Below are 57,671 nucleotides of genomic sequence, written 5' to 3'. Positions count from 1 at the left end.
GAGAAGTTTATAGAGAAGTCTTGGGAATCAGGTATTGATGTCTTCCGTATCTTTGATTCTCTAAACTGGATAGAAGCCATGAAGGTCAGTATCCGCACAGTTAGGGAACGAACGGGAGGTATTGCTGAGGCAGCCATCTGTTATACCGGAGATATCAGTAACCCAGATAATCAAAAATATACTTTACAGTATTATCTGGACCTGGCAAGACAATTGGAAGATGAGGGGGCACATATGTTGGCCATCAAGGATATGGCCGGGCTACTTAAGCCTTATGCGGCAACGGAGCTGATTACAGAGCTGAAAAAAGTAATTGACATCCCAATTCATTTGCATACCCATGATACCGCTTCTATTCAATCAGCCACCTATCTGAAGGCGATTGAGGCAGGGGTGGATGTGATTGATGTAGCTTTGGGGGCTATGTCAGGATTGACATCCCAACCAAACTTCAATTCAGTGGCCGCCTTTATGCAGGGACAACCTAGGGAAAGGGCCGTGAACCTGAAATCCCTGAATGCCTTCTCTAATTATTGGGAGGATGTTCGGGAGTATTACTATCCATTTGAGTCGGAGATGAAGAGTGGCTCAGCGGAAGTGTATGAGCATGAGATTCCGGGCGGACAGTACTCTAATCTTCGTCCACAGGCGAGAGGCTTAGGGTTGGAAGAGCAATTTGATACAATCAAGAAGAACTATGCCGTAGCGAATCAGCTGTTTGGAGATATTGTTAAGGTAACGCCAAGCTCCAAAGTGGTAGGGGATTTTGCGATGTTTATGACCTCCAATCAGTTATCGGAAAATGATATTGTAACCACAGGAAATAACCTTTCTTTCCCGGACTCTGTGAAGAGTTTGTTCCGAGGAGAGTTGGGACAACCGCATGGAGGCTTTCCAAAGGAACTACAAGAAATGATTCTAAAAGGGGAAATACCTTTTACGGATCGTCCGAACAGACATCTGACACCTATTGATTTTGACAGTGAGTTCAAAGAGTTTCAGGCAACGTTTGGTGAGCATTTTGATTTTCTGGATTTCTTGTCATTTCAACTATATCCTAAGGTATTTACTGACTATAAGAGTCATCTGGACCTATTTGGGGACTTGTCTTTCCTTCCCACCACTACGTTCTTCTATGGGATGCAACCAGGGCAGGAAATACAGTTCGAGCTGAAAAAGGGTAAGACCATTCTGATTAAGTTGATTTATGTGACAGACCCTAATGAGGATGGTTTAAGACAGGTAGCCTTTACGTTGAACGGTAAAAACCGACAGGTATGGGTGAAGGATAAAAATGCTTCCACTACTAAAGTCAACCATGCAAAAGCTGATCATAGTAATGAATTGGAAGTGGGTTCTCCTTTGCAAGGGAAGATAGCAGAAGTATTGGTGAAAGAAGGACAAGAGGTGACTGAAAATACGCCTTTGTTTGTGATTGAAGCCATGAAAATGGAATCGACGGTAACGTCGATTACTTCAGGAAAAGTAGCTTCTATTATCCTTAAGGCAGGGACTTTGGTGGAGCAGGATGATTTAGTAATCCGACTGGTCAATTAATTTTTAATGAAGAGTGAAGAATTTTATTCTTCACTCTTCATTCTTCATTTCTCATTTTTTCAAAAAGTCTCCTAAGAAGTCTTTGGCCTTACCAAAAGTTTCCTGGGCTTGTCCTACAATGGGGTCAGTTACTTTTTTGATATCTTCTTTGTAGCCTTCGGCTGCTTTTCCTGCAGCATCCTTCCATTCTTCACTGCTGGCATGGGCATAGTCTCCTCTCAATAAAGCGTCATACTCTCCTTTCTGTACCCATTTCAAAAGCTCATTGAGACGAGATACAGGGAATGGATGCGTTTTCCATACCGTATTCATAAACTTATGCATAGTATCTCCAACGCTATTTGCATTTTCGTATTCCTCTGCTTGCTTAATGAACTCTCCCAGATTCATTTGGTCTAAATGATTTCCTCCGGCAAATTTCATAAGCAGATTGATGGATACTTCAGGATTTTGCACGACCAATAAGCCTGCACGATCAGCACTCAATTCGCTTTTTCTATCCCATTCCATTAGGGCGGCAATAATAGCTTTGACAGCCACGGCACTCAATGGAATACTACTTAACATCGTAGAGAAATTAACCAATAATACCAAAAGTGTCTTGTATAATACATGTCCACTGATGATATGTCCTAGCTCGTGACCTATAATAGCTTTGATCTCTTCATCACTCATTGTACTGATGATGCTGGAGTTAAGGGTGATAAAAGGGTTATCCACACCTACAGCACCGGCATTGAGAATAGGGCTCTGAGAAACAAATAACTCAGGACGTTGTTGTACGTCCAAAATCTCACAACACTCCACATAGAGTTTATGTAGATGAGTAAACTGTCGCTCATTAACTCTAACAGCGGAGGCTAATGTAGAAAAACGCAGCGATTGCTCGGTTGTTTTACCCATTAGGGTTTGTATCAAGGTATCAAGCCCTGGGATTTTTTTCAATGCTTGTAAGGCAGCCCTGTCTGCAGGGTGCTCCCAGGCAGCAGAAGGAATATCTTTGAAGATAACTTTTGTTTTAACGGGTTTGTCATTCATAATGATTTCTATTGCGTGTTATGTCTGGAATATTATTGTATTATATCTGGAATATTTAATACATAAAGACGTTATTTGTGAGGAAAGGTTATATCCTTATTGAAGGTAAATATAATTTTTAAGAATCGACTAGGAAGTAGACCAATTAACGATGAGCATGAAAAAACTAGTGGCAAATCAATTACCAGAAGCGTACTCTACCCTTGAAGCTGTAAAAAGTTACCTTTCTACTCAAGAGACATTCCATTCTATTTCGGAAGTCAATTGGCGAAAGGACTTTCCCTACGCTCCCCTTGTGAGTTTCCAAATTGCTTGGAGTAAGGAAGGGCTATACCTGTACTATCGTGTAGAAGAAAAGCATATTAAAGCAGTCCATACATCCTATAATGAACCAGTCTATAAGGATAGTTGTGTGGAGATGTTTATTTCTCCTTTAGGAAATGAGGAGTATTATAACTTTGAGTTCAATTGTATTGGCAATATCCTGGCAGGAAAGAAGCTTCGTGATGAAAAAGCACGTTTTACAGAGCAAGAGCTGTCATTTATTGAAACGTTGTCCTCTTTACCCAAAGGAAAGACTATAGATAATCAAGCGGGAGGTCGTTGGGATCTTACCATTTTTATTCCGTCTTGGTTGATTCAAAAGGAAGAGCTAAAACAAGGTGAACTATTGAAGGCTAATTTTTACAAATGTGGAGATGCCTTGACTCCCTCTCACTATTTAAGCTGGAGTCCTATTAATACCTCCAAACCATCTTTTCATCAGCCCCAGTTCTTTGGGGAAGTAATCTTGAATTAACACAGTTGTTGAATCGTTGAATCGTTGAATTAAGCTTTGCTCGTTGAATCGAGTTGAACTGTTGGTTGAAATATTTAATAACATTCATTCAATCAACAGTTCAACTCGATTCAACTCATCGGAGATGAAATTCAACAATTCAACGATTCAACTTTTTAAGGAACTTCTTAGGTATGTCCAATGTTGAAAAGCTGAAAATACAAACATCCCTGTAACTAGCGATATTGAATTATGGAAAAGTCCTGCTTTTCAGTTATTTCAATAAGATTTCACAGGGTTTCTATTTGCATTTTAGCATTAATTCAATTAATATATTAGGAATTATTTATAAAATCCTATAATTATTTAAGCTAACTGCAATAAACTAGAATGGATATGTCGTCGAATACAATGTTTAGTAGTGACTGGAAAAAGTGGGTTGCTTTTGAAGGTATTAAGTTAACAGCCAAAGCGCTTTATGGAAGAAGGGGAGAGTATAAAGTAACTGATTCCGAGATTGAGATTATCTATCATAAATTGAAAGAGATGCGAGAACTGGGGATATTGGATGAGGTGTCAGAAAGAAAGGTATACGAGAGTGTTTTGTTTATGTAAGAGGGATATTGTAGACCCTTGCGTCACGCAAGGGTTCATGAATGTAGTATAGTTACACGCTTGTTTTATGAGCAGCCACTGTATATACCACTTACGGCTTTGTGGGAGAAGAGACTTCTTTCCCACTATTTTTTTGTCCATACTTTTCTGCGAGTAAGCTGACATAAAACAACTGGAAAGCATGGTAGAGCATAATGGGAACAAGGTAGAGTCCGGCATAAGGCATTCCTGTAAAAAGGACATTGGAGAAGACCGTTCCATGTACCAAAGACTTTTTAGAGCCACAGAATTGTGCTGTGATCTGGTCACTCAAGCTAAAACCAAGTCGCTGACTGAACCATTTGCTGATACCCATCACCAAGAAGAAGAGTATAATGACAGTACCTCCCAGAGAAAGTAGTGTACTCCATGGAATATCCTGAAATAACCCCTCCGAAAAAGAACGTCTAAAACTATTGTAGACGATCATTAGAATAATCCCCTTGTCAAAACGCCTTAAGGCATTCTTATACTTTTCAGCCCACATTTTGCCATAACGATGAAGCCCCAATCCCAATAAAACAGGAAACAGTACCTGTAAAAAGAGCTTTAGGAATATAGTTCCAAAGGCCATATCCCCATGACTTCCACTTAAAAATAACGCCATCCAAAGTGGTGTCGCAATCATACCAATAAGCCCGGAGATACTGGCGTTGAAAATAGCACCAGGGACATTTCCCTTGGCGATAGAAACCATTACTACCGAAGAAGAAACCGTGGAAGGTAAGGCCGCTAGATAGAACAAGGCCGTCCAATAAGGAAAGTACTCCTCTGTTTTCATCCAGGGATACAACAGAAGCACCAGTATTGGGAAAAGTAAGAAGGTTGTGGTCTGTACCAATAGATGCAGCTTCCAGTTACTTAAACCGACCTTAAGCTGAGAAGGAGAAAGTTTGAGGCCATAAAAAAAGAAAATACCAGCAATGCCATAGGTACTAATGCTGTCTAATGGAAGGTAAGTGCCTATCTCGGGAAGAAAGTATCCCAAGACAATCATCAGTAGTAAGAGTAGTATAAATTTGTCGAGTTTCATAGGACTAAAATAAGGGTGCAATTGGATTATTGGAAGACTAATTTAACTTTTCTTCTTATTTAGATGGGTGGAAGTGGCTTTATTTAATTGGAATTCTCTTTTATTCATGATAATTTTACCCGTTAGAGTAGCATTTTATCAATAGTTAGGGTTGAAATCTTTTATTTCTCCTGAATATTGGTAAAATACGGAGGGGAATCCCAAAGATATTCTCAAAGTTAATTAGTCAATTATCTAATTATTTAGTCACAACATATATGTTTGATAATTTAAGTGATAAGCTGGACCGTGCCGTCAAGAACCTGAAGGGTGAAGGTCGAATTAGTGAAATCAACGTTGCTACAACGGTTAAGGAAATCAGAAAGGCATTATTGGATGCCGACGTAAACTTTAAGATCGCTAAGCAAATTACGAACGAGATTCGTGAGGAAGCGTTAGGATCTAATGTATTGACTGCCGTTTCTCCAGGCCAAATGTTCACTAAGATTGTTAGCGACAAGCTGACAGATCTAATGGGAGGAGAGATGACTCCTTTCCGTCCAACAGGAACGCCTGCTGTGGTGTTGATCGCTGGTTTGCAAGGTTCTGGTAAAACCACTTTTACAGGTAAGTTAGGTCTTCGACTTAAGAAGCAAGGTAAGCAAGTATTGCTAGTAGCCTGTGACGTTTATCGTCCTGCCGCTATTGACCAGTTGGAGACACTGGGAGAGCAAACAGGCGTAGAAGTATATACCGAGAGAGAAAATAAGAATCCGGTAGAGATTGCTCAGAATGCGATTGCACATGCTAAGAAAACAGGGAAGAGCATGGTGATCGTCGATACAGCGGGTCGTTTGGCTGTTGACGAGCAAATGATGAAGGAGATCGAAGCGGTTAAGCAAACGATCGAGCCTTCAGAGACCTTGTTCGTTGTAGACTCTATGACAGGTCAGGATGCGGTGAATACGGCAAAGACTTTTAATGAGCGTCTAAACTTTGATGGTGTTGTACTGACAAAGTTGGATGGTGATACGCGTGGTGGTGCTGCCCTGTCGATTCGTCGTGTGGTAGAGAAGCCAATCAAGTTTATTTCCCTTGGGGAGAAACTGGAAAATACGCTGGAGGAATTCCACCCAGATCGTATGGCTCAGCGTATCCTTGGTATGGGTGACGTAGTGACCTTGGTAGAAAAGGCACAACAGGCATTCGACGAGCAGGAAGCACAGCGTCTGAACAAGAAACTTCGTAAGAATCAGTTTGACCTGAATGACTTGCTATCTCAGATCCAGCATATCAAGAAAATGGGTGATTTGAAAGACCTGATTTCTATGGTTCCTGGTATGAACAAGATGGTGAAAGATACAGAGATCGATGAGAATGCCTTTAAGCCAGTAGAGGCAATTATTTACTCTATGACTCCTCAGGAACGTACGGCTCCTGAAATTATCGACAACCGTCGTAAGAAAAGAATTGCTAATGGTTCAGGAACGTCTGTTCAGCAAGTAAACAACCTTTTGAAGCAGTTCAATGAGATGCGTAAGACGATGAAGAAAATTAACCGCATGACAGGTGGTGGTACTGGAGGTAGTAAAGCTGCCAAAGGTGGAAAAGGTGGATTGAAATCTCGTTTATTGAAACGATAAATTGATACACATCATAAAAAAGGGGAGCCTATGACTAGGCTCCCCTTTTTTATTCTAAAATAAAATCAATTAAGCATAGATTTTAGAAATATACCATTGTTCGCCCACTTTCGTAATCTCTATATTCTGTGACCAAGCACAATCTTTACCACAAGTAAACGAATAACTTAAATAGCCAATATCCATATTTTCGTTAAAAGCAATACGGCTAAGGATAAGTACCCCAAATACTTTCTGCTGTCCTACAACAGGGTGGAATAGCTTGTGTTCATAGGTATTCTGCAGTTCTTCTAATGTGATTATATTGATTTCTACTTCCTTGTTTTGAAAAGGACTAGATAACTTTCGGGAAGAAATATCTTTCTCCAGAAAAGGGCTAAAATTTATTTCTTCTTCTATATAAGAAGTGCGACCATTTCCTTCGTGAACTTTTCTATTGATATCTGATCTTAACTCAATCGATGTGTGGAGGTAGTCAATGATATACAAGGCTGCTCGCTGACCTGATTCGGTGTCATTAACGAGCATTTGATCCATATCTGTAATAAAAGGGATAATATCTTGGATTGCTTGATGTTCTTCTACAAAATATGAGTCTTGCTCATATGGAGAGCAACTTGTTACAAGAAAAAAAAGTGTTGCTGTAAGTAGTGATTGCCAAAAAGTAACTTTCATAGAAGTTATGTTATAACCAGTTAATTTGAATTATGGAATAGAATAATAGTCGCTAATAAGTGTATAATAGATACTTTTATAGTGGCTATTTGATCTTGTTGTTTTTATACAATAAGGGTGATTTTTGTGATTATAACAAGGTATTTTATGAAATTTCGGTTATAGTTTATCGGTTATCGCTTAGATAGTCTTAATGAAAAAATAAACGATAAGCGATAAACAATAACCGATAAACTATTTAGTCATACTTCTTGATGATTCTGAACTTCTTCTTCTGTTCCTGATGAGGTTTATCCATGCTGAAGGTTTCTTCTTTTACACTGCCATCTTGTAAGAGCACCTTAGCATTGACTTCCATTTTTTGGTCTTTAATCATAATACTAAGGTCTGAAATCTCCTTGAAGTCTTCTCCATACTTTTCCTTTATCTTTTGTAGGATAACTCCCTCTTCTTCCGGTGCTTCTGGAGCTCCCGGTATTCCTTTCATCACTTCGATATGTTGTGCGTCCCCATCAACATTTTCCTTGATGATGATGATTTTGTTATGCTGCTGCTCTGTCTCATCCAGTTTGATTTCAATAGTCTCTTCATGGGTGTGTACTCCATCAGTAGAATCGCTGTTAGATACCCAAATCATATGATGAGGGGCTTCTTCAGAAGATGCTGTGAAGTCAGTAGCGGCTAATGTCTTGAATTCCTCCATGGTCCATACTTTTTGCATTGTTACTTCTTCACCACTTTTCATCAATGCTTTATAGTCTATACGAACACCATCTTCATCAAACTCGACATCCATGTCGACAACCTTTTCTACTTCTCCCTTTAGCTCTTCGAATAGGGTTTCATTGTTTAAGAAATAAATAAGGTTTTGATCATCTCCCTCTTTAAAATCAGCAACAGCCACTCGCATATTGCTGATATTCTCTTTTTGTACGGGAGTAAGGTCATCATTTCCTTGACAGCTTACCATTGCTGAAAGCAGCATTCCCGATAATATAAGGTTTCTCATATTCGTCTGTGTTTTTGTGGTAAATGAAAAATTACGTGTGATTATGGGAGGCAATCTAGTCTATATCCTATCAAAAATGAGTTAAAAGCAGGTTAAACAAGGTTAACTAAGGTTAAGACTTATTTACAATTGATGGAAGGGCTGTATCTTGGGATAAGTTATGAGTCCATAACCATCAGCGCTGTTGAATCGTTGAATCGTTGAATTTCACCTTCGGTGAGTTGATTCGAGTTGATATGTTGTATGAGTATCCTATATCAATCAACAGTTCAACTCGAATCAACGAGCGAAGCTCAATTCAACGATTCAACGATTCAACAGCGCTAGCTGCTAATATGATAGTTGAGGATTCAGCTTTACCTAATAAGCAATTAATTTACAAGAATAGATGAAGCAAAAGATCTACATACTCTTGTTGCTAACATGCATCACCTTGTTAGGAACCTTCCTATTTCAGGCTCACTGGCTTTTGCAGCATTATCGATCAATTCAGTCACAGTTGGAACGAGAGATTGGAGGTGCGGTAACTATAGCTACAGAACAGGCCATGGGGGAGTCTGCGATTACATTACTGACAACTATAGATGGGGAGCTAGAATATGTTGTAAAGCCTTACTTGTTAGGAAAGAAAAAAAGCGTAGAGGGAGGAGAGCTTCTTCCTCAGATTAAGATAGAGCGATTAGCAGGAAGGGCCTGGCATACGAAAGTAGATACTCTCCTTCGTCAGGAGATGGAGAAAATAGGTATTACATCTTTTGCTTATACGTATTATGATGCCCATAAGGGGGGATTGGTGTTATCGACGACTTTTCCTTTAGAAGATTTTGAAGGGGAGCAATTTGAATATGCCCTGAGTGCACAAACGGTTGGACTTCCTAATAAGTTGACGGTTCTGATACCGGGAAAGCAACAAATTGCATTGGAAAGAATGCTGGGAAGTGTAGCAGGAGCGACCACCCTGACCTTCTGTACGGTGTTTAGTTTACTATATGCACTGCGGTTAATTTTCAGTCAAAAGAAAGTATCGGAGATGCGACGGGACTTTATTAATAATTTGACACACGAGTTTAAAACGCCTATTGCAACAGTTTCATTAGCCTTGGAAGCCTTATTGAAGTTTGATATTCGAAAAGATGATCAAAAGACAGTGCAATACTTAGAGATGGCACAAAAGGAAAATAAACGACTTGGAGTGATGGTGCAAAAAGTATTGAACATAGCAGCTTCCGAAAAGGGGACCCTTAGGTTGCAACTGGAGCCTTTGGAGATGCATCAACTGTTGGAAGAGGTGTTTTCTCAGTTGAAAATTCAGGTAGAAGAGTATGGAGGTTCCCTGACTTGGGAGTTTGTTAGGGTACCTATCTGGGTTTATGGAGATGCTATTCACCTTTCTAATGTAATGAGTAATTTATTAGATAATGCATTGAAATATAGTGTGAAGCAGCCTGAGATTAAGGTGCGTACAACCATACATCAGAATGAATTGCTTATTTCAGTGGAGGATACCGGAATTGGTATAGAGAAGGAGTATATAGGCCAAGTATTCGATAAATTTTTTAGGGTTCCTACAGGAGATATTCATAATGTTAAAGGGTTTGGTCTGGGCTTGAGTTATGCGGCCATGGTGATACAGCGTCATATGGGAGAGATTACAGTGAATAGTGAAGTAGGGAAGGGAAGTGTATTTACCATTCATTTACCGTTATTGAAACAAAGAATAGATGAAAAAGAAATTATTGATTGTTGAAGATGACCCTTATTTAGGGTTTTTAGTGAAAGAGTTGTTTGAAAGTAAAGGGTATGAAGTGGTACTTAAAGAGAATGGAGTAGATGGTACTCAGGCATTTTTTATAGCACAACCGGACTTATGTATACTGGATGTCATGCTTCCTGATAAGGATGGTTTTACGCTGGCAAAAGAGATTCGAGCAGTGAATCAGCAGATACCGATTATTTTCCTTACGGCAAAAACCATGACGGAGGACGTAGTCAAAGGATTTAAAATAGGGGGGAATGATTATGTTAAAAAGCCATTTAGTATGGAAGAGTTGTTGGTTAGGGTAGATGCATTATTGGCAAGGAACAAAGGACAATCCTTACCGTTAGGAGGGCAAGACAAATCATATACATTAGGCAATGTGCTTTTCAATTATCACTTTCAGGAACTGCAAATGGGAACGGAAACTATTTCTCTTACCCCTAGAGAAGCAGAGTTGTTAAAGATGTTGAGTGATAATCTGCAAGAGGTTGTCAGCCGTAAGCTGATCCTTATGCAGTTGTGGGGGGATGACTCCTTCTTTAATGGGAGAAGTCTTGATGTATTTATGGCGAAGCTAAGGAAACGATTGAAAAAAACAGATGTAATTGTACAGACTATTCGAGGAGAAGGGTATCGTTTACTTGTCAAAGAATAATTTTCATAAAAATGAAACAAATCCTATATCTGTAGGTATGAAAGAATTTTTTTCTTTTAATCAGAAGTGAGCTATTTATTTTTTTCAAGGATATAAAAGTAGGTGTAAATACATTCTCTTCTTATGTAGCTTTTGAGCGTTGTTACGAGTTTTGCGAATTGGTGAATGCATTGGTTTTGAATACTTTTGTTTCATCACATAGCAATAAACGAACCGTTAGAATCATGACAGCAATACAAAAACATACACAAAACCATATTCAGGTATTATTGGCTTCTAAAGGGATAGAGGACTTATTAAAGTTATACAATGAGGAAATTGAGAAAGGAGCTCACTTTAGAAATCAACAGTTTTTTGAAGCGTTATGTACGGAGTTGGGACGAAGAGCGACCAATATATAAAGACTAAAAAGGAAAGGATCTTTTGAGATTGTTTCCCTTTTTTTTTGAGCTATTTTCGATCCTTTATACTAGAATGGTACGTGAGTCGTTTTGAAAGTGAAATGAATTTTTCAGCACCCAATTTGGATAACCAAAAACGATAACTCAAATACTGTTATGTACTACGTACGTTTATTAGCTCTATTCATAGTGATAGGTATGCCATCAAAGGATACCTATGCACAATTATTTACTGTCCTTAATGTAGAAGGAGAACCAAAAATTGGAGAAAGGATTATACATAGAGGGACACAGTTATATCTAACAACAGCAGTGTCTTTTTTTTCACCCAATGAAAAGTTGATAGCGATTGCCGATAATGGTCATATGGTATTGCTCTCAGCGTTATCCTCTAACTTCGAAAATGAAAAAGTTACCCTCAGCTGTAAAACTGATGGAGTACTTCGACAGGTTTCAGGTGATCCCTTACCTGAAAACGATATGATGGAAGACCTGACAGGAAGAGGAACAAGCTTACAGCCTCATCGAAAAGCTGTTTTTGGAGAGCTGTCAGTACCCTTACTATGGCCAGGTTTTGAAAGTACAGACTTCTCTATATTCTTTATTACCTACACTTATCGTGGACAGAAGATTCATAAAGATTTACAGTATGATGGAGAAAACCTGCTATTGAATTCTAATATTTTAACCGTAAGAGGAGAAGTTATTCGTCCGGAAGAGGCTTTAAATATGACCTTGAAGTACATCGACCTGACGACCAATAAGGTGACTAATGTGACGAAACTCTATCTGTCTTTTGTAGAAAAGGAAAGGGTGATTCATGAAATAAAGGCGATGGTAGATTATTGTAGCTGGTTGAAGGGACAAGAGAAATACTTGCAACTGACCTATTTATACTTACAGCTTTATTATGGGGAACCATCAATCCCTCAGGTAGAAACATTGTTACAGGAAGCAGTCAATATACAGTAGTATAAAGTAAGTTTGCGGGAAACCGCAAACTTACTAACCTTTTAGGCGCCAACCTTATCCTTTTTGCTACGGTCGTCTTTATGAATGTTATCTTCAATAAACTTGACGATTTTTCCAGCAATATCAATACCTGTAACAGTTTCGATACCTTCCAGTCCGGGAGAAGAATTGACTTCAATAACCAATGGTCCTCTTTCAGCACGGAGCATGTCTACTCCAGCGATAGATAAGCCCAATGCTTTAGCGGCTTTTACTGCGGCTGATTTTTCGGCGCGAGTTAGCTTGACGATTTCACCTTTTCCACCACGGTGAATGTTGGAACGGAATTCCCCTTCACCACCTTGACGTTTCATGGCTCCTACAACCTCATTTCCTACGACAAAAGCTCTTAGATCAGCCCCCTTGGCTTCTTTGATAAACTCTTGTACAATGATATTGGCTTGTAAGCCATAGAATGCTTCCATTACGGATTTGGCCGCACTCTTGGTTTCAGCTAGTACAACGCCCAGTCCTTGTGTACCTTCAATAAGTTTGATGATCAACGGAACTCCACCTACATGCTCAATCAAGCTCTGGATATCACTCGGGTGCTTGGCAAAAGCCGTTTTTGGAATGCCAATACCATGCTTGGCCAAAATTTGCATACTTCTGAGTTTATCTCTGGAACGTACGAGTGCCAAGGAGCTTAGGGTCGTAAATACTTTAGCCATCTCAAACTGTCGAACCATCGCACTACCATAAAAGGTAACGGAAGCACCAACTCTTGGAATGATAGCGTCTACACTATCAATCAATTCTTTCCCAACATGGACCTGAGGGTCCCCACTCTCAATGACCATATAGCTTCTGGTGTGGTCGATTAGTACGGCTTCGTGACCAGCAGCTTCTATAGCTTCAAGTAGTCTTTTAGTGGAATAAAGTTCTTTTCCTCTGGATAAGACTGCAATTTTCATAAGGATGTTTCTGTTTGCTTTTTCTTGAATGATAAATTATTCTTGGATACGTCTACGAGGAAATTCTTCTTGAGTAATCGTTTTCCTAATAGAATAGGGAACTTCATCTTTTCCCGATCAGCCAAGGTAAACTCTGTTTCAAATCGCTGACCAAATAATTCTACTTCAGTGGTAATGACGTATCGATAATCCGCAACGCCGGAAGAACTTCGGACCTTTCTTTCTTCAAACTTATTCGTACGAAACTCCTTTCCATTGTATTGTTTGTGGCTAGGGTCTAATAATTGAAAGCAGATAAATTCCTCTCCATCTTTCTCCACTAGTTTTACCCTATGACAATGAATTGCTGAAGTCTCAGCTCCTGTGTCAATTTTACAGGGAATATCAGCAAGATCAAAGCTTGGTAAGTCCACATGATCGGTACTTCCGATCAATAACTTCTCCTTCTGTTTGGTTGTTTTCTTCATATGCTTTTGGCTATCCAAATGTAGATGATTGGTAATCTTTCACTTAGATTTTATAGGATTATTTCCGTGACAATAAAGAATAAATGCGTGCGAAAAGCAAAGATAAAGACGAAAGAATTATAGACCGCTAGTATTTGTCATTACAAGGATAAAATGGTCAAAAATTGGGTGCTATGGATCATTATTCATGCATTTCCAAAGTTGTGAAATAGTATTTTATAGCGCAATTTTATTATTTTACCTTCAATAAATAGGCTTTTATGGTTAAAATAATTCGATTATAACGATGAGTGAACTAATAACAACAAAACATCCTTCCGTTGAAGAGCGTCTAATAACTTCTGAAACCAGAATTTTTAAAGCGGTATTCCCTAATACGACCAATCATTATGATACCCTTTTTGGAGGAACAGCCATGCACATGATGGATGAAGTGGCTTTTATCACAGCGACAAGATTTAGTAGGCAAAGGATGGTAACCGTAAGTAGTGATCGGATTGATTTCAAGAAACCAATTCCTGCCGGTACGATCGTGGAGTTGGTTGGGAAAGTAGTACATATAGGTAATACTAGCTTGAAAGTAAGTGTCGATATCTATATCGAACAGATGTATTCTTATGAAAGGGAAAAAGCCATCACTGGAGAGTTTACTTTTGTCGCAATTGATGAGGATAAGAATCCTGTATCAGTGCAGTAGTTGTACACTCTAAAGAATCACTATGTGATGTTATTCTATGCTGGTTCTATACGGGTATTAGGCTCCAGCCCCCCTACACTGGTCCTATACTGGTCTTAGGGTCCTCCCTAAGACCTACAAGCGTTTTCTCCGAGCGTCCACGCTCGGTTGGCATGATTGAAAAGTGAAGGTTGGTCATGGATTGGTAGATCGAATAAAAAATTGTCATATTCCGTATAGTGACGGATTAAAATCCGCCCCTATGTGATGTCACCCCGTTGGGGTTTTGATAAATAATCTCCTCGCACAAAAATACCACACCGCCCAATTTTCAAGATTTCATTCCGGATTATTTACAAAAATAGAAGGCTAGTAAACGTAACTAGCCTTCCATTGACATCACCTATGCAGACATACTGTGTGCGAGCGAGGTATTAGTCTTAACTACTATATATTTTTGGTTTATAAGTATGTGTCCCTAAAAAGTATTGCAATAGAAAGTGGGGTAAAATAACTAATTGTGTAGTATATAAAAGATAACCAACCCTTTGCGCCCTTCAGGTGATATATATTATAATAACCTTCAGCCTTTTCTGTTAGCTGAGTAGACAACCATTTTTCAATAATTGTTGATAGAATTACAAATGATAAAACAAGAATAGTAACTCCCCCTTTTATCCCAAATAGAGCTTTTATTTCGTTTATGTTTGGGAAAATGCAAAGTATAAATAAAATAGAAAATATGTTTGCACTCAAGGATAAGGAGAATGAATATATTGCTGCATCTACCTTCCTTTTAAAATTTCTCTTCTTAAAGAAGGAAAGAGTGTCTTCAAATTCTATGAAATTAACAAAACACTTAATAAATAGCTTCTTCATTAGAGTCCCCTCTATATTTACAAATCATTTGAAAGTTATGTACTTGCTCCCTGTGTGTGGAAAGTGCATCAATAACGTCGTTCACTCCAGTGTCTGACTTCTTCAAAAGAAGAAACATACCATTCTGATTGTAGATTCTCTCTTTCAAAATAAAGTATTGCGTATATAGTACGATGAGTATTACTACTATTAAAGCTAAACCCGACACTTGTTTCAAGAGAATTACTCTTTTCTGAAATATTCTCACCCATGATATTATGAACATTTCCATACTTATTACTGATAGCTTTATCACTATTTAGATACTTCTTTCCTTTTGCGTAAAAGGAAGAATCTGATGATGAAACAGAAGCCAAAAGTATGATCATAAAAAATATGATAAAAAAAGCAGGTAAATGTTTTGTGTCAACAATTCGGTTTGTTCTCATCTTTATTTGTCATTTTTACTGTTATTCCCTACGAAAAAATAAACTTTACTGGTCTTAAGGTCTGCCACGTCATGTAATGATAAGACCTACAAGCGTTTTCTCCGAGCGTCCACGCTCGGTTGGCATGATTGGAAAGTGAAGGTTGGTGATGGATACATTAAATAAAAAAGTGGTCTAGTAGACTCTTAAAACCCAGCCCCTTCCAAGGTAATCACATTTTGAACTTCTTCTAAAGAGTCTATTGAATTAAATTTACTCCAATTATGAGCATACTTTACTTCAGCAGAAGATGAATTATCTATCTTCTCCCAATAACCATAATAAAAAATAATATGAGGTTTCTGCTCTTTCAAAAAGACTTTACAAAGATAGTCATTCGCTCCCTTTAAAGGTATTCTAACAATCATTTTAGCAAATTTTGTTGAGTCTTGATTGTAGGTAAAGCCCAACTCTTCTTTTTCATGAGATCGTTTTCTAACTAAGGTAATCGTATTTTTCAGTTTATAGCTTTCTATCAATACTGTATCAGTATCTTCAAAATAGATGGCAGAACCTAAGCGAATTATTAATGATAATCCATAAATGGATGCCATTAACATGATTAATTTAAAAGTGCTTCTCATTACCACAATACGTTATGGACTTGCAACAAAAAAGTGGGGTAGTTAACTCTTTAAAAAAACTCCTACTAAATAAAAGAATAATACTAATATAACCACTTTCCTCCAAGTTCACTATGAATTTTAGATGACTGTCTTTAGTGGCAGTAACACTGTTAGTGAAATTAGCCAAAAAAAGCGAGGAACGAGTGCAGTGCCCGTTCCTCGCATAAATCGTTGAAAGACGTTTACATCTTCACAAACTTTCCAATATACTGTCGATCGACTTCCAGTATATAAAGACCTTTGTGCAGGTGCTTTACGTCCATCTGAAGACTTTCTCCTTTGAATAGCTTACTGCCTACTTTTTTGCCTGTGATGTCCCGGATCACCACATTTCCTTTTTCTTGTGGTAAGTGCTGAAGGTATAAGGTAGTACGGACAGGAACAGGGTAGATCAATAATGCCTGTTGCTCCTCCATTAGGGTTGTTCGGTTGTTTGAGCTACTGACTGTTACATAGGTCGTGTCGGTATCGATCAGGTTATTGTTTTGATCGTATCCGTAGGCAATCACCTCACGGTTATTACCAGCAGTGTTCAGTGAAATAGGGAAGGAGTATGTCCCATTACTCACACTTACGTCAGCAACCTGCCAGGTATCCACCCTTACAACGACACGAGTGATTTGTCCACTGCCTGTACCTGAAAAGGTAACCGTATTATTGGTTTGCATTTGGGCTGGAGCATCTATGGTGACGTACTGATTGACGACATCCAGCGTACTTGCTGATGTGGCTACGATGTCATTGTTGGCATTATAGGCTGTAGCCACTACATTACGACCGCTCCCCAGTCCATTGAATGTATAGGTAAATGAGTATAGACCATTGACTACCGTTTCATTGGCTAGTGGCCAGGTATCTACGGTGACTTCTACACGGGTAATACCAGGAGTCGCCGTTCCTGTAAATACACAAGGGTCCCCGATGGCGGTCATGGCAGGGTGTGTAAGTGTCACCGTTGGCGTGATATCTGTAATTTCAATATTCTGAGTGGTGGTTGCTGTCTGATTATCGTTATCCGTTACGGTCAGACTGACAGTATAGGTACCCGTATTGGTATAGGTATGTGTTGCGTTAGCGGTGTTGGCAGTTGCTCCATCCCCAAAATCCCATGCATAGGCAGTAATACTTCCATCTACATCGGAGGAAGCGGAGGCATCAAAGGTAATGGAGGTATTCACCTGACTGCTTTGGGTACTGCTGTTGATGATCGCTTGAGGTGCTTGAGGTGCAATGCTTGCGCATTCCCTGAACTCCAGTTTGACCGCATCGACAATCACGACCTGATTTGCCCCTTCATTGGATATAATTACCTCATTGTTGCTACCTGTTCCCATAACATAAGTTCCTACGGAAACCCAGCTGAGGTTATTGAGTTGTTGATTAACATAGACTGTATTCGTACCATAAGCATGCTTGACGCTGACAGGCGTATTGGTTGCCCGATTGCTACCAGCCGTATAAAATACAAATACTTCGTACTCACCTGTTGTAGCAATAGAAGGCGTAAAGGTTGCTGACCAGTCATTTTGGGAGGTTGCTCCATCATGAATATACCCCGTACCGACATATCCCGGCGTAGAGGAGCTGCTATACCATGCACCAGATAACGAGGCTTGACTATCATCAAGAATGATTTCTGGATTAGATGGAGCGATACAATCGACAATATCAGCGGTAATGCTTGCAGTATTGGTGTTTCCCTGATCGTCGGTTACGGTAAGGGCAATGGTGTAAGTGCCTGTTTGTGTATATTGATGGGAAACGTTGCTGCCAGATAGGGTAGTTCCATCTCCCATATCCCAGGCATAATTGACGATTTGCCCGTTTGTAATGTAAGAAGCAAGCCCATCCAGGCTTATTGCTTGATCAACCAATGCTTCCACGGCATCTTCTGAAATCACAGCAACAGGCATAGGAATACCTACTTTAAACATTTTTGGGGATGAATAGGTAGATACGCCCAGGTCAGGACGATAGGCACGTACTGACCAATAGTAGGTTTGCCCGATTACAGGTCCATTGTAAGGAGAGCCATAACTACTGTCAGACCATAGGTAGGTAGTTGCTTGCCCTGTTCCTACATTCACAGGAATGTTAGCAGAGGAGCCTGTCGAAGCAGTAAATCCATTGGTTTCATTCCAACCAGAAAGGGAAGTGGCAACCTGAAGCCTGAAATCAGATCCAGTAGCATAAGGCATCATCCATTCCAGCATTACAGGACCGGGAACATCCTGTGCATCTGCAGCAGGAGCTATTGTGACGGGTGCTTCTATAGGCGTGTGATGAACCGCCATAATAGAGCCTACCGATCGGTATTGTTCTGAAGGGTTATTGATATAGCTACTGCCTGTTGCCATCTGCGCAGAGCCTCCTCCATCCAGGTTCAGGGCCTCTACACATCCAAGGTCTTTCATCACCTGCGCCAACTGTGGCAAGGATAGCCCTACAGAGTTTCCTAATCTGCCATCTGCAGATAACAAAATGATGTATCCGTCATTGGTATACCCTATTGCTGATCTTGGGTCGACATTACTGTAGGATACCCCTGATCCGAAGATGACCTCATTGGTATAAGTGATATAAGTACTCCCATTTTTGACTAATACCGGGCCGCCACCTATGCCGGTATACAGGTCATTTAAGGGAGTTCCATCGGCCTGTACAGGAGCAGGGGCAGGGGTACCCACTGCATTTGGAGTCGGTAGGGCATAGGCGTAAATATCGGAGGCGTTATTACCAAAATGATACACCCAGTCTACAGACATATTTCGGGACTTGTCTACGGTAAATAACCCACGAGTAACCTTGTAAGATAACCCGTCTCGAGTCACGGCGGCTATATTCTTGGCCGTGACACCTGTTGGTTCAATTACTGCCGAATAATTGGCTCCCCCACCAAAGAATCCTCCATTGATAGCGACTTTTGCTCCCTCTTGGGCACAAAAATCTCTTACATTTTTGAAACTTCCTTCAAAAGCATGGGCTTTAAGGGAGACTCTGGGATCATTCATATCTACTTTGATGTAACTGATGGTTAATGGCCAGCTAGCATCGGTTCCTTTGTATACCTCGATACCTTGAGGCATGTTGTAGTTGGAAGTGACGTTGGTCCAGTTGATATTTTGTGCACAGACAAAACATACGGAACATAGAAGGGCTATGACCGTGAAGAAGTGTTTGATCATGGTTGTGTTGTTTGTTGGGTTTAAATTGTAATGAAAAATATGCTTGAAACATTCTAAGCACCGTGTTAACAAGCATTGAATAGAGTATATTCTTAATATACAATCTTATTCAGGTAATATCCAATAGTTGCAAAATAAGTGTGATCTGATGATGTTTTATTAAATTATCAGCTAAAGGAATATGAAAATTTCAATCTTATCCCTTAAAACATTACTTTATGACTTGATAACTTACATGTTTGTAATAGATCAGAAAGGAACTGGAACAAGATTTGTTCGTCTATTATGGTAAGCTTACAATAATTTTTATAATTAATTTGACCAATTAAATGAGTTCGTTAACACCAATTACCGGAACTCTGGGGCTAAAGCGTGCAAAGCATTTATTGAATCGACTGACTTTTGGGCCTACCAAGGAGCGAATCGATGCCTTTGCTGCGATGACAATTACGGAAGCTCTGGATGAGTTGTTGCTGGAATATACTCCTGTGGAGGAACCCCGAGAGTTGACTAATGATGATGTCGATAATCCTTTGTATCGCTTGACTTATCAGGATAATGCCCAAGTTATACAATGGTGGCTGAGCAATATGCTTCAGGGAAATGGTTTAATAGAGAAAATGATTTTCTTCTATCATACCCATTTTACGACAATGGAATCTAGGGTAGAGGAGCCTAAAGCTTTAAGGGATCAACTTCAACTGTTTCGCAAATATGCCTTGGGGAGCTTCAAATCACTTTCCTATGATATTTGTTTTGATCACGCCATGATGGCACACCTGGATAGTACACAAAATATCAAGGGACGTCCCAATGAAAACTTCGCTCGTGAGTTTTTGGAATTGTATACCATAGGCAAGGGGCCACAAGTAGGTGAAGGGGACTATACGACCTATACGGAGCAGGATGTACAGGAAGGAGCCAGAGTATTATCAGGTTTTATTGAGAATCTCAGTAATCAAACGGAGGAGATTACTTTGGGTACTATTGATCCTAGCCGTCATGATTATACGGATAAGGAGTTTAGTACTGCTTTTGGTCAGCGTAAGATCGTTGCCGATACCACCTTGGAACCTTTGGATAGTGCCTTTAAGGAGGTACAAGACATGGTCGATATGATCTTTGATCAGGAGGCTACAGGGGTATTCTTATTGACTCGTTTATACCGTTACTTCCTATATGCAGATATTTCTCCGGATGCTTTGGAGAATGTCATTAAGCCATTAGCGGCACAATTGAAGGGAGAAGCGTATGAGATCAAAGAAGTACTAAAGGTATTCTTTAGTTCTCAGCACTTTTTTGATGAGGATAATGCAGACGTTACAGATAATATCCGTGGTGCGATCATTAAGTCTCCACTAGATCTAACCGTAGGCGCTTATCGCTTTTTCAAGTTTAAGCTTCCTGACAATACAGCTATGGTAGAGAATCCTGACATGTCAGGTGACCCAGAGATGATGGATGAGTATGCGACGGCTTTAGCTGATATCTATAGTACTATAGAAGAACAAGGAATGCGCTTATATGAGCCTCCTGAAGTAGCAGGGTATCAGGCATATCACCAAGCTCCTGTATTCCATAGATTCTGGATTACTCCCAATAATATTGCTTATCGTTATCTGTTGTATACAAAGTTATTGGATGAGGGGATGATGATGAATTGGGATATTCTGGAGTATTTCAAAGACCCACTCAATAGCAGTGATCCATCGGATGCAGAGCAGTTGGTGTCTGATCTGATTGATTATATTTTTCCAGAAATCATTACTCCTGAACGAAAACAAGGTTTTATCACCAGCACCATTGTCGAGCAGATTAGTGATAACTATATCGAGAACCTGGACTATTGGAGAACGCAGTGGAATGACGAGATGCAGGAGATGAATGTGCGCAACAAATTAGCCTTATTGGTGAAAATGTTGATGGAATCTCCAGAGCATCAGCTGTATTAGATCTTTTAGAACCTACTGACAAAAAATATGAACCGTAGAAAATTTCTCAAGAAGGCATCGGTTGCAGGGGCTGCTCCTCTAGTGATCGGAGGTCTTCCTGTACAATCCTTTGCGATGGATAGTAAGCTGCAAAGAGCTGCAGCCAGTAGTACCAATGACAAGGTGATTGTATTAATCCAGTTACATGGTGGTAATGACGGATTGAACTGTGTAATCCCTGTAGATCGCTACAATGAGTATTATAATGCCCGTCCCAATATCGCTATTCCTGATAAAGGGAACAGAAAGTATATTACACTGGACTCTCCCAACCTGACACCAGATGAGAAGCAGGTGGGCTTGCACCCAGACATGATGGCCATGAAGCAAATGTATGATATGGGTATGGCTGCCGTGATCCAGAATGTGGGGTATGAGAATATGAATGGATCCCATTTTAGAAGCCGGGATATCTGGTTTATGGGTGGAGATTTTGATGATGAATGGCCTTCTGGCTGGATCGGTCGTTACTTGGATGAAATATACCCTGGGTATCCTAAAGCATATCCCAATGACCAAATGAGACAACCTTTGGCATTGGAAATAGGCAACAGCATGTCGTTGGCTTTTCATAGGGAAGAGGGAATACCGGTGTCTATTGGTATTAGAAATCCCGAGCAGTTTTTTAATCTGATTGAGAAGGTAGACTTTCAGCCGCCTCAATCTGTAGCCGACACACGCTATGGAGAGGAACTTAACTGGATTATGAATCTGGAAACCCAGACAGATATCTATGCAGGAGAGCTTCATACCGCTTACAATGCTGGGATGAACAGTTCTGTAGACTATCCTTCCTTTTATCCGATGACCTCCTCTAGTGGAAGTAGAACCAATCCGCTTTCTGGTCAATTACGTATGATTGCCCGTCTGATCGATGGACAGACTAAACTAGGGCAAGGAAAAACCAAGGTTTACTTGGCTAAGATTGGTGGTTTTGATACCCATGCCAATCAGGTAGAGAACTATGATCCTTCGATGGGGTCTCATGGTGCCAAAATGTATCACCTAACTACAGCAATCAAGGCGTTCTATGATGACTTAAGAGCACTGGGACATAGTGGAGATGTAGCGACCCTGACGTTCTCGGAGTTTGGTCGTCGAATTTACTCTAATGCGAGTTATGGTACGGACCATGGAAAGGCAGGGCCAATGTTTGTATTTGGAGAAGGGGTGACGCCAGGAGTTTATGGTACGAACCAGGCACTTCAAGGAAAAGGAAACCTATCGGTAGAACTGGATTACAGGGATGTATTTACTGCGTTGCTGAAAGATTGGCTAGGTGCTGACTATGATACCCTGGATAAGACGGGCTTTGGTGATCGAATTGTACAGCATGGTGATCAGGTCCACTTGAGTAGCGATGTGGCATTAGAGCAAAACCTGGATGTCTTATTTAAGGGGCAAGGGGGTCTAGTCTCTAGTGTGAGAGAGGATTTTATCAACCAACGCTATCGTCTGCATGCGGCATATCCTAACCCAGCCCGTTGGAGTACGACAATCTCTTATCGAATCAATGATGTATTAGCTGTGAGAATGGGCTTGTACAATACAGAAGGTAAGTTGGTGAAAATGTTGGTCAACGAGAAAAAAGGTCCGGGAGAACATCAGGTATCGGTAGCTGTACAAGGGTTGCCGGAAGGAATCTATTACTACCGTATTGAGGCAGGGATACTTCGTGCCACTAAGCAATTGATCGTCATCAAATAAACGAAAACAGAAAACGACTATGAAACAACTTTTACTGCTGCTGTCCTTATTGCTTATGGCACAATGGAGTATAGGACAAGGAAGAAGTAGCAATCGCTATGTCCGTAAGATTATGGATGACAGTAAGTTTTACGCAGGTTTCCGTGTAGGAGCACAATATAATAACTTGCGTATTGTACAGTCCTATAATATGCTGGAGCAACTTGCTGGAAGTCAGGAAGGCTACCAAAAAGAATATGAGGGGATCATGGCACAGGTACAGCCTTCTGTTGCGATACAGCTTTATTATTACCCTGTACATGTGATAGGATTTACCTTTCAGCCGACCTTGAGTATGATGAGCTGGGAGTATTCCAATAGTTATCAATGGGCATCGGAAAATGTTAACCTAGCCAGTGATTATACCTTTAAGCATAAGATCACTTCTTTTGATCTTCCACTGATGGCAAAATTGACTGCTCCATTGGGTAATCTACAGGTTTATGCACAAGGGGGAGCCTATTTTTCTGTATTGTTTGATGCGACCAAGAAAGTAGAAATAATAGATACAGAGATCACAAATGCCGGAGAGTTTATTACAGAGAGTGTGAGACGGGAAGGTTTTGAGCAGCAGCTTCAACCTTATCATTGGGGGTATATTGCTGGTGGAGGATTAAGTATTGATGTACATACGGTTCGTCTAGGTTTGGAAGCTTATTACAAGATTCCGATGCAGCAGCCTTTCTTGGCAGAAATGAGATATCAGCAAGGAGGATACCTATCCAGTATTTACGATGTAATGGATGATTGGGAATATTCAGGACTTGAGGTAGCCCTAAGTGTGACGATTCCACTGGATCATATTGCGATGATGTATAGAAGTAAATAATAACCATGGAACTGATGATGCAATTCAAGAATAAATATATTGTACCGATTCTTCTCCTAGCCTTATGCTTTACAGCATGTATGGAAGAACCTATAGAAGTGGAGCCGCAGGAGTCTTTTATGAAGGTGTTCAATCATGAACGCTATGCTACGGGTGCTTATGCCCTTGGGGTGACGCCTTTATTGGACAGTGGGTATTTCTTTGTGAATAGAAGGCCTATTGCCAATTCCAAGTTTGGATGGGGAGGTAATATTATGCGTACCAATAGTTTGGGACAAATCCTTTGGGAAGCGAATATTCCGGATACTTATGAAAATGTATTGGAGCAACCGCTAGAACTGTCCGATGGAAGAACATTTGTGGTGGGAATGCACACGACTTCTCTGGCGACTGTTTTTTTGATGGCAGATCCAGCTTCTGGACAAACAACAGAAGCCGCTACGTTTGCTGAGTTTATTTATCCTTTGGCTGCGACCGTTACTGCAGATAATCACTTTTTACTTCAGTACTATAACCATCGCAATTATACGACAGGGTTAGCTAAAATCGACAGCAATTTTGAGATCGTTTGGGGTCAGGAGTACCGATTATCCGAGGATGTGATCACGCAAAACCCAATAGTGTCAGGACATCTAAATTGGGGGAAACGTTTACCATTTTTCGTAGAGGAGACTGCGGATGGAAATATTGTACTGAATGGTTTATACAACTTTTCTTTTGCATTGCTCTTTATAGATGGAACAAACGGGCAACGAATTAATGAGATTCTTGGTGGCCAACGTTATGATGCTGGGATTATGGATGCAGAGGTCCTGGAAGGCGGACATATGGCCGCTACGGTTTTTGAAATCGGTAAGCAGTCGATTGTTCCTTCAGCAATCATCAATGATATAGGCCAAGCATCGGATTTAGTAGCGATGCCTTATCTAGGGCTGGACTTTAGGAGTGAGTCTGAGGTCGAAGCACTGGAAGTTGATGGACAAAAGGTCTTTGTTTTTGCATTTACCAACTATACTGGAGGGATCACAGTACTTGTTGTGGATCAGGAAACACAAGAGATCTTGGTAGAAAAGCAATTTGGAGAAGGGCAGGCTTATGAACTCGCTGATATGGCAGCAACTGCTGATAATGGCATCATCATGCTGGCTCGTACGACAATGGCTTCTAAGTTTCAAACAACCGCTTTGATCAAGGTATCTGAAAGAGAGCTGACCAAAGAAAAAGAAGAAGAATAGTTTTTTTGTTCATCCGCTACACGGCGTATGTTAATTGAGCTTCGCTTGTTCATAATGTTTAGTTGTTTTTATTAATACGTACCATTAAACAACTAAACATTATGAACGAGCGAAGCTCAACTAAACATCATGAATAAAAGATTTACCTTTTGAGCATCCGGTAACCAAATAATAGAACTAAGGCACCTCCTATCGCAATCAAAAGACTTTTTATATTAAATCCACTGATATCTCCAAACCCTAAGGCTGTACCGATAAACCCACCAATCACAGCTCCCACAATACCAATAATAATAGTGACAATAATACCTCCGGGGTCATTGCCCGGCATAATCCATTTGGCTAATGCTCCCGCAATTAAGCCAAAAACTATCCATGCTAAAATTCCCATAATAAGTTGCTTTAAGTGTGATGATTCACAAATACAACAGATATTATTCAATTTTAACTCCATATAAGGAAATGATTTTTTACGCTATAGTAGTTTGGATAGATGCTTATCGGTTATCGCTTATTGTTTAATTAAGTTTGAATAAAAAATCGACAGTTGAGGCGGCTTACGCCGCTTGTTGAGTGGAGCTTCGCTCCGTTGAGTATAGCCCTTCGGGCTGTTGAGGTATTACAGTACTGCTTTTTCTCAACAGCCCGAAGGGCTATACTCAACGGAGCGAAGCTCCACTCAACGGCACGCAGTGCCACTCAACCAAGCCATTATAATTACTCTACCACGATACGGGGAATGTCAATCGGCAACCTCGTCAATAACTCATAATTGATCTGATTACTGAAATCACTAAAAGAGGCTACTGAAATTTCTAATTCATCTTGCTTGCCAATTAATACCACTTCGTCACCTTTTTGAATATTAGGAATATTACTAACATCCACACAGATCATATTCATATTAATCGTACCAACGACCGGAGCAAAATGCCCATTGATAATGACTCTGCCTTGGTTACTTAGTGAACGACTATATCCATGCCCATAGCCTACCGGAACTGTGGCGATTGTCATGGGAGAGTGTGCAAAGTAGGAAGTGCCGTACCCCACAAATTCTCCTTGTTGAATATCTTTTAAACTCATGACCTGACTTTTCCAGGAGATAATCCTTTTCAATGGGTAATCGTAGTCTGTTTTCTTGGTAATATAATGGGTGAAAGTCTCTTCGTTTGGAAAAAAACCATATTGAAGGATACCTACTCTTACCATATCCATCTGTGTATTTGGATGCCTAAGGGTAGCCGCAGAACTGGCAATATGCCTATTTTGTGGAGTGATTCCCATCCCTTGCAGTTTTCTAAGGATCTTTTGGTAGGTGATGGTTTGCTTTTTTACCCTATAATAATTGGAAATACTTTCTGCTCCCGCCAAGTGGGTACATACTCCCTTAAGTTGTAAATGAGGGCTACGGTCAATTTTAAGGACGAACTCTTCCAGTAACTCAAAGGGAACACCTGTTCGGTTCATTCCTGTTTCAACTTCTAAGTGAATCAAGGCCGGTTTCCCTATTTTTTTAGCGGCTTCCTCAGCTTCCTGTAAACGCTCTCTTTCAAAAATATAAAACTCTACTTCTTGCTCTACTGCCCAGTGTACCTGCTCTTGCGTAAGCATTCCCATAATCATAATGGTGCTGTTACGCTTGCTTACTTGTTTTACTTGGTAAGCCTCTTCTGCATTAAAGACAGAGAAGTGGTTGATTCCCATATCCTCTTCTAGGGGAATGATAATGGGAATACCATGCCCGTAAGCATTTCCTTTAACGACACAGGAAAGACGTGTATGGCGTAGGAGTTGTTGGCGTATAAAGTTAATGTTTTGTTCGAGCGCTGATTTACTGATTTCGATATGGTTGGAATAAGACATGAATGAATACTAAGCTAATGATATGTAAAAAGAGACCTATGGTAGCGTTGCATAAGTAGTTGCCACACTACTAATAGGCTTTGTTGAATCGTTGAATTTCACCTTCGGTGAGTTGAATCGTTGATTCGAGTTGATAGGTTGTTTGAGTATTCATATATATTTCAATCAACAATTCAACTCGAATCAACGAGTGAAGCTCTATTCAACTCATCACGTAGTGATGAAGTTCAACGATTCAACAAAGCTTATTGGTAGTATGACAGATAAATTTAAGCCGTTTGATAGACCTCTGCTATACGCAAAGCAATTTGATGAAATAAGCGCACTGCCACTGGAGTAATCTCATCCGGGTAATCATAATCGGGGTTGTGAAGGGCAGGACAATTTTCTCCTGAGCCTATTCCAAACATCGCTCCTTTGTATTTTTGGGTAAACAATCCAAAATCTTCTCCCCACTTAAATGGATAGGCTCTTTCCGCAGCAGGCAAGTCACATTCCTTGATAGCCGATAAGAGGTGCTCCATCGCTTCTGGGTGGTTTTCATTGGCTTGAAAGTGTTGGGTGAAGGCTATTTCAGGGGTTAGATTTTCTTCTGAAGCTATTTTTTTGGAAAGGGCGACAATCTGATCTGAAATATGTTCTAAATAGTCTTCTGTCCAGGTTCTTACGGTGAGGTGAAGTTCTCCATAACCTGCAGAGATCCCATAAGCCAATTCTCCCATATTAATATGAATTGGCGTAATCACGGTTAGCTTTTCATCGTCGGGATTGTTATTGGCTAACTTTAGTGATTCTTGCAATATTCTAGATAAGGCAAGGGCAGGGTTATCTCCATGCTCCGGCTCTGCCGCATGAGCCGTCTTACCGTGTAACTTTATAATAATACTTTTAACAGACGCTGTAAAGGATGCAGGTTTGTAGATGATTTTATTGAGAGGATAGCCTGGTAAATTATGAAAGGCAAAGACATAATCAGGGGATAGGGTGTCAAATTTATCATCCTCCAGGATTGCTTTGGCGCCTTCTCCATTTTCTTCTGCAGGTTGGAAGACTAAAAGTACTTTCCCTTTCTTAGGAGGGGTTTGAGATAATTGCTTTGCTAGCCCTAGCATTGAGGTTAAATGTCCATCATGCCCGCATTTATGAGACACCCCCTCTGTGATTGATCGGTGAGCGAAGGTGTTGATCTCTTGAATGGGTAGAGCGTCTAGTTCGCAACGAAATAGAATGGTAGGTCCTTCCTGAAAACTGTCAAACACAGCAATTACGCCCGTTCCTCCAATAGGACTAATCACCTCAGTAGGGTTTAGTGTCTGTAATACCTCCACCACTTTTTTTGCAGTGTGATACTCTTTTCCAGAGACTTCTGCAATGGCGTGAAATTCTCTTCTTAAAGTAGTTAAATCAGTTGTTAGCATAAAAGTTGAGGTTTGTTTTGTTATTAAATCTCGAATAGAACTTTTTTAATATAAGAAGAATACGCTCTTTATGAAACAATACGAATGGTGGATGGTTAGAATTGTAAGAGAAGAATAAGCCATTCAACTCCATTTAACAATTCAAGAAAACAGCATTAGCTGCTAACTACTGGATATGAAGTCTCTGTTTTCTTGTATACCTATTTGAAAACGTGGTAGGGACGTGCCATTGGCACGTCTGGAATGTTTGAAACTGTACAAAAATTAGTTGATGTCCAGTCGTTAGCATTAGCTGTTCAAAAGATTCAATTTAAAGTAGCAATGAAGAAGATTAAGATTGATGTTATTTCAGACGTGGTATGTCCATGGTGTTATATAGGAAAAAAACGCCTTCAGGATGCTATGGATGAAGGTGCTGAGGAGTTCGACTTTGAGGTGAACTGGAAGCCTTATCAATTACACCCAGATCTACCTAAAGAAGGTATGGAGAAAGAGGCTTTTGCACGTTATAAGTTTGGAAAAGGAGCCGAAGAGATCTTCCAACAAGTAGAAGTAGCTGCCCGTGGAGAGGAATTGCCTATGGATATGTCCATCTTGGAAGTGATTCCAAATACAGCAGAAGCACACCGCTTGATGTATCTATGTCGTCAAGAAGAGAAAGATGAGGCTTTAGGACTTGAGCTATTCAAGAGCTTCTTCGTAGAGGGAGCTGATTTGAGTAATGTGGAAGAGCTGCTTGCTAAAGCTAAGAAAGTGGGTGTATCGCAAGAAGTGATCGATACATTCAATAATACTTCGGCAGGTGATGAAGAGGCCAGAAGAGAAGAGGCTTTGTATCGCCAGGCAGGTGTCAACGCAGTACCTAGCTTCATTATCAATGACAAGTATATCATTAGAGGAGCACAAGCAGCGGAGACGTTCCTACAGTGCTTTAAAGACGTATAAAAAGGTGTAAAGTAAAAGGTAATAGGTATAAGGTAATAGGTGAATTTAAACCTTATACTTATTACTTTCTACCTTTTACTTTATACCTCTTACCTTATAAAAATTTCCCCTTTCATATACGTTACGGCTCTTCCGCTGATCAATACCCGATCTCCTTGTAGCTGACAATATAGGTCTCCACCTCTAGCGGATAGTTGTTGTGCATGTAGCGTATCTTTTCCTAGCTTTTTTGCCCAGTAAGGAATAAGCTTGGTATGGGCAGAACCCGTTACAGGGTCTTCTTCAATGCCTACAGCTGGACCAAAAAAGCGGGAAACAAAATCCACGGTATCTCCCTTGGCAGTAACGATAATCCCCCTATAAGGCAATTGTCCTAACGCAGTAAGGTTGGGCGTCAAGTGACGTACTTCATTTTCACTTCCTACCACAATCATAATATCGTCGGAGGACTTGTAGGTTCCATGAACAGCGGTACCCAAAGCGGTATCTAGCTTTTGTGATGGTGGGATCATCTCGATTTTCTGTGCTGGGAAGTTAAGGGTTAGCCGGTCGTTGGCTTCTTTGGTTACCTCGAGTACTCCCGAACGGGGGCTATTGAATAGGATCTTCGATTGATTGTATTGCAAGTGCTCAAAGAGTACATGCGCAGCAGCCATCGTGGCGTGCCCACATAGATCCACCTCTGTTGTTGGCGTAAACCAACGAATAGAATAGGCTCCTTCTTTGGTGACGATAAAGGCCGTCTCAGAAAGATTATTTTCAGCGGCAATATTTTGTAATAGTTCATCTTCCAACCATTCTCCCAAAAGACAAACTGCTGCAGGGTTTCCTTTGAATTGTTGGTAAGCAAAGGCGTCTACTTGATAGATTGGAAGTGTGTTTGTTGTATTCATGGATTATCAATGTCTCTGTTTCTAAATAATTGTCTATAAACACTCAGGTTAATCTTGTCGCTGTCTACGGACTAATATGCCGTTTAGAAACGCCATGTAATGGATTATTGGTTATCGTTTAATCATTCAATCTTAATTAAGTAATAAACAATAAGCGATAAACCAATATTGTGTAACAGCTTTAATCTTAACTCCTAATATTAATATCAAAGATACATCAGGGAGAGGGAGAAATAGAATGATTTTAATACAGGTATATGAATTATTTAAGAATATTAGCGTAAGCCTTAACAATAACCTTACGCTTGTAGGATTCTGACCTAAAAAAGTAGGTAAAGTAGGTAAGGATGTGATATCTCAGGAAGAAAGCATGTAAGCCTTGAATTGTTTATGACCAAAAAGATATACTATATCCTTATCCTTATACTGATGACATCTCCTCTACAAGGGCAGGAAGGGCATTATTGGACAGAGCAGTACGGAACACGATCTATGCTGTTGAGCGGTTCTGTTATTGGAGGAGTGGAAGACCTGGGTGCTGTATTTTATAATCCAGCAAGACTAGGGCAGGTAGAGAATCCCTCTTTTTTGTTAAGTGCGGATGTTTATCAAATCTCAAATTTTACTATAGAAGATGGTGTACAAGATGGAGTGGATACCAAAAATACAGACTTCGGAGGGGTGCCTAGTATGTTTGCCGGTACTTTCAAAATAAAAGCATGGCCAGAGCATCAGTTTGCTTACTATAGTTTGCAGCGAGCTCGCTTATCTGTTCGCTTTAATTTTAGAAATGAAAGTCGTGGAGAAGTGTTAGATGATTTACCAGGTACGGAGATTTTTGAGGCAGAGACCAGGTCTAATAGTAGTTTTAGGGAAGAATGGTTTGGCCTTACCTGGTCACATAAACTTTCGGATAACATATCTGTAGGAGTGTCGGCAAATATCTCGATTTTGAACAGCCGAAAAAGTAACGAGCTTTTTCTAAGGGCATTTTTGGAGGATACGGCAGAAGTAGGGATTTATGAGTATAGAAGAGAGTTCAGATATAATGTGTATGGTTTTTTATGGAAAGCAGGATTAGCTTATCAGAAAGAACGCTTGTCTTGGGGATTAACGATCCGAACACCACATCTCAATATTATTAATGAAGGAAAGTATAATTACCAAGAATATTACTCAGGTTTTACGGGTTCATCCATTGATGGGTATTATGCGAATAGCTATCAGTCTGGCTTAAAAGTGAGACGTAAAACGCCCTTTGCAATTGGTGGAGGAGTAACCTATAGCATAAAGGAAAAAAACAAAATACATTTCAGTACAGAGTTTTTTAATGGTGTCAATTCTTATGATCAATTAGTGGCAAAAGATCATATTGCCCAGAGTAACCCTGAGGATACGATTTCTTTTAAGGTAGTAGAAAGGTTGCGACCGGTTATCAATTTCGGAATAGGTTTGGAGTGGTATATCAATAAGAACGTTTCAGGGTATGCCAGTACGAGTACAGACTTTTCAGCCATACCAGATGATGCTCCCCAGTTTAACAATCAGGAAGCTGTGGTCAGTAATGCATTGTTGAATGCTAATTTCTTGAATATTGGTGGAGGGATAGTTTTGAATTTTAGAGGTGCAGATATCACGTTAGGAGCAACCCATACCGGGGGAAGTAGGTCTTTTGAGCGTCCCTTCTCATTTCCTGAAGACGGTGGAGGAGGAACCCTGGAAACCAATGATGAAGGAAGGGTGCGTTGGAACCGATGGCGTATTGTCTTCAGTTTCTCAGTGCCTTTTGTAAAGAGTTATACCAAGAAGCTGGAGGATAAATTGCAAAACCTACAGAAAAAGAATTAACATTCATTTTATTATTTTCATTTACCTTTGCAAAACTATGAATTATGCCCTCTAAGGAGAAGCGTAAAAATAAACAGAATTACCAATCTATATTAACATTACATGGATAAGAACAATATCGCTACAGTAGACTTTCATGACCTGGTTTCTGGAGATGCAGAACGCAAGTCGAATTTTGTAAAGGAAATGGGAGATTCATTCTCTAATATGGGCTTTGTGATTGTGAAAAATCACGGCGTAACCGAGGAGATGAAAAAGCATTTATTTGAGACGTCTAAGCGCTTCTTTGGCTTGCCGGAGGAGGTGAAAAGCACATATGAGAAAGAAGAGCTTGCCGGACAAAGAGGATATACAGGTAAGAACAAGGAAAGTGCTAAAGGAAGCGAGTTGCCTGACTTGAAAGAGTTTTTTCACGTAGGTCAGGTAGTGACGGATAATGATACAGTGAGCTATCCTGATAATATATGGGTAGATGAGGTGCCAGAACTGAAGGAGGTTTCTTTGGAAGTGTACCGCACGTTCGAGCAAACTGGGAAGCAACTGTTGAGAGCGATTGCTTTATACCTAGGTCTGGAAGAAAACTATTTTGATGCAAAAATCCACAATGGAAACAGTATCCTTCGTTTACTTCATTATTACCCACTAGAGAATGTAGATAATATTCCTGATGGTGCCGTGCGTGCAGCAGCCCATGGTGATATTAACTTGATCACCTTATTGATGGGAGGTAGTGCGGAAGGTCTACAGGCACAGTCTCTGGATGGACAGTGGATTTCTGTTTCTCCAAAAGAGAACGAAATTGTCATTAACATCGGTGATATGTTGGCAAGATTGACTAACAATAAGCTTCGTTCAACGATCCACCGTGTAATTAATCCATCGAAAGAAAACCTGAAGTCTTCTAGATACTCTATGCCATTCTTTATGCACCCTAGAGCAGAGATGGATCTAACGTGTCTGGAGGGCTGTGTAACAGAAGAAAACCCTAAAGCCTACAAAGATATGACGGCAGGGGAGTTCTTGACAGAGCGTTTGAGAGAACTAGGCTTATTGAAATAAGCTGTTGAATCGTTGAGGAGGCTTGTACCTCCTCTGGTTGAATAGTACTTAGTGTAGAGGTGTATAGTCTGAAACTTTACACCTCTACACTTTTACACCTCTATACTTCATTACCTATGGTGAAGAGTTGAATTGTTAAATGATTTAGATGTATTTTAGAGCGAAATACTTTTCAATAAACCATTAACTCGGTTCAACGATTCAACCTATATGCAGCATCTTATAAAATACCTACAGTCATGTTATCTCTCCGATAATAGAGAACAGGGCCTGACTGATTTTTTTCATGAAAAAGTAGAAATACCTTTCTGGCTGAATGATGCAGACATGCTAGAGGGGGGATTACCCTCATACCCAGTAGACGAAGAATGGGGAGAGCGGGCAGCCTACCGATTACAATTACACCCAAAAGAAAAATCTATCTATCTATGCTCCCTTTTTGTTAAGGGGAAGTACAAGATTAATGGTCGCAGTAGAGCACTGACGACACCTCTTTATATGACCCCTATGACCATCGAATACCGGGAGGAGATGTATTATGTTTCTCCTGTATGGGAGAATACGGTCATTAACATTACCGCACTTAGGGTTCTTGCGCAAGAGGAGGAATTCCCCCAACAATTACTTTTTGATTTAAAGGATCCTTTATTAGATGGTGTATTGACGTTTAATGAGGTGAGTGCCGTTCGCAATAGCATTAAAGAATACTTTACTTCTTGTGATACGGAGCCTTTATTGATGTATCCTACGTTAGAGACAGAAGAGAAAATCAGTAAAAAGTATGAAGAGGAAGGTACTGTCATTGAACCAGCTTCCGCTTTATGTGTTCTTAGAAAATCATCGTTGACGTATGGTGTCTTGAGCGAGTTAGATGAACTGTCAGGGTTTCAAGAGGCTGAATACTCTTCAGCTTTAAAGACCTATTTGGGAAGTACTTCCAATCATTTTAAAAACGAAAGCACCTCTTCTTTAATGGTTCCAGCGCTATTAAGTGAAGCTCAGGAAAATATTATTCAGGTAGGAGCGACCTCTCAAGCCAGTGTTATTGTGGGTCCTCCGGGAACAGGGAAGTCTTTTACCATTGCGGCTATGGTGATGGATTGTGTAGGAAGAGGAGAATCTGTCCTGGTGGTTTCTTCGAATAATCAAGCGGTGGATGTTGTAGGGAAGAAACTCAAGGAGGAGTTTGATATGGCAGAAGTCCTTATGAGAGGAGGAGGAAGCCGAGAACTGAAAAAGCAATTGAAAGATCAGTTGGAATACATCCTGCAAGGAGGAGGGATGCCAAAGGTGACTTCGGCAGAGTTGAATAAACTTAGAAAAGAGCTATCGGCTATAGAGAAAAAGATTGAGAACATTCACCAGACGTACAAACGAAAAGAACTTAGGGAAGGGAAGCGAAAAGAGCTTTTTGAAGGAGCAGGCTGGTGGAATAGATTGACACAAAGAATAGAAGAATATCGTATCGAACATGAACGTCCACTTTGGGAAGCTACCGAAGCCTATTATCAATTGCTGAATGAACGAAACAGACTGATACAGATCTATGTAAAGAATAGTTTTTACTATCAGGTCAACCAATGCCTCAAAAAAGACTACAAAGCCTTAAAGAACCTTCATGGAGCCATTAAGGCAAGAAACAGTGGCCGCAAGTCAGACATCTTCGATTCCCTGGACTTTCAACGACTGCTTTCTGTATTTCCAGTATGGTTGGTGAGTATCACAGAGGTGAGTGCGGTGCTGCCGATGTATAAGGAACTCTTTGATGTGGTGATTATTGACGAGGCGACCCAATGCGATATCAGTAGTATACTTCCGGCATTACAACGAGCCAAAAGAGTGGTCGTGGCAGGGGATTTCAAGCAACTGAGACACAATTCCTTCCTAAGTCGAAAACAACAACAGTATTTAGGGAATCTCCATCAGTTGACATTGGAGGAACAGAAACGATTAGACTACAGGGAGAAAAGTGTACTGGACCTGATCTACGAAAGCACGGAAGATCAACGACAGCTTAACTTTTTGGATGAGCATTTCCGTAGTCATCCTCAATTGATATCCTTTTCTAATAAGCAGTTCTATCAGAAGCGTTTAAAAATCATGACGCATCAGTATCTGAAGGAAACCGATAATCCTTTAGAAGTGGTGGGCGTAAAAGGGAAAAGAACCAAGACGGGATATATTAAAGCGGAAGCCGATAAAGTGTTAGCACTATTGGAGCACTTGATTGAGGAACAGAAGGAACTTCCTGTTGAAAAAGTGTCTTCCATAGGAATACTTTCCCCTTACAGGACACAGGTAGACTACCTACAGAAAAGAGTGCAAAAGCAATTGACGTTGGAACACCTACAACGACACGATGTCTTGGTAGGAACAGCACATTCTTTTCAGGGAGAAGAGAAAGACTTTATGATGCTTTCGATGGGGATTTGTCCGGAGACGCATCCTTCAGCCTTACAACACCTGAATAGAGAGGACGTATTCAATGTGAGTATTAGCCGGAGCCGAAAAAAACAATGGATCATCTCATCGGTTATAGGAACAGATTATCTAAAAGGCAAGAAGAGTCTTATGGAGGCCTACTTGGAACACTCAGAAGCATTTTTACAGGGACAAGTAGCCCAAATGTTAGAGATTCCTTTTATAGAGGAGTTGAAGACATGGTTGCAAGAGCAAAAGCTAGGGGAGGTAAGAACGGATTTTGAAATAGGCAACGAATGTTTTAGTCTGGCTTTATCTTACCAAGGGGGTACCTTTTGTTTTTACTTCCCAGGGTTCGAGAAAGAGAGGCCTTTACAAGTCTATCATAAGATGCTAAGAGTAAAACATTATATCGTCCCAATACCTTTTGGACAATGGACTTTGAAGCAAGGTTGGGTGAAAGATCACCTGCTGGATTTGATTAAAAATGGACGAATGTTAAAACGTTATTAAATGGAAATCGTGATTTCTTGAAAAAAGCCTTAAATTTGCAGGAATTTTGACAGGCAAGATATGAGAAAAGTAGCATTTTATACATTAGGCTGTAAGCTGAACTTCTCCGAGACCTCTACGATCGGTCGTATGTTTGAAGAGAAGGGATACAAAAAAGTAGAGTTCTCAGAAACTCCAGATATATTTATTATTAATACCTGTTCGGTAACCGATAACGCAGATAAGAAATGCGCAAAGGTGGTGAGAGAAGCCAAGAAGATCTCTCCGAACGGCTATGTGGCTATCATTGGTTGCTATGCACAGTTGAAACCAAAGGAAATCTCAGAACTGGAAGGGGTGGATGCAGTGCTCGGAGCCGCAGAGAAGTTCCGTCTGATCGAACTGCTGGACGGTTTCGTGAAAACAGAAGAGCCAAAAGTACTGGCGCAGGAGATTAAAGAAACCAAAGACTTTATCTCAGGGTACTCCATTAACGATAGAACCCGTACCTTCTTGAAAGTACAAGACGGTTGTAACTATCAATGTACCTTCTGTACTATTCCATTGGCAAGGGGAAAGAGCCGAAGTGATACGATAGAGCATGTGATTAAAAACGCGCAAGAGATCGCAGCCTCCGAAACAAAAGAGGTGGTACTGACAGGAGTAAATATTGGAGACTTCGGTATTATCAACGGAAAGAGAGAAGTACGCTTCTTTGATCTGGTAAAAGAACTGGATAAAGTAGAGGGGATTGATCGTATTCGTATCTCGTCCATCGAACCGAATCTACTATCGAACGAGATTATCGAATTCTGTGCCGATTCAGAGCGCTTTGTGCCTCATTACCACATACCACTTCAGTCAGGTTCAGATAAGCTCTTACAGCTTATGAGAAGACGTTATAAGCGTGAAGTTTATAGCAGTCGGGTAGAGCTGATCAAGAAGCTTAATCCAAATGCGTGTATTGGTGTAGATGTGATCGTTGGTTTCCCTGGAGAGACAGAAGAAGATTTCCTGGATACCTATTACTTCCTGAATGAGTTAGACGTTTCTTATTTCCACGTATTCACGTACTCAGAGCGTGATAATACAGAAGCGGTTGATATGGAAGGGGCTGTTCCAATGAAAGAACGTAACCGTCGTTCCAAAATGCTTAGAGGACTTTCTGAAAAGAAAAAGAGAGCATTCTATGAAAGCCAGCTAGGAAATGAATATAACGTACTCTTCGAACATGAGATTCAGGATGGTTACATGTATGGATTTACGGATAACTATGTAAGGGTTCGTGCCAAGTATGATCCTATGTTGGTGAACGAGATCAAGAAAGTAAAATTGGTTTCCATCAATGAGGAAGGTACCGTAGAGATCGAAGAGCCAGAATACGTTTATGAAACGCATTAAGGTTTACTAGCACAGGGCACCACCCTGTAAATGATATAAACTGGTCGTAGTGTCCTCGCTACGACCTTTTTCATTTTTTGAGCGTCCTCGCTCAAAAGGTCACTATACCCAATCCTCCTGCTCCTATATTCCCGCTCATACAGAATCTCCTTTGACTCAAAAAATACAGTCGACATAAGATATTATTTCTTATGCCATATAATCTTTTCCTCTTTATACTCTATCTCATACACCTTCCCATTGGACTCAAAAGTACAGCGAAAAGCTGAGGGCAGGGCTTTGTCATCAGTAGGAATCCAGTCTTTTTGCTGATAGTCTATAATAATAAATAGTCCATGTTCTCCACCAGCAGCCAAAAAGCGCTCTCGGTCCCCATCAAAAAAGTCTATACTTGCAACTGACTTTAATTCGCCATATATAGAAGACACACGCTTTGTCGGCATCCCAATCTCACTAACTTCCCAAAGTTGTTTTACATCAAAAGGGGCATGAAAAGGGTATTGAAGATTTCTACGACTAATGAACTCTACAATATTCCCATCCATATCTTTAAAGTACATTGCCTTGGCATTCCAGGCAGAGAAATCTACCAATTTTTCTCCTTGAAAGGGAAGGATCTTTACTTTTTGTTGAAGCCATTCCATTACTTCCTCTTCCTTTTCAGAAGGAATATTAAAGGCAAAATGATAGGGAGTGGCATCTGACTTCTCTTCGAATCTTAATAAAGTATTCTGGGTAGTGATTTCAAAAAATGTATCCGTCTCTTGCGTGATTTCAAGGCCTAGCGTATTCTGATAAAAAGATTTTTGACGTGGAAGATTGCGGCTATATAAGGTGAGTTCTTGTATTTTCATAGCATAGTATAATTCGGGTATATCTTTTGTGGATTGTATTTAATGATAGATCATCATTTTTTATTAACAGTTTTAGATATGCAAAAGTTATTTTTTTACTTCATCACTATTCTTTTAATTTCTTCTTGCAGTAGCTTATCCAAACTTACCCAGTTTGAGATGGATTATCAAACAGAGGTAGAGGTGCCATCCTTAATAGGAATAGAGTTTCCATTGAAGGTTTTAACCCCAAAGATTGAGACTAATTCAGAGTCAACCTTCGCACTAAATGATACTCGTAAGGATATGGTTGAACAAGTTCTATTGAAGGAACTTACCCTGAGTGTAACGACTCCATCAGGTGGAGACTTTAGCTTTTTAGAATCCATGACTGTATTTCTAACCGCAGAGGGATTAGAAGAGATTGAAGTAGCATCCATTAAAAATATTCCCTGGCAAGTTGGAAATACGTTGACGCTAACTCCTACAGGTGCCGATCTACAGGAGTATATCAAGAAAGACGAGTTTCAGTTAAGATTGAATACAGTGACTGATGAGTTGATCACACAGGATTATACAATCAATATTGATGCGACATTCTTTATTGATGCCAAGGTGTTAGGATTGTGATTTCGTATGGCCGCGCCAGTGGTGCGGCCGTATGAAAGACTTGTAATGATGTGGTCCCTTTGTGAAAAATGTAACCCTTCCTCCGTTTTTCATTATGTAAGTAAAAAACACTCCCACATCATGAAAAACCAATTACAACTCTTAGTTCCTTTTATGTTATTGATATCCTGTGAATGGGATACGACCGTTATTTTAGATCGCGAGCGTGCCCAAGATCAAATAACCCTTTCTTGGCAGCGGTATCTTTACGAAGAGAGAGAAATTATTCCTTTGTCCCAGTTCAAAACTTTTGGAGAGTGCTTTGACGATATTTCACTCCAATACAAGAATAGTTTCTTTCCTCAAATTGCATTACAAACAGAGAAGGGAGTAATTATACCGTTGTACGTACAATCCTTTGAAATAAGTAAAGGAGCATGTATTTGTTTTAAAAAGAGAAATATATGGGAGTTGCAACAGGTAACAGACTATTCCAAAAAGCAATTTAATGCCTTTTACATAAACCCACAGCAGAATAAACGATATGCGGAATCCCCAAGAAAAGCCGCTATTTACTTGGGTTTACCAAAAAGTACATCAACTGAAGAATTTTCTAGATTATTAGAAAATATATTCGGTGAGTACCAGAAGTTATGGAATAAGCAAGCGTTGATGATGTTTGACAAGAAGGTGGAGGAACTCAATGAAGAGGAGTTTGAAAGAGTCTATGAGCTTTTACCTATGTATATTGATTTTGATAATAGGCTTTTCGACGAGACAAAGTTTCTTTATTGAGAGTGGATGCTCTAATAATGAAAAAGGTCGTAGTGAGGACACTACGACCAGTATATTCGTACTATACGATATTTCTTAGATGGCTTCTTTCAATTCTCCAATAAAGAAGGTAACGAAATCTTTTGTGTTCTCATCTTCAATTCCTAGTTCAGGAATGATAGATACGTGCTTTAGTCCAACTTCCTCGGCACGGTCATGCAATGCTTTGGCTTGGTAAGCGTGGTGGAAGACAAAGTTGAACAATGCTCCAATACTTTCCGGATTATTCAAGTCATACATGCTTTCGTCCGGTTCCAGGTTCCAGATAGAATTTTGTAGGTAAATTGGAGGGTCATTAGCATCCATTAGACTCAAGATTTCTACTTGCTTTCTGTAAGCGGAAGTCTCATTGCTGTATAGATCAGATACGGAGCTGATTCCATAAAAGCTGTTGATCGTTGCGGCGATGCTTGGCACGGCAGACAAAAGGCCAACACTTAATGGAAGGTCACCTTCTGGGCCTAAAACAGCATTTGGTAAACTTTTGGAGTCTAGTTTCAAGCCGTGGTCTGCCAATGGCTTGAAGACTAACTGGTCCCATTTAGGAATGTCGTAAGTTGCTTGAGTCTCCAATGCTCCAATTGCTTTTACACTAGTAGATTGTGTTAAAACAATATCATCAGTTTGGCTAGTAGAGATCGCCAAGTCATCGCTCAATCCCAAATACAAAGCTGTACCGGCTCCAGCAGAAGCTCCAAAAATGCCAATACGATCAGGATCAATATTGAACTCCTCTGCATACAATTTCAAATACTGTAATGCTCTTTTGCTGTCATTTAGTGATTTGATCACTCCTTCGGTTTCATTTTGAGCATCCAATAGGCGGTAACTGATAGAAGCGAATGAAATTCCTTGAGAAAGAAATGCCGTTACAATATCTGTAGGGTCTTGTCCTCCAAAGTTTTGAGGAGATAGAGAACGGTCTCCGGTTACAAATCCACCACCGTGTATCCAAATTACCAATGGGGTAGGAGCAGTAGCATCTGCCAGATAAATATCAAATTTGTTCTTCTCATTGGTTCCATAAGGAACTGCAGCAGCATACTGATAATTAACCGCTGCATCCAATTGTAAAGGAGAAGTGCTGATATAAGTACTTATATCAATAGGTTCCTTTACTAAGTCTACTTCTTGTTCAAAAAGGTCACAGCTCGATAGAAAGAGCGCATTGATAAAAAAGAGTAATAAAAATTTTCTCATGTGATTAGTATAATTAAGAGGTTGTAGTTAAAAATGTGATCGAATCAAGATTCAATTAAACAAAATTTAATCCATAAATCAGGATTTTATCAATAAAAACTATGGGAAATAGAGGGGACATGTGGATTTTATTTAAAAGTTATAGAGTATTTTTAGTCTAAACTTGCAACTAAATAATAAACTTAAATTTTAATTAAAACTATTTATCCTTAAATTAGGAGCATCAAATACCACAGTCATGTAAAAACTAATTCACATATCGAACAAGTATTTCTTTAAACGCTATAGAAGGGAAGAGGACTTATTATTAAGCTCAAAATCACTTTATCTATATAGCTTGTTCGTTGTGCCTACCTTTTAGTTTATATCTTATTACGCTTTATAGCTAGTGATGTTTAATCGCTTATTGGTTATCGTTCATAAACAATAAGCGATAACCGGTAAACGGTATATTATCCCGTAAACAGCGACAGGGTTAATCGTAAACACTATATAATTCACAGCTAATAAGCATACTATGACTGTATCATGAAAAAATATAACCGTACCTATCATTTCCCTTTTTCTCCGGGTACAACCTCTGACGATAAAATTTTAAAAGACTGGACCGGTATTCTTCAATATCCATTGGTAATGACTGAAAAGTTAGATGGTGAGAATACTTGCCTAAAAAAATCTGGCGTATATGCTCGTTCCCATGCAGCTCCTACACGCAATCCATGGGCAAAAAATATGTGGGCTATTTGGGATCAAGTCAATCATCAATTAGATGATCTGGAAATTTTCGGGGAAAACCTCTATGGTATACATAGCATAGAATACACTCACCTTCCATCTCACTTTTTTGTCTTTGCGATCAGGGAGGGAGACCTTTGGTTTTCTTGGGAAGAAGTGATGTTTTATGCTCAATTGATGGATCTCCCTACCGTTCCCGTTATTTATCAAGGAAAATTCCTAGAGAATCAAATTGAAAATATGATTGCTGAAGAAATGCAAAAGGGCAGTCAATTGGGAGGAGAATGTGAAGGCTTTGTTTTCAGAAATGCCAATGCATTCCACACCGATGATTTCAAGAGAAATGTTTTAAAATACGTTAGACCTAATCATGTCACCACAGATGAACACTGGACCAAAAACTGGAAAAGGGCGCGTTTACAACACGAGCCCTCTTCCCTTTGAAGAAATCAAACCAAAAGAACTAGCTCATCTGGAAAATCTGGACTGGGTACAAAAAATGAAAGCTTGTCCACAAGATCCGGAATGGCATGCGGAGGGAGACGTATGGACACATACCAAAATGGTGTTGGGCGCATTAGTTTCTTTTGATGAATACCAAAAATTAAATGAAACACAAAAGAAAGTTTTATCGATAGCCACTCTATTGCATGACATTTCCAAACCTGAATATACAAAAGTAGAAGAAGGAAGAATTATTTCTCCAAAACATGCTAAAATAGGAGAACATCGCGTGAGAGAGCTACTATGGGACTTTCCAATAGCATATCGGGAAGAAATTGCCGCTTTAGTACGTTTACATGGATTTCCAATTTGGGCCATTGACAAGAAACAGGTGCATAAATTGATATTGAAGCATGCACTTCGAATCGATCTTCACCTGCTATACTTATTGGCTAAGGCAGATGTTATAGGTAGAATAGGGAGTCGACAGCAAGAAATGCTGGATCGAATTGAGTATTTTAAGGAACTGGCCGAAGAAATGAATTGCTATCGTCAGCAGCCGCAGTTCTATAATGATCACAGTCGATTCAAGTATTTTCAAGGAGAGGATGATTATCCATCTTCTATTTATGATGATACGGCATTTAATATTACCCTATTATGCGGCATTGCCGGATCCGGAAAAGACACTTATACGAATACGTTGGATGTACCTATCGTTAGCTTGGATACTATTCGTGAGAAATTAGGAATTCCCCATCAGGATAAGAAAGGGCAAGGAAAAGTGATTCAGCAAGCGTTGGAGGAGGCTAAACAGTACTGTCGAAAGAAACAATCCTTTATATGGAACGCAACCTCCCTGACACAAGAGCAACGTGCCAAGATCAAGCAACTTGCGTTAACCTATGGGGGGCAATTGCATATGGTATATGTCGAATCAGACATGGATAGTATTGTGAGCAGAAGGAAAGATGAGATTCCTGCAGATAAGCTTTATCAGATGAGAAGGCGTTTGGAAATGCCGACATTGGACGAAGCGTATAGTATTATTTATTTGAGGAATTGATTTCATACTACTGAAGGTATATGCCATAGGCCAATGCTGTCAACTTAAGCCGAAAGTAAAAAGGCAGAAACTGGTCGTAGCGTCCTCGCTCCGGTTTTATAAGCGTGAGCGTAGACGCTCCTATTATGTTTAAAGTCCTAGCGAGGACGCTAGGACTAGTACTTAGCTTAAGTTGAGATGTAGCCCCCTGCCTCACGGTAAGGTTTATGGTAAGCATAATGGTAATTCATAACGCAGACTGCTCTTAATCTACAACCAGTATACCCTGAGGTAAACTACTAAACTAAACACCTATAAAATATGAACACCTTACAAACCACTTGGCATGAGCTTCTAAGCAAATACTCCGCCTCCGAAAGCCAGATCAAATCATTGTGGAATGAAATTGAAGCGGCCTATACCCACAAGAGCAGACATTATCACAATCTTCACCATCTTCAGAAGATGAGTGATTTTGCTCAGAAGTATCAGGTAGAACTTATTGATCCGGACACTTTGCTGTTTACGATCTTTTACCATGATATCGTCTATAAGAGTACCCGCAAAGACAACGAAGCGAAAAGTGCTGTTTTGGGAGCAAAACGATTGACAGAAATAGGGTATCCAACAGAGAAAATTGAGCAATGTAAAAAGCAAATCTTAGCTACTCAAACCCATACAACTTCAGAAGAAGACACCGATACCCAATTCTTATTGGATTTTGATCTTGCCATTTTAGGAATGCCTTTTCCTGAGTACGAAGTCTATACGAAGAATGTACGGAAAGAATATTCCATGTATCCGGATTTCTTATATCAACCAGGAAGGAAGAAAGTATTGCAGCATTTTTTAGAAATGGAGATAATATTTAAAACGGCAGTCATGCGAGAGCAGCTAGAAGAACAAGCAAGAAAAAATTTGAGTAAGGAATTGGCAACGTATAGCTAAAGGCTTGACGCTATCATCTTTTCCGTTAGCTGGCTACGAAAACCTGACTTGAGTTTGATATTAGGTAATGTAATAAACCGATATAAAAGTTGTATTATTCTGTTTTATAGCAGATATTCGCGCCCTTCAAAAACTGCTATGCCCTAAATTTTTCTTGTTTTGCTGCCCTAATTTATGTGTTAAAATTATTGAGGTGGTTGCTATGACTGTTAAAAACAAAATTTCGCTTAAAGAACAAGTATTCGAAGAGTTTCAGAATTTGACAGAAATGCTGAGAGAAAGGATAGAAGAAAGGGAACAAGAAGAACGAAGAGCTCTTTTTTTGAAAAAAGTTAAGGATGTTCGTTCAAAGTTGATGATGGAGCAACAGATAGAACAGCACTATTCTTCCACGCACTTAAAAGATATGTTAGCGGAGATCACCGATTACTTTAATCAGATATCAAAGATAAATTAAAAGAGAAATCTCGATGAAGCTTGTTTGATACTTTAGTTCAAACAGGCTTTTTTCATATTTTCTCTAGAGTATCTTACGCTTTAGCATAAGATTTCATTGCTTATATTTCATAAAATAAAGATATAATGATTACCCAGAAACTTCTATACCTTTATCCTTCTTCCTTCCTCCTTTATCCATTTGGAAGTAGTCCCTTTATTTCTATCAGAAAACTTAGTGTGTAGACCACTAGTCATCTCATTATCAAGAGTCTGTGATATTCCTAAAACTTTCTCTCTAATTAGCAGTTGAACTATCAGATCAAACCACCTTAATCACTTATCAAAAATGAGCAACAAAATATTAAACATATCGCCATTACAAATGCCATGGGATACACAAAATCCCTTTATTTTCTGTGCATATCACGGGGATAAGTATCCGGGAGGAAATGAGAACTTGGGACCCAATGTTTCTTTAGCAGGAAGAGCCATTGGGCAAGACTTTTCAGGAAAAGATGGATGGAGTATGTACCATGGCCACACGGTACCAGGCTTCCCAGCACATCCTCATAGAGGGTTTGAAACCGTTACGATTGTAACTAAAGGACTGGTTGATCATACCGATTCTGTTGGAGGAGGTGGCCGCTTCGGGAATGGAGATGTACAATGGCTTACGGCAGGAAAAGGGGTATTACACGCCGAGATGTTTCCTTTATTGAATAAAGAAGAAAATCAATTTGAGCTTTTCCAGATATGGCTGAACTTACCACGAAAAAGTAAGATGGTAGCTCCTCACTATAAGATGTTATGGAAAGAAGAGATTCCAGAGGTAATTTTGGAAACTACAGAAGGCGCCAAAACTACTATCAATATTGTTGCTGGAGAGTATCAAGGAAAAAAAGCGCTCGCACCTAACCCTGATTCATGGGCTGCTGATTCCAACAATGAAGTGCAAATTTGGACCGTAAAGATGGAGCCTTATGCCGAAATGGAGATTCCTGCCGCTCAGGAAGGAATCAATCGAGGAGTATATTACTACCAAGGAGATACATTGGCTATTGAGCAGCAAGATATTAACGTACAGCAAATCATCGCCCTGAATCCAGAAGAAAACGTAACGTTGAAGAATGGGGAAAAGCCTTCAGAATTCTTATTTTTGCAAGGACGTCCGATTAATGAGCCTGTCGTACAATATGGCCCGTTTGTAATGAACTCACAAGAAGAGATTCATCAGGCCATGATGGATTATCAGCGTACACAGTTTGGTGGATGGCCCTGGAGTAGTGCCGATCATGTTCACCCAAAAGAAGCAGGTCGATTCGCCGAATATGGTGATGGCCGTCGAGAAGAAAAATAAGTAGTACCGCACCCCTGGTGCGGCATATATATATATATATACATATAAACCAAATAATCATGACTAAACATCCTTTAAAGCAGTATATCGTAAAGAGTAGTCCTATCGCTTATGGCTGTATGGGCTTAGGAGGCGGATGGAACGACCAACCCGTGACCGATGCTGATGTTCGATTGGCGCACGAAGTGGTTGACGCTGCTTTGGAAGCAGGGATTACCTTCTTCGACCATGCTGACATCTATACCTTCGGAAAGGCCGAAGAAGCATTTGGAAAAGTATTGAAAGAGCGTCCAGACCTAAGAGGGCAGATTGCTCTGCAGTCCAAGTGTGGAATCCGATTTGAGGATGAAAAAGGACCGAAGCGTTATGACTTCTCCAAAGAATGGATCACAACTTCTGTCGAGAATATCCTAAAGCGTTTGCAAACAGACTATTTGGAAGTATTGCTATTGCACCGTCCGGATCCATTGATGGAGGTCGATGAAGTGGCGGAAGCATTTGACGCCTTAAAAGCTGCCGGTAAGGTTCGTCAGTTTGGGGTGTCCAATATGAATGGCGCACAAATGGCTTACCTACAGTCTGCTTTGGATATGCCTTTAGTTGCTAACCAGATTGAGGTAAGCTTAAAGCATTTGGCTTGGCTGGAAGAGGGCGTGACCACTGGCGCTGGAGGACATGGGGCTGTAAACTTTGCTGCCGGAACACTTCCTTATTGTGCCTTAAATGGTATCCAAATACAGTCATGGGGCAGCTTGGCGCAAGGCATCTTCTCAGGAAGAGACGTGAGTGGTGAACCAGAGCATATTCAGAAAACAGCTGCCTTGGTCGCTCAGTATGCAGAGGAGCTGGGTGTAAGCCAAGAAGCGATTGTATTGGCTTGGTTGATGCAACACCCTGCCAAAATCCAACCGGTTATTGGAACAACGAACCCACAACGTATCAAGGCGAGTGCAGAAGCAGTCAATGTTTCTCTGAGCAGAGCACAGTGGTATAGTCTGTTTGTCGCAGCTAGGGGAGAGGAATTACCGTAGTTGAGGCCGCTTACGCGGCTGGTTGAGTGGGCTGCGCCCGTTGAGTAGAACTTCGTTCTGTTGAGTAATGATATTACTGGTCTCTCAGACAACACTGGTCGTAGCGTCCACGCTCGGGTGGTTTGAGTGGGAGATTGGTGATGGATTGATGGATTGAAAAAATCGTTATGCTTCGTATAGTGACGGATTGAAACCCGCCCCTATGTGATGTCACCCCTATCGGGGTTTAGGTAGTACGTAACCCCGATAGGGGTGACATCTATTAGCCGTGGGTTTCTAACCCACGGACTACGTAAGAATAGTCGCCAGTTTACCCACTATCGATATAATAATACCACAACGCCCAATCCATAAAACAGGGTTATTTGTAAAAAAATAAGGCTAACTGCTTACAGTTAGCCTTCCTGTTATCTATTTGGGTATACTGTACCTAAATATTATTAGTTATAATAATCTTTACTGAAAATAATAATACTATCTACGAAGGACTTGTTAGGATCTGAAATATAGGCTCCAATACCAAATTTTATGGAGGTAAAACCGTATTCATCATTTTTTAGATGGTTGTCTAACTCTCGGAATTCATTAAGTAATAGAGAATATTCGAGTTTAAATAATTCCAGCTCATTGAATGTTAAATTAAGAGTATTATTAAACTCTATAGCTTCAGCTAAATCATTTTCATCAAAGTAGATGAATACTCCTATTTCAAGGATATTTAAAGTAGTCTTTTTTGAGATAGGAGTTTTGTAAAACTCTTCAATAGTATAGTTCTTAAAAGATTTAAAGTAATAATGTCTACTTTCTTTGAGCGCCAAAGTGTTAACTCCTTTGTACGGAATAATTGTATTGTCATTGTCCATCTGAAAATTCTTTTGTGTGATCTTTATTTTAGCCCTCAATAAATTTCCCTTATAGACCAAGTAAATCTACCTTCTATCTGGAAATACTTCCCTTATTTTGGGTACAAGCCCCCCCTTCCAATATCTTCCTTATATACAACATAGAAGGCTAATAGTGAGTCACTAACCTTCTGTTTACACGAAACACTAACAAAAGGAGGTCGCTATCTATTTATACAATCAAATATCGAAAATAATCCACGATACCAAAATAGAAAGAGTTGCCGTAGCATTCTTTGATTATGAGACGGGGACATCGTGGACTTATAAGGGAGAAGAGCTCTTTCATGCGGCAAGTACGATGAAAGTAGGCGTTTTGGCTGGAATATTTGGACTGATAGAAGATGGCCACCTGGAAATGGACTCGAAAGTGCATGTACGCAATCGTTTTTTTTCTCTGGTGGACAATACCCTTTTCAAAACAGCTACCAGGCGTGATGCCTGTGCAACCCTATATGCCTCATTAGGGAAAAACATGGATGTTTCTGAACTGGCTTACCATATGATCATCACAAGCAGTAACCTTGCTACTAATCTCCTTATCGACCTTGTAGGCGTAGAGCATATACAGGAAAAGCTGAAGCAACTGAACATTCAGGGGATAGAGTTATTACGAGGCGTAGAAGATGAACTGGCGTGGGAGCATGGGATCAATAATCGTATTACGGCCAATGCATTGGTGAGGTTATTTCGTGTGATCGAAGAATCGGAAGGATTTTCTAAAAGACTTTCCGATACGATGATTCGCATTTTGGAAGAGCAGCGTTTCAATAGTGGCATCCCTAAGGGTATCCCTCCTGAAATAAGGAAACTCTCCAAGTTTGCGCACAAGACGGGGGAAATATCAACGGTAGCCCATGATGCTGGTTTGGTTTACTTGCCAGGAAGAAAACCCTATGCATTGGCTATCCTTACACAACGTATACCAGGAGAATCGAATAGCAATCAGGCGATTCAAAGGCTATCAAAATTGGTCTACGATAATTTCATAAAAACAAAAATGGCATAATGATATATTGTACCAACAACATTCCTGTTAAAACGGTAGACGGATTATCTTTATCAGAAGCGTATAGAGAAGTATTAAAGCCCGATGAATCGGTAACCTTATCCTCAGGTTTTACCTATCGCTTACCCCGCTTTTTTTTTGAGGTAAACTCCTATGAAGAGGCTAGAGCAACCATGCTCAGTAAGAACTTTCATTTAGCAGAGTTTTTGGTGACTGATTTTCGGGAAGCTGAACTGCTACAAACATACCCAAAATATATTCCCATTGCGGTGACACTAACGGCTTCCGTGTTGGAGCTGTTCCGTAAAAAAGTAGGCAGGATTGTACGTATTGCTTCCAACGGAGGATATCGTTCTCCAGCTCATGCTTTTAATAAAGACCATTTATCCGTTCACAGCTGGGGTACTGCTGCGAATATCTACAAAATAGGAAGTGAATATCTCAACGATCAGGAATCGATTGAAAAGTATAGGGCAATCATCAGGGAACATATTCCGGGTGCATGGGTAAGAGAGTACGGTACTGAACCCGGTACAAGTTACGATCAATTGCATATGGACTTAGGTCTTACGGTAATGTCTCCTGAAAGGATTAAGCTAGTGGACTGATAGAGGAAAAGGAGGAAGGATAAAGGAGGAAGGAATAGACGTTTGTGAAAAATAGTTATTGACTCTTTCTCCTTATATAGTGTTTAAGGTTAAGACTGTCGCTTACTATTTATAAGCGATAAGCGGTAACCAATAAACGATCACCGATAAGTATATAATTACCCAGAAATAAATAATCCAAATAAACGAAAAGCAAACAAAAATGATTGCAGAAAAAAATGCCCAAAAAATCGATAAGCTCGACAGTTTACTGAGCGTTAGTGCTGATCCAATGATGCCCGCCATTGGTTTGGAAGCGGAGTTTACCTTATACCTGAACGATAAAGCAACGACCCCGGAGAAGGTTTTTGGAGACCCTACCAAACTACTCGAGCATTTAGCCATGCATAGGGTAGGTTCTTCTTATCACATTCCTACGGGAGGAGCAGTATACTTTGACTCTGGTGCAATTGAGGTGGTGACGCCTATTATTGAGATTGAAAAAGGTTGTGCCGTTAAGGCAGGCAGGTCATTATGGGAAAGTATTGGCTTTCTGCGTAAAGAGCTTGACCATTGGGAAATGAAAACGGGGAACAAAGCCCGACTGGAAGGTTTCAGTACGCACTATAATATTTCATTCGAAAGGCCGGAGGATTTGAATGGACAAACTAGAAGTGTAGAAAAGCTGGCATTATTGCTTTCCTACATTCTACCTATACCGGTTATGTTGTTAGGTGCAAATCGAAAATCGACAGGTATAGGGGTTCGTCCAAGAGGAAACCGTATCGAGATTACCGCAGATTTTACCCCTAGTCCAGCGCTTATGATTGCGACCATGAGCTTGATCAATAGTATTGTACGAAAGGTGATGACATGGCCTTCCTATGAGTTAGATATGCTCGATAAAAAGAAGATTCCTTATATCCCTAATTTTAAGCCTATCAAGCATACTTCCCGTCAAGGATGGTTAGCAAAGAACTCATGCTTCAAAGTCAATCCGTTTGAGTGTGATATTAATGAGAAGCTTTGGGAGGTAACGCAGTTTGATCATAAAGTATCTTTGCGTGACATTGCTCTGGCCATCAAAGAAAAATTCTATGTGGCCATTGCCCGTTTGGCTGATCCGTTTACATTCCGTCTAATGCTCTCTGTATTCAGGGGAGATTCACCTTCCATGCTGGATCTGGATGAAAGACCAGAAGCATATGAAGATGTAGGTAAGCTTTGTACCTGGAAAAATATATTTAAAGGCAGTGAGGTAGCGAAATCAAAATACGAACGAGTATTGATCAATGCCATACTTAAACGAAAATTGACGATTGATGGCAATGAGTATCTACCCATTGGCATGAAAGGCTGGACAGAGGTTATTCTTGAAAGAAAAAATAGCCATCTGAGAAAAGTGTTGAGTATGGATGCGTTGATTCCGCTATTGGATAAGTGGGAGGAGGCTGCCATTAAGTAATCCCGAAGGATAGGAAGGAGACTTACGGTCCCCTTCCTATCCCTTATTGATTATACTTTACTGCTAACGTAAGCATCACCGACTCCAAACTATCCCTCAGCTCCCACAAATACTCCGGAAGTGCACTTTGATTTGTATCCAGATGCCAGTTTTTTAAAGTATCTCCCTTGGCTTTGTACTGAAGAATATACCCTCCCTGATCAGCACAATCCGGACAGCCAAACGTCTGGGAAGGTTGTGCCAAAAGCTCTGAAGGAATCACCGGAAGAATGTGCTCGGTATACAATTGATAATCTTCCTGATCAAGGGCTTTAGATTCAAAGGAATCACTCTCCGGAAATCCATAGGCCCCTTTTAAATTATCTTTATATAGTCTTTTGTTTTCTGCCTTAAAATAAAGAGAACAATTCCCCATACAATAGCCATAGGCATGACCAAATACGATATAGTCGCTATTGGGATCAATTTGCTTGTCATCACATGCACTCATGGTAGAAAACGTAACAATTAAGAAAAATAGAAGGTGTGTTAATTTCATATGTTTAGAATAAATTGGTTTATTTTAATGACAACTTAAAGACATAAAACGTTGTAATCAACCCGATTACTTTTAAATCGAAAACATTATGCGCCTAATACCCTCCTTTACAGTTTTTCTGCTTCTGCTATTTTTTACCGCTTATGCATCCGCTCAGGATACCTTAAAGATCACCTTTGGCTCTTGTAATAATCAGGATAAACCTCAGCACCTATGGGATGATATCTTGAGTGATGTGCCAGATATATGGGTATGGTTAGGGGATAATATTTATGGTGAAGGACAAGATGCTGAAGGATTAAGACGATTGTACTTGCGGCAAAAACAACATCCGGATTATGAAAAGCTATTGGCTACTGCTTTTATTACAGGGATATGGGATGACCATGACTACGGGGTCAATGATGGAGGGAAGCACTTTCTTTATAAACGAGAGAGCCAAAAAGAATTTCTGGACTTTTTAGCGGTTTCGGCTAATGATCATCGGAGAACTCAAAAAGGCATCTATACGGTGCATTGGTTAGATCAGAAGTCAGGAATAAAAGTAAGACTAATTTTACTGGATACCCGTTATTTCAGGGATGATGCTATTCGCACCAAAGATGGGTATACCCCCAATGAAAAAGGAAGCATTTTGGGAAAGGAACAATGGAGTTGGCTGGAAAAAGAATTAAAAGAAAATAAGGCGGAAATCACCCTATTTGCTAGTGGGATACAAGTCATTCCCGCAGAACATCGTTTTGAAAAATGGAGCAACTTTCCTAACGAGAGAAAAAAACTATTCAACCTTATCCGTAAGTACAAAGTCGCTCACCCTATTATTTTGTCGGGTGATAGGCATATTGCCGAAATATCACGCATCGAATGGAAGAGACATACAATACTGGAAGTGACCTCTAGTAGTTTAACGCATAGTTATGGTACCAATACCTTTGAGCCCAATGCCTATAGAGTAGGAAAGTTGATTAATGTCGATAACTATGGTTTACTTCAAGTTTGGAAAGAAAATGATCAGGTAGTCTATAAGGTGCAGTTAAAAGGAGAGGGGGGAGTGATCTTACAGGAGTTTAAAGAGTAAAGCGGTTATCGGTTATCGGTTATCGGTTATCGGTTATCGGTTATCGGTTATCGGTTATCGGTTATCGGTTATCGGTTATCGGTTATCGGTTATCGGTTAAGAAAACTATTTTAACCATAAACGATAAGCAATAACCGATAAACTTTTTTCAATATTTTTTTAAACGATAAGCGATAAACAATAACCGATAAACCGCCTAAATACGTACCAATATTCTCAATTGTGCGGGAGAAAATACAAAGTAATCGTTAGGAGCGAAGGGGTCTAAACTGAAGTTGAATAGCTTTAACTCAAAGTTGGTTTTTCGACTAGGGTTATAGGCTCTAAAGCCCAAAAACCCATTAACGGCAACGGCAGTCCCATAGAAGAACTCTGACACAAATTCATCTCTTGGTAACCAACCACTTCTCAGTCCTGAGAAATAATTACCTTGCAAGCCTGTTCCCATAAAAAAGGAAAAGTTAGGTGTAATATCCACGACATCTCCGTGCAAGTTAAGGTTTACACTGGTAATATTATAATGTGCTTTAGGTACATCCTCGGCCCAATTGGAGTACATTCCCACCGTAATTTCCGGCTCAAAGCGCAAGCGATTGCTGATGCTCAACTGAGTACCTACGCCTAGCTGTAAACCTCCACCACCATTGGCCATATTGGAGTAAGCATACCCTGCCGAAAATAAAATGGAAGGCGATGGTGTCGATCGATGTTGTGCCAAGAGTAATTGACTCGAGAACATTAGTGTAATTAGTATAAAAAGCTTTTTCATAGTATTGAAGTCTATTTATTATCCTATCGTGCTGTAAAAGCACACAAAGATAAGGGGAGAAGGCCGCTTCTCATAACATTATTTAAAAACGTGGAGGATACCATATAAATTCGCCTCTTGTACGGCCGCGCCACTGGCGCGGCCGTACAAGACTGTTACAGTAGAGAACTACACAAAATACTTTTTCAAAAATCAATAAGCTGACAAACTGATCCATAGGGAATCTGATACTCAAAAGAGTTTTCCAAGGAGGTATTGTCGTAATAAGATTTGAACGCTCTGATCACACCTGAATGCGTCACGATCACTACTTTTTGTAGATCTGTGCTTTTGAGATCCTCAATAAACTGAAGCAATCGTTGATAGAGCATTAAATAAGATTCTCCTCCAAGGGTAGGAGTGTGTACAAAGTCATCCATCCAAGGCTGCAACACCTTTAAGGGGATCTCATCCCAGGCTTTCATTTCCCATTCTCCAAAATTCAACTCCTTCAGACGATCATCTACCTCTAAAGGGATATTTATAGGAAACAATTCCTTAGCCAGTAAGGTACATCGCTGTAATGGACTACTAAATACCTTATCCACCGTAGTGGATAAATAAGGAAATTGCTTTCTAATTTTATTGACCTCTGCCAGAAAGGAGGAATGTACATTGAGGTCTGTCTGTCCATAGCAAATCCCTTTAGGAACATCAGGTGTGGTATGTCTGATTAAATAAACTTCCATAGGACTATTGAGGATAAATAAAACACAATTTCACTTAACTGTTGTACTGTACCGGCACAATCACCATTGTATCCTCCAATCCATTTCTTGAAAAAGCGAAAGGCCCACCATTCCGTAAGCAGCATTGGAAGTAATGCCCACATGAAGAGATAAGAGGGTAATAAGGTGAAATAGAGTAGTCCTAGCGTACTATTCACCAGAAGAGAAGGGAGCGACAGGCGATTGGCGGCACTTCCTGCTTTTGATAGGTTGTTATTCTGAACATAAGCCCCTCTTCTGAGCATACGGGCAGCAGTCATACGGCTTAGGATGTGTCCACCCAATACAAATAATGTAGCTTGCTCCACGGCTAATGCATTTAATGCAAAAAACTTTACACCCAGCAAAAGGATTAAGCCTACTACACCGAAAGTACCTAGCCGAGAGTCTTTCATAATCTCCAGGATACGTTCTTTACTCCATCCCCCTCCAAAACCGTCACATACATCCGCAAAACCATCCTCATGAAATGCTCCCGTCAAGCGTATACTACACCCCATGGATAATAGAATGGCTAACTCTACCGAAAGTAAGCGTTCTCCTATCCAGAATACGATAGCTGATAAAGCACCTACAATCCAGCCTATAGCCGTAAAGTAGCGGGCGCTTTCTTGCATATACTGAGCATCATGTCCTACCCAGGAAGGACAGGGTATCCTGGTGTAGAACATGATGGCTGTAAAAAATATCTTGATTTCTCTATGCATAATAGTCGTATTCATTATTCTTGATTACTGACTTTTGCCTCCTGAAAAGAAGCCATTTCATTAATGAATGCACAAGCGGATTGCAGTAAAGGGTAAGCAACCGCAATACCGGATCCTTCTCCCAAACACATTTGTAAATTCAAAAGGGGAGTTGCATTGAGATATTTCAATAGCATTTTATGCCCTTGTTCTTCTGAACAATGAGAAAATATACAATAGGAAAGAGTACTAGGATTGATGGAGTAAGCCACCAATAGCGCAGCAGTTGAAATAAATCCATCGATCAGCAGCAACATACCTTTTTCTGCGGCGGCCAGCATAGCGCCACACATTTGGGCAATCTCAAACCCACCAAAAGTGGACAGTACCTCCAGGGTATCTTCTCTGTTTATATTCCCATGAAAGCTTTGCGCCTCTTTGAGTGCGTATATTTTCTTTTGCAATACGGCTCCTACAGCTCCTGTACCTTTTCCTGTACATTCCTCTATAGGTATATCACATAAAGTACTCATCAAAAGAGAGGCAGAAGAGGTGTTTCCTATTCCCATCTCTCCAAATCCAATGACGTTACAACCTGTTGAGATTATATCTTCAATAAGAGTAGCTCCTTCTGTTAAAGCTTGAAGACATTGGGGGGTACTCATTGCTTTTTCAAAGCGATAGTCTTTGGTCCCATAATCAATTTTTGTATTGATCAATCCAGGAACTTCCTCGAAGTCATGATTAACGCCTGCGTCAACTACCCTGATCGAAATATCATGTTGTCTTCCAAATACATTAATAGCAGCTCCTCCCGAAAGAAAGTTATAGACCATCTGATAGGTAACTTCCTGAGGAAAAGGATTTACTGCTCCTTGGGCAGCAATACCGTGATCAGCAGCGAAAACAAGAATATGAGGAGCTTTCAATACAGGGGTTAAGCTTTGCTGTATACGACAGATTGTAGCACCTACTTCTTCTAGCTTTCCTAAAGAGCTGACCGGCTTTGTTTTCAGATTGATTTTCTCCTGAATCACTTGATCCAGTGCACTGGAAATAGGGGGGATGTAAAAAGTGTTCATCATCAAATGAAATAGAATTAAACCGGAATTAAATCACAAAAATAGAAGCCTGACTTTTGATCTGGACTGTTCGGAGTGTCGTATTCTCTTAGAATGGTTTCTCCGACTTTAAAAGAAACAGGCTGCTTGAAAATAGGACCGTCAAAGACGAATGTATGAAACTCACCATTTTCTCCACATGGATCCACCTGATCAGGAAGCTCTGATAATAGTTGCTCATCGATGACCCTGCCTGCGAAGTTTCGTCCTAGTAACTGTGCATCGCAGCAAACAATTACGGTTTTGTATCCTAAGTCAATAAACTCTCGGATTAATTCTTTGGTATCTCTTTTCCATAGGGGGAAAACGCCTTTTAATCCGACTTCCTGAAGACGTTCCTCTCGGTATTGCTTCAGGTCTTCCAGAAAGATATCACCAAAAATACTGTGCGTAATCCCTTCTGCTTTGATTTCCTGCATCATGCTTTCCATGATTCGATTATAATCCTCCATAGAGGGGCTTTCGGGGAGTAACAACTCCCGGATTGGAAGCCCTATGGCGCTAGCTTGTTCATGGAGTAATTCTTTACGAACACCATGCATAGAAATACGATCATATGCCGTATTAATACTGGTCATCAACGTTTTGACATCATATTGTTGTTCCTTCAAAATATGATGTAAGGCTAGCGTACTGTCTTTACCTCCACTCCAATTAAATAATGCTTGTTTCATAATGTTATTAAGTGAGATGATTATTAGATTTTTTACTCATAGACAATTAACCGTGATAAACCCTATTGTATAGCTTTTAAAGTCAATGGCATTCCCGAAACCATTAAGGTAGCTTGCTGAGCATTTTCTCCTATATACTGGTTAATCCACCCCTGTAATTCCGTAAACTTACGACCCACATGAGTGGAGGCGTGTATGCCCATTCCTATTTCATTGGAAATAATGATAAGGGTTGTGTCTTGTTCAAAAAGGATCTGTAATTCTTGCTTGGAGGCTTTTAAACAGTGTTCTATATTTTGATTTAAATCCATAAACCAATTGGTAAGCCAAAGCGTAACACAATCAATGACGACTGTTTTTCCGTTCAGGTCCAGTTGGCTGATAAATTTATCTTCTTCTATAGAGGTCCAACGTTCATCTCGATCTGCCTGATGTCGATCTACTCGCTGTTGAAAATCCTCGTCCCATATTCTGGCAGTCGCCAGATAATAGGGAGAAGGGGATAGTGATTCTGCTAATTTTTGGGCATAGCGACTCTTTCCGGAACGTTCTCCTCCGGTGATATAGTAAATCATGTATGTAAAATTCGGTCTGTTTGAAAATAGTGTATAGAGGGATACGAAACTGGAGTTGTCTCATGTAGTGAGTACAGCCTTGTAAGGACAATGCAAGCAGTCGTTGGTGCAGCACTTGCCTCTTCTTAAATGATACCAGGCCGTCATCGTAAATAACCCTTGCTCATTAAAGTAATAATCGATGCCTTCGATTGGATTTCGAACTTCTCCCATACTTTTGGCAAATTGAAATTTACTGCGGTCTAAATCAGTCGTAAAAGACTGTATTTTTTTCTCTAAGCAAGTCTGGCAGTAAATGCTATCAGAAGGTAACTCTCTCTGGAAAGTATTTAAAGCATAAGAAAGGACTGCTATTTCCTTGGAAAAGACTGCTTGTGTACAGATATGGCATTTGTTCATAGTTATAGATATATAACTGAGCTTTCGCTCAGTTAATCTTTGGATAAAACATAATTATCCTGAGGAGAGTACTCAAG

Annotated in this window: 56 protein-coding genes (1 of these 56 running past the window's edge); 30 read left to right on the top strand and 26 right to left on the bottom strand. The window is 40.1% G+C overall.

The window, feature by feature from the left end; all coding sequences use genetic code 11:
* A protein-coding gene (locus ABD985_RS15870) for a pyruvate carboxylase (protein ID WP_345373412.1) crosses the window boundary here: on the top strand, window positions 1-1,557 show its 3' end. It extends 1,884 nt beyond the left edge of the window; the window shows 1,557 of its 3,441 coding nt (coding positions 1,885-3,441); the start codon falls outside the window, past its left edge; its stop codon occupies window positions 1,555-1,557.
* 51 nt (window positions 1,558-1,608) lie between these two features.
* Here ABD985_RS15870 and ABD985_RS15865 read toward each other — a convergent pair whose 3' ends face one another.
* On the bottom strand, window positions 1,609-2,595 hold the full coding sequence (locus ABD985_RS15865) for a M48 family metallopeptidase (RefSeq protein ID WP_345373410.1): 987 nt from the start codon (window positions 2,593-2,595) through the stop codon (window positions 1,609-1,611).
* A gap of 151 nt (window positions 2,596-2,746) precedes the next feature.
* Between ABD985_RS15865 and ABD985_RS15860 the strand changes: the two genes are divergently transcribed.
* Window positions 2,747-3,394, top strand: a complete 648-nt coding sequence (locus ABD985_RS15860; RefSeq protein WP_345373408.1) for a carbohydrate-binding family 9-like protein — start codon at window positions 2,747-2,749, stop codon at window positions 3,392-3,394.
* Window positions 3,395-3,769: 375 nt separating this feature from the next.
* Window positions 3,770-3,988, top strand: a complete 219-nt coding sequence (locus ABD985_RS15855) for a hypothetical protein (RefSeq protein ID WP_345373406.1) — start codon at window positions 3,770-3,772, stop codon at window positions 3,986-3,988.
* Window positions 3,989-4,079: 91 nt separating this feature from the next.
* Here the strand turns inward: ABD985_RS15855 and ABD985_RS15850 are convergent, their stop codons facing one another.
* The gene (locus ABD985_RS15850) at window positions 4,080-5,060 is read right to left on the bottom strand and encodes a bile acid:sodium symporter family protein (RefSeq protein WP_345373405.1); all 981 of its coding nucleotides are present in this window, start codon (window positions 5,058-5,060) and stop codon (window positions 4,080-4,082) included.
* A gap of 257 nt (window positions 5,061-5,317) precedes the next feature.
* On the opposite strand from ABD985_RS15850, the gene ffh reads away from it, so the two are divergent.
* Window positions 5,318-6,682 (top strand): signal recognition particle protein, encoded by a 1,365-nt coding sequence (gene ffh / locus ABD985_RS15845; protein WP_345373403.1) that lies wholly within the window; start codon window positions 5,318-5,320, stop codon window positions 6,680-6,682.
* 69 nt (window positions 6,683-6,751) lie between these two features.
* On the opposite strand, the gene ABD985_RS15840 is transcribed toward ffh, so the two are convergent.
* Together ABD985_RS15840 and ABD985_RS15835 are read right to left on the bottom strand one after the other, a co-directional pair.
* Entirely contained in the window at window positions 6,752-7,357 is a 606-nt protein-coding gene (locus tag ABD985_RS15840; RefSeq protein WP_345373401.1) for a hypothetical protein, read from the bottom strand.
* A gap of 238 nt (window positions 7,358-7,595) precedes the next feature.
* Window positions 7,596-8,366, bottom strand: a complete 771-nt coding sequence (locus ABD985_RS15835) for a hypothetical protein (RefSeq protein WP_345373399.1) — start codon at window positions 8,364-8,366, stop codon at window positions 7,596-7,598.
* 388 nt (window positions 8,367-8,754) lie between these two features.
* Here ABD985_RS15835 and ABD985_RS15830 point away from each other — a divergent pair, with 388 nt between their 5' ends.
* The 4 genes from ABD985_RS15830 to ABD985_RS15815 all read left to right on the top strand — a co-directional run bounded on the left by ABD985_RS15830 (window position 8,755) and on the right by ABD985_RS15815 (window position 12,153).
* The gene (locus ABD985_RS15830) at window positions 8,755-10,113 is read left to right on the top strand and encodes a sensor histidine kinase (protein WP_345373397.1); all 1,359 of its coding nucleotides are present in this window, start codon (window positions 8,755-8,757) and stop codon (window positions 10,111-10,113) included.
* The gene (locus tag ABD985_RS15825) at window positions 10,088-10,780 is read left to right on the top strand and encodes a response regulator transcription factor (RefSeq protein WP_345373395.1); all 693 of its coding nucleotides are present in this window, start codon (window positions 10,088-10,090) and stop codon (window positions 10,778-10,780) included. The genes ABD985_RS15830 and ABD985_RS15825 overlap by 26 nt, the downstream gene beginning before the upstream one ends.
* A gap of 224 nt (window positions 10,781-11,004) precedes the next feature.
* Entirely contained in the window at window positions 11,005-11,181 is a 177-nt protein-coding gene (locus ABD985_RS15820; protein ID WP_345373394.1) for a hypothetical protein, read from the top strand.
* Window positions 11,182-11,337: 156 nt separating this feature from the next.
* Entirely contained in the window at window positions 11,338-12,153 is an 816-nt protein-coding gene (locus tag ABD985_RS15815; RefSeq protein ID WP_345373392.1) for a hypothetical protein, read from the top strand.
* 41 nt (window positions 12,154-12,194) lie between these two features.
* Here ABD985_RS15815 and rimK read toward each other — a convergent pair whose 3' ends face one another.
* Both rimK and ABD985_RS15805 read right to left on the bottom strand, forming a co-directional pair.
* Window positions 12,195-13,106, bottom strand: a complete 912-nt coding sequence (gene rimK, locus ABD985_RS15810) for a 30S ribosomal protein S6--L-glutamate ligase (protein ID WP_345373391.1) — start codon at window positions 13,104-13,106, stop codon at window positions 12,195-12,197.
* Entirely contained in the window at window positions 13,103-13,573 is a 471-nt protein-coding gene (locus tag ABD985_RS15805; RefSeq protein WP_345373389.1) for an ATP-dependent zinc protease family protein, read from the bottom strand. Before ABD985_RS15805 ends, rimK begins: the two co-directional genes overlap by 4 nt.
* Before the next feature lie 286 nt (window positions 13,574-13,859).
* Here ABD985_RS15805 and ABD985_RS15800 point away from each other — a divergent pair, with 286 nt between their 5' ends.
* Window positions 13,860-14,270, top strand: coding sequence for an acyl-CoA thioesterase (locus ABD985_RS15800; protein ID WP_345373387.1), 411 nt, complete (start codon window positions 13,860-13,862; stop codon window positions 14,268-14,270).
* Window positions 14,271-14,343: 73 nt separating this feature from the next.
* On the opposite strand, the gene ABD985_RS15795 is transcribed toward ABD985_RS15800, so the two are convergent.
* The 5 genes from ABD985_RS15795 to ABD985_RS15775 form a co-directional block, all read right to left on the bottom strand.
* Window positions 14,344-14,478, bottom strand: a complete 135-nt coding sequence (locus ABD985_RS15795) for a hypothetical protein (RefSeq protein ID WP_345373385.1) — start codon at window positions 14,476-14,478, stop codon at window positions 14,344-14,346.
* Between the two features lie 233 nt (window positions 14,479-14,711).
* Complete coding sequence (locus ABD985_RS15790) at window positions 14,712-15,128, bottom strand: hypothetical protein (RefSeq protein ID WP_345373383.1); 417 nt, start codon at window positions 15,126-15,128, stop codon at window positions 14,712-14,714.
* Between the two features lie 68 nt (window positions 15,129-15,196).
* A complete protein-coding gene (locus tag ABD985_RS15785; RefSeq protein WP_345373381.1) occupies window positions 15,197-15,556 on the bottom strand; it encodes a hypothetical protein in 360 nt (119 codons plus the stop codon).
* Window positions 15,557-15,741: 185 nt separating this feature from the next.
* Window positions 15,742-16,179, bottom strand: coding sequence for a hypothetical protein (locus tag ABD985_RS15780; RefSeq protein WP_345373379.1), 438 nt, complete (start codon window positions 16,177-16,179; stop codon window positions 15,742-15,744).
* 224 nt (window positions 16,180-16,403) lie between these two features.
* Window positions 16,404-19,406 (bottom strand): PKD domain-containing protein, encoded by a 3,003-nt coding sequence (locus ABD985_RS15775; RefSeq protein ID WP_345373377.1) that lies wholly within the window; start codon window positions 19,404-19,406, stop codon window positions 16,404-16,406.
* Between the two features lie 329 nt (window positions 19,407-19,735).
* Between ABD985_RS15775 and ABD985_RS15770 the strand changes: the two genes are divergently transcribed.
* The 4 genes from ABD985_RS15770 to ABD985_RS15755 are packed head-to-tail and all read left to right on the top strand — an operon-like array spanning window position 19,736 to window position 25,207.
* Window positions 19,736-21,358, top strand: coding sequence for a DUF1800 domain-containing protein (locus ABD985_RS15770; RefSeq protein ID WP_345373375.1), 1,623 nt, complete (start codon window positions 19,736-19,738; stop codon window positions 21,356-21,358).
* Between the two features lie 27 nt (window positions 21,359-21,385).
* Entirely contained in the window at window positions 21,386-23,104 is a 1,719-nt protein-coding gene (locus ABD985_RS15765; RefSeq protein ID WP_345373373.1) for a DUF1501 domain-containing protein, read from the top strand.
* Window positions 23,105-23,123: 19 nt separating this feature from the next.
* A complete protein-coding gene (locus ABD985_RS15760; RefSeq protein WP_345373371.1) occupies window positions 23,124-23,972 on the top strand; it encodes an outer membrane beta-barrel protein in 849 nt (282 codons plus the stop codon).
* A gap of 14 nt (window positions 23,973-23,986) precedes the next feature.
* On the top strand, window positions 23,987-25,207 hold the full coding sequence (locus ABD985_RS15755; protein ID WP_345373369.1) for a hypothetical protein: 1,221 nt from the start codon (window positions 23,987-23,989) through the stop codon (window positions 25,205-25,207).
* 142 nt (window positions 25,208-25,349) lie between these two features.
* Here the strand turns inward: ABD985_RS15755 and ABD985_RS15750 are convergent, their stop codons facing one another.
* The 3 genes from ABD985_RS15750 to ABD985_RS15740 form a co-directional block, all read right to left on the bottom strand.
* On the bottom strand, window positions 25,350-25,598 hold the full coding sequence (locus ABD985_RS15750; protein ID WP_345373367.1) for a GlsB/YeaQ/YmgE family stress response membrane protein: 249 nt from the start codon (window positions 25,596-25,598) through the stop codon (window positions 25,350-25,352).
* Between the two features lie 326 nt (window positions 25,599-25,924).
* Window positions 25,925-27,073: an alanine racemase gene (gene alr, locus ABD985_RS15745; RefSeq protein ID WP_345373365.1), complete on the bottom strand. Its 1,149-nt coding sequence runs from the start codon at window positions 27,071-27,073 to the stop codon at window positions 25,925-25,927.
* A gap of 269 nt (window positions 27,074-27,342) precedes the next feature.
* Entirely contained in the window at window positions 27,343-28,491 is a 1,149-nt protein-coding gene (locus tag ABD985_RS15740; protein ID WP_345373363.1) for an amidohydrolase, read from the bottom strand.
* A gap of 321 nt (window positions 28,492-28,812) precedes the next feature.
* On the opposite strand from ABD985_RS15740, the gene ABD985_RS15735 reads away from it, so the two are divergent.
* Window positions 28,813-29,436: a DsbA family oxidoreductase gene (locus ABD985_RS15735; protein ID WP_345373361.1), complete on the top strand. Its 624-nt coding sequence runs from the start codon at window positions 28,813-28,815 to the stop codon at window positions 29,434-29,436.
* Window positions 29,437-29,525: 89 nt separating this feature from the next.
* Here the strand turns inward: ABD985_RS15735 and ABD985_RS15730 are convergent, their stop codons facing one another.
* The gene (locus tag ABD985_RS15730; protein WP_345373359.1) at window positions 29,526-30,329 is read right to left on the bottom strand and encodes a PhzF family phenazine biosynthesis protein; all 804 of its coding nucleotides are present in this window, start codon (window positions 30,327-30,329) and stop codon (window positions 29,526-29,528) included.
* A 390-nt stretch (window positions 30,330-30,719) separates the two neighbouring features.
* Here ABD985_RS15730 and ABD985_RS15725 point away from each other — a divergent pair, with 390 nt between their 5' ends.
* From ABD985_RS15725 to mtaB, 4 genes are all read left to right on the top strand, one after another.
* Window positions 30,720-32,177, top strand: coding sequence for an OmpP1/FadL family transporter (locus ABD985_RS15725; RefSeq protein ID WP_345373357.1), 1,458 nt, complete (start codon window positions 30,720-30,722; stop codon window positions 32,175-32,177).
* Window positions 32,178-32,279: 102 nt separating this feature from the next.
* Complete coding sequence (locus ABD985_RS15720; protein ID WP_345373355.1) at window positions 32,280-33,236, top strand: isopenicillin N synthase family dioxygenase; 957 nt, start codon at window positions 32,280-32,282, stop codon at window positions 33,234-33,236.
* Between the two features lie 210 nt (window positions 33,237-33,446).
* Entirely contained in the window at window positions 33,447-36,170 is a 2,724-nt protein-coding gene (locus ABD985_RS15715) for a DEAD/DEAH box helicase (protein ID WP_345373353.1), read from the top strand.
* A gap of 60 nt (window positions 36,171-36,230) precedes the next feature.
* A complete protein-coding gene (mtaB, locus tag ABD985_RS15710; RefSeq protein ID WP_345373351.1) occupies window positions 36,231-37,550 on the top strand; it encodes a tRNA (N(6)-L-threonylcarbamoyladenosine(37)-C(2))-methylthiotransferase MtaB in 1,320 nt (439 codons plus the stop codon).
* Window positions 37,551-37,732: 182 nt separating this feature from the next.
* Here mtaB and ABD985_RS15705 read toward each other — a convergent pair whose 3' ends face one another.
* Window positions 37,733-38,404, bottom strand: coding sequence for a VOC family protein (locus ABD985_RS15705; RefSeq protein WP_345373349.1), 672 nt, complete (start codon window positions 38,402-38,404; stop codon window positions 37,733-37,735).
* A 78-nt stretch (window positions 38,405-38,482) separates the two neighbouring features.
* Here ABD985_RS15705 and ABD985_RS15700 point away from each other — a divergent pair, with 78 nt between their 5' ends.
* Window positions 38,483-39,013 (top strand): hypothetical protein, encoded by a 531-nt coding sequence (locus tag ABD985_RS15700; RefSeq protein ID WP_345373347.1) that lies wholly within the window; start codon window positions 38,483-38,485, stop codon window positions 39,011-39,013.
* A gap of 120 nt (window positions 39,014-39,133) precedes the next feature.
* The gene (locus ABD985_RS15695; RefSeq protein ID WP_345373345.1) at window positions 39,134-39,787 is read left to right on the top strand and encodes a hypothetical protein; all 654 of its coding nucleotides are present in this window, start codon (window positions 39,134-39,136) and stop codon (window positions 39,785-39,787) included.
* A gap of 75 nt (window positions 39,788-39,862) precedes the next feature.
* Here the strand turns inward: ABD985_RS15695 and ABD985_RS15690 are convergent, their stop codons facing one another.
* Entirely contained in the window at window positions 39,863-41,026 is a 1,164-nt protein-coding gene (locus ABD985_RS15690) for a carboxylesterase family protein (protein ID WP_345373343.1), read from the bottom strand.
* Between the two features lie 528 nt (window positions 41,027-41,554).
* Here ABD985_RS15690 and ABD985_RS15685 point away from each other — a divergent pair.
* The 6 genes from ABD985_RS15685 (at window position 41,555) to ABD985_RS15660 (ending at window position 47,024) form a co-directional block, all read left to right on the top strand.
* On the top strand, window positions 41,555-42,205 hold the full coding sequence (locus tag ABD985_RS15685) for an RNA ligase family protein (RefSeq protein WP_345373341.1): 651 nt from the start codon (window positions 41,555-41,557) through the stop codon (window positions 42,203-42,205).
* Window positions 42,144-43,271: an AAA family ATPase gene (locus tag ABD985_RS15680; protein WP_345373339.1), complete on the top strand. Its 1,128-nt coding sequence runs from the start codon at window positions 42,144-42,146 to the stop codon at window positions 43,269-43,271. Before ABD985_RS15685 ends, ABD985_RS15680 begins: the two co-directional genes overlap by 62 nt.
* A gap of 300 nt (window positions 43,272-43,571) precedes the next feature.
* The gene (locus tag ABD985_RS15675; protein ID WP_345373337.1) at window positions 43,572-44,198 is read left to right on the top strand and encodes an HD domain-containing protein; all 627 of its coding nucleotides are present in this window, start codon (window positions 43,572-43,574) and stop codon (window positions 44,196-44,198) included.
* A gap of 202 nt (window positions 44,199-44,400) precedes the next feature.
* Entirely contained in the window at window positions 44,401-44,655 is a 255-nt protein-coding gene (locus ABD985_RS15670) for a hypothetical protein (protein WP_345373335.1), read from the top strand.
* A gap of 327 nt (window positions 44,656-44,982) precedes the next feature.
* The gene (locus ABD985_RS15665; protein WP_345373333.1) at window positions 44,983-45,993 is read left to right on the top strand and encodes a pirin family protein; all 1,011 of its coding nucleotides are present in this window, start codon (window positions 44,983-44,985) and stop codon (window positions 45,991-45,993) included.
* Between the two features lie 59 nt (window positions 45,994-46,052).
* On the top strand, window positions 46,053-47,024 hold the full coding sequence (locus tag ABD985_RS15660; RefSeq protein WP_345373331.1) for an aldo/keto reductase: 972 nt from the start codon (window positions 46,053-46,055) through the stop codon (window positions 47,022-47,024).
* 440 nt (window positions 47,025-47,464) lie between these two features.
* Here the strand turns inward: ABD985_RS15660 and ABD985_RS15655 are convergent, their stop codons facing one another.
* The gene (locus ABD985_RS15655; RefSeq protein ID WP_345373329.1) at window positions 47,465-47,887 is read right to left on the bottom strand and encodes a hypothetical protein; all 423 of its coding nucleotides are present in this window, start codon (window positions 47,885-47,887) and stop codon (window positions 47,465-47,467) included.
* Window positions 47,888-48,092: 205 nt separating this feature from the next.
* On the opposite strand from ABD985_RS15655, the gene ABD985_RS15650 reads away from it, so the two are divergent.
* The 3 genes from ABD985_RS15650 to ABD985_RS15640 all read left to right on the top strand — a co-directional run bounded on the left by ABD985_RS15650 (window position 48,093) and on the right by ABD985_RS15640 (window position 50,987).
* Window positions 48,093-48,935: a serine hydrolase gene (locus ABD985_RS15650; RefSeq protein ID WP_345373466.1), complete on the top strand. Its 843-nt coding sequence runs from the start codon at window positions 48,093-48,095 to the stop codon at window positions 48,933-48,935.
* Window positions 48,935-49,543: a hypothetical protein gene (locus ABD985_RS15645; RefSeq protein WP_345373327.1), complete on the top strand. Its 609-nt coding sequence runs from the start codon at window positions 48,935-48,937 to the stop codon at window positions 49,541-49,543. Before ABD985_RS15650 ends, ABD985_RS15645 begins: the two co-directional genes overlap by 1 nt.
* 202 nt (window positions 49,544-49,745) lie before the next feature.
* On the top strand, window positions 49,746-50,987 hold the full coding sequence (locus ABD985_RS15640; RefSeq protein ID WP_345373325.1) for a hypothetical protein: 1,242 nt from the start codon (window positions 49,746-49,748) through the stop codon (window positions 50,985-50,987).
* Window positions 50,988-51,030: 43 nt separating this feature from the next.
* On the opposite strand, the gene ABD985_RS15635 is transcribed toward ABD985_RS15640, so the two are convergent.
* Window positions 51,031-51,525, bottom strand: coding sequence for a hypothetical protein (locus ABD985_RS15635; RefSeq protein WP_345373323.1), 495 nt, complete (start codon window positions 51,523-51,525; stop codon window positions 51,031-51,033).
* An 88-nt stretch (window positions 51,526-51,613) separates the two neighbouring features.
* On the opposite strand from ABD985_RS15635, the gene ABD985_RS15630 reads away from it, so the two are divergent.
* The gene (locus ABD985_RS15630) at window positions 51,614-52,603 is read left to right on the top strand and encodes an alkaline phosphatase D family protein (RefSeq protein ID WP_345373321.1); all 990 of its coding nucleotides are present in this window, start codon (window positions 51,614-51,616) and stop codon (window positions 52,601-52,603) included.
* 196 nt (window positions 52,604-52,799) lie between these two features.
* On the opposite strand, the gene ABD985_RS15625 is transcribed toward ABD985_RS15630, so the two are convergent.
* From ABD985_RS15625 to ABD985_RS15595, 7 genes are all read right to left on the bottom strand, one after another.
* Window positions 52,800-53,372 (bottom strand): hypothetical protein, encoded by a 573-nt coding sequence (locus ABD985_RS15625; protein WP_345373320.1) that lies wholly within the window; start codon window positions 53,370-53,372, stop codon window positions 52,800-52,802.
* A 185-nt stretch (window positions 53,373-53,557) separates the two neighbouring features.
* Window positions 53,558-54,100 (bottom strand): alpha-ribazole phosphatase, encoded by a 543-nt coding sequence (cobC, locus tag ABD985_RS15620; RefSeq protein ID WP_345373318.1) that lies wholly within the window; start codon window positions 54,098-54,100, stop codon window positions 53,558-53,560.
* Window positions 54,085-54,861: an adenosylcobinamide-GDP ribazoletransferase gene (locus tag ABD985_RS15615; RefSeq protein WP_345373316.1), complete on the bottom strand. Its 777-nt coding sequence runs from the start codon at window positions 54,859-54,861 to the stop codon at window positions 54,085-54,087. Before ABD985_RS15615 ends, cobC begins: the two co-directional genes overlap by 16 nt.
* Window positions 54,861-55,910, bottom strand: a complete 1,050-nt coding sequence (cobT, locus tag ABD985_RS15610; RefSeq protein WP_345373314.1) for a nicotinate-nucleotide--dimethylbenzimidazole phosphoribosyltransferase — start codon at window positions 55,908-55,910, stop codon at window positions 54,861-54,863. Before cobT ends, ABD985_RS15615 begins: the two co-directional genes overlap by 1 nt.
* Before the next feature lie 14 nt (window positions 55,911-55,924).
* Window positions 55,925-56,620 carry a Dph6-related ATP pyrophosphatase gene (locus tag ABD985_RS15605; protein WP_345373313.1) on the bottom strand — a complete coding sequence of 232 codons (696 nt, stop codon included), beginning with the start codon at window positions 56,618-56,620 and terminating at the stop codon, window positions 55,925-55,927.
* 62 nt (window positions 56,621-56,682) lie between these two features.
* Window positions 56,683-57,195 carry a bifunctional adenosylcobinamide kinase/adenosylcobinamide-phosphate guanylyltransferase gene (locus ABD985_RS15600; RefSeq protein ID WP_345373311.1) on the bottom strand — a complete coding sequence of 171 codons (513 nt, stop codon included), beginning with the start codon at window positions 57,193-57,195 and terminating at the stop codon, window positions 56,683-56,685.
* 60 nt (window positions 57,196-57,255) lie between these two features.
* Window positions 57,256-57,594: a C1orf53 family protein gene (locus ABD985_RS15595; RefSeq protein WP_345373310.1), complete on the bottom strand. Its 339-nt coding sequence runs from the start codon at window positions 57,592-57,594 to the stop codon at window positions 57,256-57,258.
* Between the last annotated feature and the right edge of the window lie 77 nt (window positions 57,595-57,671).

This window comes from Algivirga pacifica (assembly GCF_039543525.1).
Taxonomy (GTDB): domain Bacteria; phylum Bacteroidota; class Bacteroidia; order Cytophagales; family Flammeovirgaceae; genus Algivirga; species Algivirga pacifica.
Note: the sequence above shows the minus strand (reverse complement) of the source record. Positions and strands in the feature narration are given on the sequence as shown.

Coding starts and splice junctions, on each gene's coding strand:
- ABD985_RS15865 (WP_345373410.1), bottom strand. CDS start 2,595: ATGAATGACAAACCCGTTAAAACAAAAGTTATCTTCAAAGATATTCCT.
- ABD985_RS15860 (WP_345373408.1), top strand. CDS start 2,747: ATGAGCATGAAAAAACTAGTGGCAAATCAATTACCAGAAGCGTACTCT.
- ABD985_RS15855 (WP_345373406.1), top strand. CDS start 3,770: ATGTCGTCGAATACAATGTTTAGTAGTGACTGGAAAAAGTGGGTTGCT.
- ABD985_RS15850 (WP_345373405.1), bottom strand. CDS start 5,060: ATGAAACTCGACAAATTTATACTACTCTTACTACTGATGATTGTCTTG.
- ffh (WP_345373403.1), top strand. CDS start 5,318: ATGTTTGATAATTTAAGTGATAAGCTGGACCGTGCCGTCAAGAACCTG.
- ABD985_RS15840 (WP_345373401.1), bottom strand. CDS start 7,357: ATGAAAGTTACTTTTTGGCAATCACTACTTACAGCAACACTTTTTTTT.
- ABD985_RS15835 (WP_345373399.1), bottom strand. CDS start 8,366: ATGAGAAACCTTATATTATCGGGAATGCTGCTTTCAGCAATGGTAAGC.
- ABD985_RS15830 (WP_345373397.1), top strand. CDS start 8,755: ATGAAGCAAAAGATCTACATACTCTTGTTGCTAACATGCATCACCTTG.
- ABD985_RS15825 (WP_345373395.1), top strand. CDS start 10,088: ATGAAAAAGAAATTATTGATTGTTGAAGATGACCCTTATTTAGGGTTT.
- ABD985_RS15820 (WP_345373394.1), top strand. CDS start 11,005: ATGACAGCAATACAAAAACATACACAAAACCATATTCAGGTATTATTG.
- ABD985_RS15815 (WP_345373392.1), top strand. CDS start 11,338: ATGTACTACGTACGTTTATTAGCTCTATTCATAGTGATAGGTATGCCA.
- rimK (WP_345373391.1), bottom strand. CDS start 13,106: ATGAAAATTGCAGTCTTATCCAGAGGAAAAGAACTTTATTCCACTAAA.
- ABD985_RS15805 (WP_345373389.1), bottom strand. CDS start 13,573: ATGAAGAAAACAACCAAACAGAAGGAGAAGTTATTGATCGGAAGTACC.
- ABD985_RS15800 (WP_345373387.1), top strand. CDS start 13,860: ATGAGTGAACTAATAACAACAAAACATCCTTCCGTTGAAGAGCGTCTA.
- ABD985_RS15795 (WP_345373385.1), bottom strand. CDS start 14,478: ATGACAATTTTTTATTCGATCTACCAATCCATGACCAACCTTCACTTT.
- ABD985_RS15790 (WP_345373383.1), bottom strand. CDS start 15,128: ATGAAGAAGCTATTTATTAAGTGTTTTGTTAATTTCATAGAATTTGAA.
- ABD985_RS15785 (WP_345373381.1), bottom strand. CDS start 15,556: ATGAGAACAAACCGAATTGTTGACACAAAACATTTACCTGCTTTTTTT.
- ABD985_RS15780 (WP_345373379.1), bottom strand. CDS start 16,179: ATGAGAAGCACTTTTAAATTAATCATGTTAATGGCATCCATTTATGGA.
- ABD985_RS15775 (WP_345373377.1), bottom strand. CDS start 19,406: ATGATCAAACACTTCTTCACGGTCATAGCCCTTCTATGTTCCGTATGT.
- ABD985_RS15770 (WP_345373375.1), top strand. CDS start 19,736: ATGAGTTCGTTAACACCAATTACCGGAACTCTGGGGCTAAAGCGTGCA.
- ABD985_RS15765 (WP_345373373.1), top strand. CDS start 21,386: ATGAACCGTAGAAAATTTCTCAAGAAGGCATCGGTTGCAGGGGCTGCT.
- ABD985_RS15760 (WP_345373371.1), top strand. CDS start 23,124: ATGAAACAACTTTTACTGCTGCTGTCCTTATTGCTTATGGCACAATGG.
- ABD985_RS15755 (WP_345373369.1), top strand. CDS start 23,987: ATGATGCAATTCAAGAATAAATATATTGTACCGATTCTTCTCCTAGCC.
- ABD985_RS15750 (WP_345373367.1), bottom strand. CDS start 25,598: ATGGGAATTTTAGCATGGATAGTTTTTGGCTTAATTGCGGGAGCATTA.
- alr (WP_345373365.1), bottom strand. CDS start 27,073: ATGTCTTATTCCAACCATATCGAAATCAGTAAATCAGCGCTCGAACAA.
- ABD985_RS15740 (WP_345373363.1), bottom strand. CDS start 28,491: ATGCTAACAACTGATTTAACTACTTTAAGAAGAGAATTTCACGCCATT.
- ABD985_RS15735 (WP_345373361.1), top strand. CDS start 28,813: ATGAAGAAGATTAAGATTGATGTTATTTCAGACGTGGTATGTCCATGG.
- ABD985_RS15730 (WP_345373359.1), bottom strand. CDS start 30,329: ATGAATACAACAAACACACTTCCAATCTATCAAGTAGACGCCTTTGCT.
- ABD985_RS15725 (WP_345373357.1), top strand. CDS start 30,720: ATGACCAAAAAGATATACTATATCCTTATCCTTATACTGATGACATCT.
- ABD985_RS15720 (WP_345373355.1), top strand. CDS start 32,280: ATGGATAAGAACAATATCGCTACAGTAGACTTTCATGACCTGGTTTCT.
- ABD985_RS15715 (WP_345373353.1), top strand. CDS start 33,447: ATGCAGCATCTTATAAAATACCTACAGTCATGTTATCTCTCCGATAAT.
- mtaB (WP_345373351.1), top strand. CDS start 36,231: ATGAGAAAAGTAGCATTTTATACATTAGGCTGTAAGCTGAACTTCTCC.
- ABD985_RS15705 (WP_345373349.1), bottom strand. CDS start 38,404: ATGAAAATACAAGAACTCACCTTATATAGCCGCAATCTTCCACGTCAA.
- ABD985_RS15700 (WP_345373347.1), top strand. CDS start 38,483: ATGCAAAAGTTATTTTTTTACTTCATCACTATTCTTTTAATTTCTTCT.
- ABD985_RS15695 (WP_345373345.1), top strand. CDS start 39,134: ATGAAAAACCAATTACAACTCTTAGTTCCTTTTATGTTATTGATATCC.
- ABD985_RS15690 (WP_345373343.1), bottom strand. CDS start 41,026: ATGAGAAAATTTTTATTACTCTTTTTTATCAATGCGCTCTTTCTATCG.
- ABD985_RS15685 (WP_345373341.1), top strand. CDS start 41,555: ATGAAAAAATATAACCGTACCTATCATTTCCCTTTTTCTCCGGGTACA.
- ABD985_RS15680 (WP_345373339.1), top strand. CDS start 42,144: ATGAACACTGGACCAAAAACTGGAAAAGGGCGCGTTTACAACACGAGC.
- ABD985_RS15675 (WP_345373337.1), top strand. CDS start 43,572: ATGAACACCTTACAAACCACTTGGCATGAGCTTCTAAGCAAATACTCC.
- ABD985_RS15670 (WP_345373335.1), top strand. CDS start 44,401: ATGACTGTTAAAAACAAAATTTCGCTTAAAGAACAAGTATTCGAAGAG.
- ABD985_RS15665 (WP_345373333.1), top strand. CDS start 44,983: ATGAGCAACAAAATATTAAACATATCGCCATTACAAATGCCATGGGAT.
- ABD985_RS15660 (WP_345373331.1), top strand. CDS start 46,053: ATGACTAAACATCCTTTAAAGCAGTATATCGTAAAGAGTAGTCCTATC.
- ABD985_RS15655 (WP_345373329.1), bottom strand. CDS start 47,887: ATGGACAATGACAATACAATTATTCCGTACAAAGGAGTTAACACTTTG.
- ABD985_RS15645 (WP_345373327.1), top strand. CDS start 48,935: ATGATATATTGTACCAACAACATTCCTGTTAAAACGGTAGACGGATTA.
- ABD985_RS15640 (WP_345373325.1), top strand. CDS start 49,746: ATGATTGCAGAAAAAAATGCCCAAAAAATCGATAAGCTCGACAGTTTA.
- ABD985_RS15635 (WP_345373323.1), bottom strand. CDS start 51,525: ATGAAATTAACACACCTTCTATTTTTCTTAATTGTTACGTTTTCTACC.
- ABD985_RS15630 (WP_345373321.1), top strand. CDS start 51,614: ATGCGCCTAATACCCTCCTTTACAGTTTTTCTGCTTCTGCTATTTTTT.
- ABD985_RS15625 (WP_345373320.1), bottom strand. CDS start 53,372: ATGAAAAAGCTTTTTATACTAATTACACTAATGTTCTCGAGTCAATTA.
- cobC (WP_345373318.1), bottom strand. CDS start 54,100: ATGGAAGTTTATTTAATCAGACATACCACACCTGATGTTCCTAAAGGG.
- ABD985_RS15615 (WP_345373316.1), bottom strand. CDS start 54,861: ATGAATACGACTATTATGCATAGAGAAATCAAGATATTTTTTACAGCC.
- cobT (WP_345373314.1), bottom strand. CDS start 55,910: ATGATGAACACTTTTTACATCCCCCCTATTTCCAGTGCACTGGATCAA.
- ABD985_RS15605 (WP_345373313.1), bottom strand. CDS start 56,620: ATGAAACAAGCATTATTTAATTGGAGTGGAGGTAAAGACAGTACGCTA.
- ABD985_RS15600 (WP_345373311.1), bottom strand. CDS start 57,195: ATGATTTACTATATCACCGGAGGAGAACGTTCCGGAAAGAGTCGCTAT.
- ABD985_RS15595 (WP_345373310.1), bottom strand. CDS start 57,594: ATGAACAAATGCCATATCTGTACACAAGCAGTCTTTTCCAAGGAAATA.